The following is a 52,212-nucleotide window of genomic DNA, read 5'->3' on the forward strand; positions in this document are numbered from 1 at the left end:
GGGACAGCTTGTTTATTATATCTCATCAAGTCCTCGTTGTCAAGCACTTTTTTGAAATATTTTTATTAGCTTTTCAGCGGCTCGCTGTCTCTCGCGACAGCTTGATTATAATACCACACCATGGAACACATGTCAACATCTTTTTCGAAATTTATTCCATGTTTTTTCTTTTTCCCAAACAGCCTCCCTGCCCTCCCTATATATAAAGGAAAGAGACGGGGAAAATCCCCGTCTCTTTCCTTTTACATCTGTCCCGCCAGGGCAGTGTCTTCTTTCCTGCCCCAACCCGCTTTTCTTCGAATGGGCGTACTTTCCTTCATTCGCACAAACAAAGGCAGATATTCCACCGCGAGCACCGAGTTCTCCAGCCCATACCAGCGGGCCGGCGAACCGGCCACATGCCGGATTGCATACTTCACTGTCAGAATGCCCTGGTCCGAAGCAGGCAGATCGCTTTCCGGCACCACCCGCTTACGGATAATACAGAACTTGAAGCCGCCCACATTGCCCGGCTCCTCCACTGCATACCTCTGCTTCTGCAGTGGTACCTCTCCGCTTTCCATCAGCTCCTGCACGATCTGACGCAGGTATACATTGATGCGCTGGTTTTCCTTAAAGCCCAGATTCAGCTTTACCCGGAAGATATAGTCGGTGCCGAAGTTCTCCACCTCATACTCCCGCTTATAGGGCACATCCTCCACATGGATGCTCACAAACCAGTAGGCCTTTGCCCGCTTGGGTCCTTTCTCCAGAATGGAATACAGGATATCCCGTTCCACAAAATTGTGGTACCGGCTCTTGGTCAGATAGATCAGATTATCGGTAAACCAGGGCACGCTCTCATCCGCGCGCAGCTGGCCCAATACATCTTTATACGTATCCACATTCAGATAGATTGCCTGCGTATCCTCCACCTGGGTTCCCCGATGCCAGATATACATAATGAACAGAAGTACCGCAGCCAGCGCTACGGCCACGTATCCGCCCTCCACAAACTTGGTCAGGCTGGAAAGCAGGAACATCAGCTCCAGTCCACCGAACAGTGCAAGGACCCCCCATGCAATGGGCCCCCGGTGCTTTTTGTCCCGCAGGAATACAAACAGCAGCATGGTGGTCATCAGCATGGTCACCGTGATGGCCAGGCCATAGGCCGCCTCCATCCGCCGGCTGGAGCGGAAATAAAGCACCAACAGGGAGCACCCCACCCAGAGGCAGGTGTTGACCAAGGGGATGTACAATTGCCCCATGGTGCGGGAAGGATAGATGATCTGCATATGAGGCATCAGATCCAGCTTACAGGCCTCTGACACCATGGTAAATGCACCGGTGATCAATGCCTGGGATGCAATGATCGCTGCCAGAGTGCCCAGCAGAACTGCCAGCAGCCGCAGATGGGAGGGCACCATCTCAAAGAAGGGATTCATATCCTGCATCCGGCCCAGCTCCTCATCCTGCCGGTGAGCGATGAGCCAGGCCCCCTGCCCCAGATAATTCAGAATCAGGCAGACCTTCACAAAAGGCCAGCTGATGTAGATGTTGCCCTTGCCCACATGGCCCATATCGGAATACAGCGCCTCAGCACCGGTGGTGGCCAGAAACACGCTGCCCAGGATAAAGAAGCCCATCTTGTTGTAGGGGCTTACCAGCACCCGCAATGCCAGCATGGGGTTCAATGCCTGCAGCACTGTCCAATCCCCCGCCATGTGGTACAGGCCCATCCCGGCCAGAAACAAAAACCAGATGGTCATGATGGGGCCGAACGCCTTGCCAATGGAGCTTGTCCCGGCCCGCTGGATCAAAAACAGCACCGCCAGAATCACCAGAGTGATCTGAATAATTCTTCCCTGCCCTGGCCCCAGTAGCAGCTCCAGCGCCGGGATGCTGCGCAGACCTTCCACCGCCGTGGTCACCGTAACCGCCGGAGTAAGCACACCGTCGGCCAAAAGGGCGGCGCCGCCTACCATCGCCAGCACCACCAGATGCTTGCGGCTGCGGCGCACGATGCTGTAAAGGGAAAAGATACCGCCCTCACCATGGTTGTCCGCCTGCATGGCAACCAGCACATATTTCACCGTGGTCAGCAATGTCAGCGTCCAGATCACCAGCGAAAGGGACCCCAAAATCAGCTGCGGGTCCACGCTGTTCAGGCCGCCGTTGCCTGCCACAATGGATTTCATCACATACATGGGCGATGTGCCAATATCACCATACACCACGCCAATGGCCACCAGTGCCGCTGCCGGACTGATAGGAATTGCCGGTCGTTTTTCTGCTGCCGTCATATCGCTTTGACTCTCCTCTGTTCTGATACGGTTCGGCCCCGGCTGAATGGGTCCAGCCGGGGCGCTCGTTTTACTTGTTCTTCCTGTTTACTCGCTTTTTCCTGCCTTGTCAACAGGTTTTTTCTGATTTGCCGCAAAAGTATTACTTTTGTGGATTTTTGAATGTATTCATCCTTCCTTAGGAAATCGAGCATTGAACCGGTCCAGTGCCACTGCCAGCACAATGCCCACCACAAGGCAGACAACATCGCTGGCCAGCGCCCCGGGCGAGGACGCCATATCTTTGAAGGGAACAATCACCAGAGTGGCTGCCGTCACCACACCCACAATCGCATGGAAGGCCACAGAGTAGTGCTGTTCAAACAGCCGGTCCACCGCCTTCGCCAGCAGCACAACCGTAATCACCGCACCGGCAATTCCCGGCACCAGAACCGAGGGCCGAAGCCATCCCAGACCTTCTACAAAGGGCGTATAAAGGCCCAGGGGCATCAGCAGGGTGGAAAAGCTCATTCCCGGCGCAATCACGCTGAGCGCCAGGCAGAAGCCGCAGAACAGATACCAGCCCAGCGAGGGCGTTACCTGGACGGAAAACACCTCCAGTGCCACCAGCAGGCCCAGCACCAGGGCAAACGCCCCGACCAGCGCGGCCCAGGAAGCCTTCGTCCTTCCCTGCTCACCCGCCTGCTTCAGCAACGAAGGCAGCATTCCGCCGATCAGGCCCACGAACAGGCAGACCGACTGATTGGGATATCGATCCAAAAAGAAGGCCAGCAGGTTGGCCACCCCCAGAAAGCCCACAGCCATTCCCAGAAACACCGGAGCCAGTTTGGGCAGATGGGTCTTGCAGTTCTTTCTCGGGTCAGACAACAGCTCCATCACCGGGCGGTAAATTCCAAAGATCACACACAGCACGCCGCCGGAAATTCCGGGCAACACCGCACCCAATCCAATGAGCGCCCCCTGCAGCACGCGCAGCAGCGCCATTGCAGGCGACATCCTTTGCTGTTTTTCCATATGGTTATTCTCCTTGTTTTTATTGAGTAAATTTCTAATTTTCTTAATCTGATACTGTAAGAAAAAAAACCGGACCTGCTGCAACAACAGATCCGGGCTTCTGGTGACCCATCCGGGAATCGAACCCGGGTTACCGCCGTGAAAGGGCGATGTCTTGACCGCTTGACCAATGGGCCTTATAAAATACAAAGTTTAGCTAAAACAGCAAGCATACTTCATCACCCACTATTGCGGGTAACCCCCAAGTATTCTAGCTAAACCTTGTATTTGATGGTAGCGGTAACTGGATTCGAACCGGTGACACTTCGGGTATGAACCGAATGCTCTAGCCAACTGAGCTATACCGCCATATTCAATTGCGCCGTATGTAGGGCGCTTTTATATTATATTAAACAGAGATTGACTTGTCAACAGTTTTTTCATCTTTTTTTCAAAAACTTTCTTCCATTTTTTACCATATATAAAAAAGAGCCTCCGCCCTTTATGCCGGAGGCTCTTCTCTGCTTTGCTAATTACTTGCCGTGCTTGGGAACCAGCAGCTCCTTGCCGCCCATGTAGGGGCGCAGGACCTCGGGAATCTTCACGGTGCCGTCTGCCTGCAGATTGTTCTCCAGGAAGGCGATCAGCATGCGCGGAGGCGCTACGCAGGTATTGTTCAGGGTGTGAGGCAGGTAGTTGCGGCCGTCCTCACCCTTCACACGGATCTTCAGGCGGCGGCTCTGGGCGTCGCCCAGGTTGGAGCAGCTGCACACCTCGAAGTACTTCTTCTGGCGGGGGCTCCAGGCCTCGATATCACAGCTCTTGACCTTCAAGTCAGCCAGGTCACCGGAGCAGCACTCCAGCTGGCGCACGGGGATGTCCAGGCTGCGGAACAGCTCTACGCTGTTGTGCCACATCTTGTCGTACCACTCCATGCTCTCCTCGGGCTTGCAGACCACGATCATCTCCTGCTTTTCGAACTGATGGATGCGGTAAACGCCGCGTTCCTCCAGGCCGTGAGCACCCTTCTCTTTACGGAAGCAGGGGCTGTAGCTGGTCAGGGTCTGGGGCAGCTTGGACTCAGGAATCAGCTGATCCACAAAGCGGCCGATCATGGTGTGCTCGCTGGTGCCGATCAGGTACAGGTCCTCACCCTCGATCTTGTACATCATGGCGTCCATCTCGGGGAAGCTCATAACGCCCTGCACCACGCTGCCGTGCATCATGAAGGGAGGAATCACGTAGGTGAAGCCCTTGTCGATCATGAAGTCGCGGGCATAAGCCAGCACTGCCTCATGCAGGCGGGCAATGTCGCCCAGCAGGTAATAGAAGCCGTTGCCGGCCACGCGGCGGGCGCTGTCCAGATCGATGCCGTCGAAGCTCTCCATGATCTCGGTGTGGTAGGGGACCTCAAAATCCGGCACCACAGGCTCGCCGAAACGCTCCACCTCCACGTTGTGACTGTCGTCCGGGCCGATGGGCACGCTGGGATCGATCATGTTGGGGATGACCAGCATAATGTTGCGGATCTTCTCCTCCAGCTCAGTCTCCTTGGCCTCCAGCTCCTTCAGACGGTCTGCCTGAGCAGCCACCTGAGCCTTGACGGCCTCGGCCTCCTCAAACTTCTTCTGGCCCATCAGAGCGCCGATCTGCTTGGAGAGCTTGTTGCGCTCGCTGCGCAGGTTGTTCGCCTCGGTCACAGTGTTGCGGTTCTCGGTATCCAGCGCAATGACCTCATCCACCAAAGGCAGCTTGGAATCCTGGAATTTCTTTTTGATGTTTTCCTTGACCAGCTCCGGGTTTTCCCGTACAAAACGCAAGTCCAGCATAAGTTTCTATCCCCTTTTTCAGATTGTTTCCTTTTGATAACCACCCAGCAGATTGGCAAAGGCGGTAAGTTGCTCGTCCGAGTAAAAATGAACGGTCAGGCTGCCCCGTCCGTTTTTGTAAGCCACCTTGACCTCATTGCCCAGCACCTCGCGGAGGGCCAGCTCCACCTCATCTGGCAGAGCGGGACGCACAGGCTGGCTGACCGGAGGTTTTTCCGGTTTTGACAGCTTTTTACAGAGTGCTTCGGTCTGGCGCACATTCAGGTCGTTTTCCACCACCATCTGGGCTGCCTGCTCCTGCAGCTCTTCGCTTTCCAGGCCCAGAATCACCTTGGCGTGACCGGTGGTCAGATGCCCTGTCTGCAGCCATTCCAGCGCCCGCTGGGGCAGATTCAGCAGCCGCAGGCTGTTGGCCACCGAGCTGCGGCTCTTGCCCAGCCGCTTGGCGGCCTGCTCCTGGGTCAGCCCGCAGCGCTCCATCAGCTGCTTGTAGCCGAAGGCTTCCTCCACCGGGTCTAGATCCTCGCGCTGCAGGTTTTCAATGAGCGCCATCTCCATGGCTTCGCTCTCGGTCACATCCTTGATGATCACCGGAATTTCAGACAGACCTGCTAGCCGGGCAGCCCGCCAGCGGCGCTCACCCGCGATGATCTTATAGCCGCCACTGTTGCAGGGGCGTACCGTAATGGGCTGCAGCACACCGTGCTCGGTGATGCTGGCTGCCAGTTCTGACAAGGGCTCTTCGGAGAAGTCCTTGCGGGGCTGTCCCTTGTCCGGTTCAATGTCCCGCAGAGGGAGGGTGCTCACCTCCCGGCCCACATCCCGGGCCGTTTCCTCAAACAGACTTTCCAGCCCGCGGCCAAGGCCGCCTTTTTTTTGTGCCATTTGCCGCCCTCCTTTTTAATGATTGTTGCTCAGCAATTCCTTCGCCATGGCCCGATAGGCTTCGCAGCCCTTGCTGGCCGGGTCGTAGTAATTGATGGGCTGCCCGTAGCTGGGCGCCTCAGAAAGGCGCACATTCCGGGGCACAGTGGTCTTGTAGACCTTATCACCGAAGAATTTCTTCACCTGATCCACCACCTGCAGGGTCAGATTCAAACGCCCTGTATACATGGTGAACACCACGCCCTCAATCTCCAGATACCGGTTGTACATCTTGCGAACCGTCTTCAGTGTGCTCATCAGCTCGGAAAGGCCTTCCAGCGCGTAGTATTCGCACTGAATGGGAATGAGCACCGAATCACTGGCGCACAGGCCATTCAGGGTCAGCAGGTCCAGGCTGGGCGGGCAATCAATGAAGATGTAGTCATAATTTCCTGCCACCGGGGCCAGCGCCTGGCGCAGACGGCTTTCCCGCCGTTCCAGGTTTACCAGCTCGATCACTGCACCGGATAACTGAATATTGGATGGAATCACATCTACCATGAACTCAGTGGGCACAATGGCCTGTTGGGCCTGGGCCTCACCGATGATCAGGTCGTACACACTGGTTTCCACACTCCGCTTGGAAATTCCGTATCCGCTGGTAGTGTTGCCCTGGGGGTCCAGGTCCACGATCAGCACCCGTTTTCCCTCTGCCGCCACACAGGACGCCAGGTTCACTGCGGTGGTGCTTTTGCCCACGCCGCCTTTCTGGTTTGCAACTGCGATTACTTTTCCCACCGCTCGTGCCTCCAATTCATCAGATCTGCATCCGCGAAACGGCTGTTCGCGGCAGGCATCGGTGTTATTATAGCATAGATTCCCGCGTGATTACACCCATATCACTGGATTTTCCTTAGATTTCATGCTTTTCTCTCGCTTTTCGGCTTCAAAATGTTCCACGTGGAACATTTTGAGGAATTTCTCCGGCTGCTCCTCACAAACGCAAAGAGGAATGTTCCACGTGGAACATTCCTCTTTGCGCCCTATATTCTTTTTCCCTATATCGCTGAACCCAATCTCCGAAGTCGGAGCGGGGAGCAAGTATTTTTAAAATTGTTCCACGTGGAACAATTCACCCGATGCGGCGGGCCTGCTGGCCTGGCTCGGTAGGGATGCGCACTGTATACTCCACAAAGCCCTCCCCCTCCACCCGCCGGGTGGAAGCCTTCACGCCCGCATCCACCATCAGACGCACCGCCTTGTTGATGGTGTTCACAAAAATCCGTACATCCCGCACCATGGGAACGGCTTTCTTTCTCGGGGCTCGCTGTACCAGCCTCTGCACATACTCATCCGCCTGGCGGGCGTTCATCCCCTGCCTGGCAAAGACCTCCAGTGCTGCAAGCCGCTGAGCCTCCTCCAGCCGAAGCACCGCCCGGGCATGCCGCTCGGTCAGATGGTTATCCCGGCAGAAGGTCTGCTCCTGATCATTGAGCTGAAGCAGCCGTAGCTTATTGTTCAGGGTGGGCTGCGCCATACCCAACCGCTTGGCCGCCTCCTCCTGGGTGCATCCCCACAATGCGATCACATCCTGTATCCCCTTGGCTTGTTCAAAGGGGTCCAGGTCCTGGCGCTGCATATTTTCCAAAAGGCCCAGCGCGGCGGTGGCCTGATCCTGATAATCACACAGAATGGCCGGGATCTCCTTCAGCTGGGCCAGCTTGCAGGCCCGAAGCCTTCTCTCCCCTGCCACCAGTTGATACCGCTCGCCGCAGCGGCGAACCGAAACCGGCTGCAGCAGGCCATTCTCCAGAATGCTCACCGCCAGCTGTGCAATCTCCTTTTCGTCAAAGTGTCTGCGTGCCTGATAGGGCGACGGGTCGATCAGTTCTGTGGGAATGGCGAATACCTTTCCCTTCACCTTGGCTTTGCGCGGCAGCATTCCGGTACCTCCTTTTTGTTGCGGAAAATTCTGCGGCCCCCAGCAGGCGGGAGCCTTGGGGCAGCACCCCGCCCAACAGCCCGGAAAACATCGCCGCCGCTTGCAAGGCGGCTTTTTGCCCTGTTGTATCATTATGTAATCCAAAAGCCGGGCCGCAGAAATGATCCCTTATCCTTCAAAAACAAAAGCGCGCCGTGCGGCACCTCTTGCTTCCAGCAAAAGTATACCACAGGCGCGCTGTGTAATCCAGAAATTTCCATTTACAGGTTTCTCCGGATTTCTTTCCTTTTCTGCTTATTTCAGCGGGGATTTTGCAATCTTTCCGCCGTTTCTGGGGTAAGCGGTCGGAGTTTGCGATATTTTTTCGCACACCACCAGGCTGCGGGCATCGCCGCCGGGCAGCTGGAAGGACCGGGTCTCCCGGAACTTTCCGCCCAGCTTGGCAATCGCACCCTTAGCGCTGGCCAGCTCCTGCTCAGCACCCGAACCCTTCATGGCAATGAACACACCGCCCACCTTGGTGAGGGGCAGGCAGTATTCTGCCAGAATCTGCAGCGCTGCCACTGCCCGGGCGCTCACCACATCGGCGGTCTCCCGCCACTGCTTGCGGGCCGCTTCTTCTGCCCGCTCCTTGGCAAACTCCACACCGGTCAGGCCCAGCTCAGCGCAGACGTATTTCAAAAACTCCACCCGCTTGCCGGTGGGCTCCATCAGGGTGAGCTCCAGCTCCGGCTTGTAGATCTTGGTCACAAGGCCGGGAAAGCCCGCGCCGCAGCCCACATCGATCATTTTGCCTGCCACCTCCGGCTGACTGGCAAAAAGCAGGCTGTCCAGAAAGTGCTTGTCCTCGATGCCCTCCGGGTCGGTGATGGCCGTCAGGTTCACCTTCTGGTTGTATTCCACCAGCAGGCGGGCATAGTGGTTCAGCTGGTCCAGCTGAACGCCGGTCAGCTCAATGCCCTGCCGGGCGCATTTTTCCTGCAAACGCTGTGTATCGATCATTCCTTCGCCTCCTTGTTCTCGGCTTCGCTGCTGTTTGTTCTGCGGGCCCGGTTGGCGGCTTCCACCGCCACGCTGAGCACTGCCATATCCGCCGGGCTCACGCCAGGGATGCGTCCCGCCTGGGCCAGGCTCACCGGCCGAATACGAGCCAGCTTTTCCCGGGCCTCCAGCCGCAGGCCATTCAGCGGCGCGTAGTCAAAATCCTCCGGAATAGGTGTATTCTCCAGCCGCTTCACGTCCTTGATGGTCCGCTGCTGCCGGGCAATGTAGCCTGCATATTTAATCTCGGTAGTGATGCGGGCCGCCATCCGCCGGTCCACACCCTCGCCCCAGCCGATTACCTGGGCCAGAATGGCATAGTCCAGCTCCGGCCGGCGCAGCAGCTCCGCCGCCGGGCCGCCCTTCTCCACCGGGGCCATTCCCTTTTCCTCCATCACCCGGTTCAGCTCCGACGCCTTCACGCTGGTCTGTTCCAGACGCCTGGTCTCCCGTGCCTTCACCTCCATGGCCTGCTCAAAGGCCTGCCAGCGGGCATCATCCACCAGACCGGCCTGACGTCCGATGGGAGTCAGCCGCTCGTCGGCATTGTCCTGCCGCAGGGTCAGCCGGTATTCACTGCGGCTGGTCATCATTCGATAGGGGTCCATTACGCCCTTGGTCACCAGATCATCCACCAGGGTTCCCAGGTAGGAGGAATGCCGGGGCAGGATTACCTGCTCTTTCCCCAGCACCGCCAGACCGGCGTTCATGCCCGCCAGCAGACCCTGGGCCGCCGCCTCTTCATAGCCGGAGGTTCCGTTGAACTGGCCTGCACCATACAGTCCCTTCACCGCCCGGGTCTCCAGGGTCAGCTGAAGGGCGGTGGGGTCAATGCAGTCATACTCGATGGCATAGGCAGGCCGCAGGATTTCGATGTTCTCAAAGCCCTTGATGGTTCGGTACATGGCGTTCTGCACATCCTCCGGCAGACTGCTGCTCATTCCCTGCAGATACATCTCCTCGGTGTCCAGCCCGCAGGGCTCCACAAAGATCTGATGGCGTTCTTTATCAGAAAAACGCACCACCTTATCCTCGATGCTGGGGCAGTATCGGGGGCCGACGCCCTCGATCATCCCCCCGTACAGGGGCGAGCGGTGCAGGTTGTCCAGAATGATTCGATGGGTCTCCGGGTTGGTGTAGGCGATGTGGCAGTCCACCTGATTTTTGATCCCGCCCTCCGGGGTCAGAAAGCTGAAGGGCTCCGGCGGCTCCTCGCCGGGCTGGGGCTCCAGCACCGAGAAATCAATGCTCCGCCGGTGCACCCGGGCGGGGGTACCGGTTTTGAACCGGCGCAGGGGCAGCCCCGCCTGACGCAGCCGCTCACTCAGCAGGTTGGCCGCCTGCTGGCCGTCCGGACCGCTCTCCACGCTGGCGTCCCCCACAAAAATGCGTCCGCCCAGATTGGTACCGGTGCAGAGCACCACCGCCTGGGCCCCATAAAAGCCGTTCAGGCGGGTATATACGCCGGTGACCCGGCCATTTTCCAGGGCCAGATCCACGATCTCGCCCTGTTTAATGTCCAAATTATCGGTCTTTTCCAGAAAATGCTTGGTGAAGTCATGGTACGCCCGCCGGTCAATCTGAGCCCGCAGAGAATGCACCGCGGGGCCCTTGCCTCGGTTGAGCATCCGGCTCTGCAGGGTGGTGGCATCCGCCGCCAGACCCATCACGCCGCCCAGTGCATCCACCTCCCGCACCAGATGGCCCTTGGCGGTGCCTCCAATGCTGGGGTTGCAGGGCATGTTGCCGATGCCGTCCAGGCTGAGGGTGAACAGGGCGGTCTTTGCGCCCAGGGCCGCCGCCGCGTGGGCCGCTTCAATGCCCGCGTGGCCCGCGCCCACCACGATCACCTGATAATCTCCCAAATGGTTCATGCTTTGTCGTTTCCTTCCTTTACTTGCCCACACAGAACTTGGAGAACACTTCCTCGATCACGCTCTCGCTGGCATCCTCACCGGTCAGACGGCAGAGCGCCGCCAGGGCATCGTCCACGCAAACACTCACCGCGTCCAGTCCGAAGGCGCCGTCCAGCGCCTGGATTCCCTCCTGCAGCGCGTCCCGGGCAGACACCGCCGCGGCCAGCTGCCGCTGACTCACCAGGCAGGGCGCGCCGGGGTCCAGATTGGCCACTCCCAGCAGCTCCCGCACCGCCTGCTCCAGCTCCGGCATTCCGCCGCCCTGGCCCGCCGCAATGCGCAGCACCCGGAAAAATTTCCCCTCCAGGATGCTCTCGTCAAAGCGCTGCTCCAGATCGTTCTTGTTCACCAGCGCAATGGCCGGCCGCCCGGCGCACAGCTGCGCCAACTCCTTGTCCTCTTCGGTGGCCGGAGTGGAGCCGTCAAATACCGCCAGCACCAGACCGGCCTCCTCCAGCTTTCGGCGGCTGCGGCGGATGCCCTCGGCCTCCACCACATCGCCGGTCTCCCGAAGGCCCGCGGTATCAAACAGGTTGACCCGCACACCGCCCAGCATCACCGCCTGCTCCACCACATCCCGGGTGGTTCCGGCGATGGGTGTCACAATAGCCCGGTCGAATCCGGCCAGCAGATTCATCAGAGTGCTTTTGCCCACATTGGGGCTGCCCACGATCGCTGCATCTACACCCTGACGCAGCACCGCGCCGCCGCCGTAGCTGCCGATCAATCCCCGTACACCGGCGCACACCTCATCCAGTGTACCGCGCAGGGTATCCTCTTCCAGCTCGGGCACATCCTCTTCGGGGAAATCCACCCAGGCGGCCAGATGCCCGGCCAGTGCCACCAGCTGGCTTTTGTATCCCTCGATCTGCCGGGCCAGTGCGCCATTCAATGCACTCTCGGCCAGCGCCGCGCCCTGGCGGCCCGCCGCGCCGATCAGATCCATCACCGCTTCGGCCTGGGTCAGGCTCATCCGCCCGTTCAGGAAGGCCCGCTTGGTGTACTCACCCGGTCCGGCCGGGGCCGCGCCCGCCGCAATGCAGGCGGTGATCAGCTCCTGGGCAATCACCATGCCCCCGTGGCAGCTCAACTCTACCACGTCCTCGCCGGTATAGCTGCGGGGAGCCCGGAAGAAGAGGGCCACGCCTTCGTCCAGCGTTTCGCCCCGGGCGATGAAATGACCAAACAGAGCGGTATAGCCTTTTGCCTCGCTCACCTTTTTGTTCGGATTTATCGGCCGGAACACCTCTTCGGTGATCCGGTAACTTTCCGGGCCGGACAGACGCACCACCGCAATACCACCCGCACCGGGCGGCGTTGCCAGCGCCACGATGGTCGACTCCATCTTCACTCCCCCATTCTCAAAACAGCATAGTTCATTTTATTGTAGCACACCGGCCCCGGCCAGGGCAAGGCAGGCCGGGCGCAGAGCAAAGGCCGCCCGACGTTTTTCACTCATCGGGCGGCCTTTATCAATTATCCAATCAGTTGAATTTTAAAATATTCTTCCAATTGTTATTTTCTTTTGCTTCGCTGTACTCCATCACCACATCCCGCATAAAGCGGCGAAAGCCCTGATAGACCTCCTCGCTGATGGGCTCCGGCCAGGTCATCACCACCAGCGGGTGGGGCACATCGTCCTTTTTGTAGGGAATGTGCTGGTAGTCATAGGGATTTGCGCAAAAGCCGTTTCGCTCATAAAAGCCCTTGCGGCGGATAGAAATCTCCTCCTCCGGCGGGTCAATCTCCAGCAGCACCGGCTGACCTTTTTCCTTCAGAGCAGTCAGCACCTTGGAGCCGTAGCCCTTGCCCCGGCCGCAGGGAAACACCGCAAAATGCTCCACATAAAAATAGCCAGGTGCCTGCCAGTACATCACAAAGCCCTGCCACTGGTCTTCCTCATAAATCAGGTCCACATGGTAGCGCTCATCCTCCATGGCGCGTTTCTGATCGGGCAGAGTCCGGTTTTCGTAGGCGGGGAAGCTTGCCTCATACAGCTCCCACAGCGCCTCAAATCGGGGGTCCTGCCAACCGGTCATTCGCTCCAAACGCATGATATCCTTCCTTTCCTGTTTGGAAACAGTTTTGTACTCCTATCCTATCATGCTCCACAAAAAAGCGCAACGGGGCCGTAAAGGACCCGTTATTTTTGTAATATTCAAAAATATATTACAAATCGTAATTGAGTATAGAAAGAAAAAACCGCGGCACACAGCCCCACCGGGAGGCCGCATGCCGCGGTACATGTTATGTATATGCGTCTCTTACAGCTCGATCTTGCCGTACAGAGCAAAGCCTTCGGCGTCGTCGATCACCTGGGTGCGCTTGGGCGCCACAGGCGCCGCACCCTCGCTGCGCTGAGCACCGGCAAACTCACGGCCGGGAACGCTGCTGCGCCGCTCGCCCTTAAAGCCGCCGCTCTTACGGTCACGGCCGCCGCGCTGACCGCGGCCGCCACGCTGGCCACGGCTGCGGCTGCGATTCTGGGCGTTGGGGTCGGTGGAGTAGATCACCACGCGGCGATCCGCACCCTCACCCTTGGACTCACTGCGCAGACCCTCCATGGTGCTGATGGTGCTGTGGATGATGCGCCGCTCGTAGGGGTTCATGGGGTCCATGGCGTAGCTGCGGCCGGTCTTGGCCACCTTCGCGCCCATGCGGCGGGCCAGGGCCTCCAGATCCTTCTCCCGCTTGCCCCGGTAGCCGGCCACATCCAGACCTAACTTCAGGTAGTCGCCGCCCAGGCGGTTCGCCGCCAGGCCGGCCAGGTAGGACAGGCTCTCCATGGTCTCGCCACGATGGCCGATCAGAACGCCAACGTCCTCACCTTCCACCTTTACGATGTGGGCCTCGCCCTGCTTCTCCACGTGCATCTCCACGTCGCCGGCGCCCATCAGGGTAAAGATCTCCTTCAGGTAAGCCACGGCAGCGGCCAGCTTCTCGTTGCTTTCCACATCCACCTGTACGGGGGCCTCCTCCTGCTGGGGCTCGGCATCCTTGCTTTCCTCTGCAGCAGCAACCTTTTCCTCAGCGGCAGGCTGTGCCTCAGCCGCCTTCTCCTCGGGCTGAGCCGCAGCCACAGGCTCGGCCGGGGTCTCCACTTCGGGCTCCTGCACGGTGGCGCGCACCTTGGCGGGAATCTTCTTGAACAGACGGTGCACCGGCATCTCCAGGATCTCGATGCTCACTTCCTCACGGGGAAGGCCCAGCTGGGCGCAGGCGGCCTCGGTGGCCTCCTCCACAGTCTTCCCGGTAACGATCACTTCACGCATGACTCATTCCTCCTTGTTCAGCTGGCTCAGGGGTACGGTCCGCTCGTCTTTATATTTTTCCTCGTCCTGCTTGCGGGCCATTTCCAGGCGCAGCCGGTTCAGTTCTGCCTCGTTGACCGAGCGGGTGGTTTCTTTGCCGTTCTCCACCACGTTCACCTGCTTTTTCGCCTTGCGCTCCAGCTTCTTGGCCTCGATCTCAGCGGCGATTTCCACCTTCAGCTTTTCGGGGTCATACATCTTGCGCAGGATTACGCTCTGGATAAACATGAACAGGTTAGACACAGTGTAGTACAGAGAGAAGCCTACGGGCACCTGGAATGCGAACCAGACAAACATCAGGCTGGTGATCCAGGGCATCCACTTCATGCTGCCCTGCATCTGCTGGCCGCTCATCTTCATGGTGATCACGTTCAGCATGGCCATGGTGACGATGCTCAGGATGGGGAAGATCAGCAGAGTGTTCAGCGCAAAGCCGGGCTTATCCATCAGGTTGATGCCGAAGAAGTTCACATTGAAGTTCTGCATGGCCTCGATCTGCTCGGCGGTGAAGATGTTGCCGAACACATTGGGGTCCAGCTGAACCTGCTTGATGATCTCGCTCTGGGCCATGTAGTTGTTGGCAGCCATACCCAGCTGCTCGGCCGCGGCATTCAGAGCCTCGGCGGGCAGGTGCATGATGTACTTCAGCGGGCGGTACACCACCTCGATGATGCCGAAGATCACCAGGAAGTTGATCAGCATGGGCGCGCAGCCGGCGGCGGGGTTATAGCCGTACTCCTGCTGCATGCGCATCAGTTCTTCGTTCTGCTTTTCCTTGTCCTTGGCGTACTTTTTCTGGATCTCCTGGATCATCGGCTGGTACGCAGCCATGCGGGCGGTGCTCTTCTGCTGCTTAATCTGCAGCGGGAAGGACAGCAGGCGCACGATGACCGTGAACAGGATGATGGACCAGCCGTAGTTGCCCACAAACTGGTAGATCCACTGCAGCACATAGCCGAGGGGCGTGCCGAGAATGCCTAAAATTCCCATAATTCTTGTTTCCTATCCGCCCCGTTTGCGCGCCAGGGCTTTTGTAGATTTTATCGTGGGACACATCCCCGGCGCAAAACGGGGCGCGTCACAAGGGGCAATGGATAAAGCTTGTCCGCATTCAGCGGACCAGGCGGCGGTCGTCGTTTTTCCAGCGTCCTTTGGGCGGGACCGGATCGTAACCGCTCTTGCACAGCGGATTGCAGCGCAGAATACGCCACACCGCCAGGATGCTTCCCTTCACCGCACCATGAGTGAGCAACGCCTCCATGGCGTATTCGCTGCAGGTGGGAAGGAAGCGGCAGTTTGTGCCCAGATGGGGCGAGAGGTATTTCTTGTACCACTTTATGGGTAGCACTAAAACGCGGGCGATCATTTGACCAGGCCCGCGTTTTTCAGCAGCTGTTCGGCAGCCTTCTTCACCTCGCCGCTTTTGCAGCGGGTGGTCTGGCCCCGCGCCACAAATACCAGGTCCAGCCCGCCCACATCATAGGGCAGCGTCTGGTACAAGGCGGCACGGATAACCCGCCGCGCCCGGTTGCGGTGCACGGCGTTGCCGATTTTTTTGGTTGCGGTAATGCCCACCCGGGTGTGGCCCAGGCGATTCTTCATCACATACAACACCAGTTTTGGATGCACAAAGGCCTTTCCCCTGGCATAAGCCCGGGAAAATTCCTTGTTGCGGGTGATCGGCCGGTAGCGCATGGATCTTCCCCCGTATGGAAAAACAAGGCCACTAACAACTCAGTGGCCTTGCAAGCTTGCCCGCTCAAAAAGCGGGGCTTTGTTTTACACTTAGGCAGACAGCTTGGCGCGGCCCTTGGCACGACGGGCAGCGATCACCTTGCGGCCGTTCTTGCTGGCCATTCTCTTCAGAAAGCCGTGCACACCACTGCGCTGACGCTTCTTGGGCTGAAAAGTTCTTTTCATGACGATATCCTCCAAAAGGCCCCGCAATGGGGCAGATTTTATTGATTTTCTCTGTGCAGGTACACAGATGACCTTGCATCATAAAAGTATAGCGGATGATTTCCGCCTTTGTCAACACTTTCCGCAAAGTTTTTTGCTTTACAGCTTGTTTTGGGCTGTTTTGCCCTGTGAGCGCCGCTGCAATGGGCCTTTGTGCCCCCTTTGCCCGTTTGCGAAAAAACGTTTTTAGACCCCTTACAGCGGCCCCTATAGCTATAGTATAATAAATAACATTGTAAAGGTCGTTTTTTTGTGCTATAATCAATCAGATACTAATTTTCAACAATGGAGCGTTTTTGCCTATGGATTCCTTTAACGACGTTTTAAGCGCAGCGAAGGCCTATTGCAAGGAGCGCCTGGTGGACGCCACCTACAACCTGTACATCGACGGGCTGGAGGCGGTGAGCTTCGAGGGCAGCGGCAAGGTCGTGCTGGCTGTGCGCAATGATTTCATCTGCACCATCGTGCGGGACCGCTATACTCCTCTGCTGAAAGAAGCTCTGGCCGCGGTGCTGGGCTTCGATGTGGAGGTGGAGCTTGTTGTGCCCGCAGCCGCACCGGAAAAGCCCGCCCCGGAACCGGAAAAGCCTGCTCCGGTCAGCGCTCCCAGCGGCAAATACGACTTCACCTTCGAAAACTTCATCAAGGGTCCCTCCAACCAGTTCGCCTATGCGGCGGCGCAGGCGGTTGCCTCCAATCCCTCCGGGGCCTACAACCCGCTGTTCATCTACGGCCAGTCCGGCCTTGGTAAAACGCACCTGCTCAACGCCATTCAGGTGGAGATCAAGAAGAACCACCCGGACTTTAATATTGTGTATGTGGACTGTGAGAAGTTCACCAATGAGATCATCACTGCCATCCGGGAGGGCAACACCGAGAGCTTCCGCCAGAAATACCGGGCGGCGGACGTGCTGCTGGTGGACGATATCCAGTTCATTGCCGGCAAGGAAAGCACTCAGGAGGAGTTCTTCCATACCTTTAATACCCTGCACAATGCGGGCAAGCAGATCGTGCTGGCCAGCGACCGCCCTGCCAAGGAGATCAAGAGCCTGGAGGAACGTCTGCGCACCCGGTTCGAGTGGGGCCTCACCGCGGACATTCAGCCGCCGGACTTTGAGACCCGAGTGGCCATCATCCGCCGCAAGGCCGAGCTGTTCAACCTGGACATGCCGGACGATGTGGCCGAGTTCATCGCGAACCACCTGAAAAACAACATCCGCCAGCTGGAAGGCGCCGTGAAAAAGCTGAACGCCTACTACATGCTGGAGGGCATCCAGCCGGTAATCGGCGTGGCTCAGAATGCCATCAAGGATATTCTGAACGAGACCCAGCCGGTTCCGGTTACCATTGAAAAGATCATCGGCGAGGTAGGCCGCACCTACAACGTGACCCCCGCGGAGATCCGCGGCATGCGCCGCACTGCCAACATCTCCTCTGCCCGGCAGACCGCCATTTATGTGGTACGTGAAATCACCGGTATGAGCATGGAGGACATCGGCAAGGAGTTCGGTGGCCGGGATCACTCCACCATCGTGTACTCTCTCAAATCCATGGAGAACAATCTGAACAACGACCGCCACCTGAAAGAAACGGTGGAGGATATCATCAAGAACGTCCGCTCCTAAAGGCCAGGGGGCGGGCCGCCCTTGGGACGATCGGGTACAGCATGGCGCTCCTGCCGGCTGTACCTGTTTTGGCCCTTTCCCCTTTTTTCAGCGCCCCTCTTTTTCTTTTTTTCATACCATAGAAACCGCGCTCTGTCCGGCTTTTTTTCAAAAAAGATGGATTTTGCGCGGGTTTTCCCATACCCGTCGCGACACGTTTCGTGACTTCTTGAATTATACAAACTGCAATATTCCCTCAATTTGTCCCTGAAAACAGGCAAAAAGTTTTTCCGGTTCTTTTCAACATTCAACAATTGCTTTTTCACAGGGCATGTGTAAAACTTTTCATTTTCCGCTTATTCACATTTTTTAAACAAACCGGGCTCACCTTTCCACAGCCCGCAAACCCGGTCTTCAAAAGGGCTCGCGCCGGTTTTCCACAGTTTTCACACCCCCTATTACTACGTCTACCTGAAACTATGCTATTTGAAGACCAAAAACGATTTTCCATCGCAAGAAAGGAGCAAACGCATGAACATTGTTTGTGACAAAGCACTTCTGTCCAGTGCCATTGACGGTGTGTCGAAAGCCGTCACACTTCGGTCCTCAATTCCCGCTCTGGAGGGTATTCTCTTAAAAGCCGAAGGTTTTCAGCTCACGCTGACCGGCTACGATCTGGAAATGGGTATCACCACCACCATTGAAGCCAATGTTCGCCAGGCTGGTGAGATTGTTCTGTCTGCCAAGCTTCTGGGCGACATGGTCCGCCGGCTGCCCAGCGGCGAGGTGAGCATCTACACCAACGAATCCGGCAACGCCACCATTAAGGGCGGTGTGGCAGAATTTGACATTCTCGCTATGAGCGCCTCTGATTATCCGGATCTTCCCACCCCCGGTGCGGACCATACCCTGACCATCAAGGCCGGTATGCTGCGGGGCATGATCGAAAAAACCCTCTACGCCGTGAGCCAGGATGACAAAAAACCCGCTCACACCGGTGAGCTGTTCGCCATTGAAGAGGACAAGCTGACGGTTGTTGCGCTGGACGGTTACCGACTGGCCATTGTGGAGCGGCCGGTCCAGGCCGAAAAGCACATCCGCATCATCATTCCAGCCAAAACCCTCACGGAGGTCAATAAACTGCTGGGCGATGACGAGGATGACGTGCGCATTTCCGCCAACCGCCGGTTTGTGGTCTTCAATTCCGGTAATTACACCATTCTCTCCCGGCTGATCGAGGGCGAATTCCTCAACTATGCCAACGTGATTCCCAACGGCTGCAAGACCCGGGTGGTTCTGGAGACCAGAGATTTCATCGATACCATCGAACGTGCCAGCCTGATCATCACCGAGCGGCTGAAGAATCCGCTGCGCATCCTCTTTGATGCCTCCGGCAAAGTGACCGTTCGCTGCCAGACCAATCTGGGCAAGGTTGTGGACGAATTTTCCGCTCAGGTGGAGGGGGATCCGGTGGAGATCGGCTTTAACAACCGCTATCTGCTGGATGCGCTGCGCAATGCCCGCTGCGAAAAGGTCGTGCTGGAGCTGAGCGGCCCCCTGAGCCCGGTGAAGATCCTGCCCGAGGAAGGCGAGGACTTCATCTATCTGGTGCTGCCGGTCCGCTTCAAGAACGACTAACTGGACAAATGTTGCATCGCTGTGCGTGAATGCATATTTGGATGCATAAATAAACGGTCTTGAATCAACTGCACATTGTCGGTTCATATGACTTTTGGAGACCGAAGAAAAGATCCGGTCCTCAATCCCCTTTCTGGGCAAAAATCGCCGCTGCCGCATTTTAACCCTGGAAAAGGTTAGCTTCCGGAAACAGCGGAAAAACCGTTTTCAGACCGATTTGCGCGGCGCTGAGGACCATTCCAACAGGCAACAACGGAAAAACCATACTGAAACCCACAAAACACAAAGGAACTGATACGATGGAACGAATTCTGATCCATACGGAATTTATCAAACTGGATTCGCTGCTCAAGCTGGCGGGTCTGGTGGAGACCGGCGGCGAGGCCAAGGTGCTGATCCAGGCCGGCCAGGTGCTGGTGAACGGCGAGGTGTGCGAGATGCGGGGCAAGAAGCTGCGCCCGGGCGACACCGTTACTCTGGAAGGCCGCACCGTGACCGTGGCCGACGGCCAGTAATCCTATGCGGCTGAAGGAGCTTTCACTGCAGAATTACCGGAACATCCGGCAGGCGGATTTTACCCCCTGCCCGGAGCTGACGGTCATCTGCGGCAAAAACGGCCAGGGCAAAACCAATCTGCTGGAGGCGGTGTGGCTGCTTACCGGAGGCAAAAGCTTCCGGGGCGCAAAGGACGCGGAGCTGATCGCCCGGGACCAACCCTTTTCGGTGCTGGAGGCCGAAACCGAGACCAGCGACGGGCAGCAGAACCAGATTTATCTGACGGTGGGCGGCCGGGATACTCCCCGTCCGGGCCGGACAGCCAAGCGCAACGGAGTAGACCTGGGCCGGGCATCCGCGCTGGCAGGCAGCTTCACGGCGGTGGTGTTCGAGCCGGGCAATCTGAGCCTGGTGAAGGGCAGCCCGGAGGGGCGGCGGCGCTTTCTGGACGCGGCGCTGTGCCAGCTGTATCCCGGGTATCTGGCGGCCTGGCGGCGGTATGCCCGACTGCTGACCCAGAAAAACGCGCTGCTCAAGCACTATGAGCGCACGCCGGGAGCGGCCCAGATGCTGGATGTGTTCGACGAGGAGCTGGCCCGCTACGGGCAGGAGCTCACGCTGCGGCGGATGGACTACATGAAGCGGCTGCGGCCGCTGGCTATCGCCAACTACCGGGATATTTCCCAGGCAAGCGAGGGCCTGGAGCTGGTGTATCAGCCCAGCTTCGGCGATAAGGGCCTGCTGGAAACCCTGCGGGAAAGCCGAAGGGCGGATCTGAAGGCGGGTTTTTCCACGGCGGGGCCTCACCGGGAGGATTTCACGGTGCTGCTGGACGGCCAGCCCGCCAAGCTGTTTGCCAGCCAGGGCCAGCAGCGAAGCACTGTGTTGAGCCTGAAGCTGGCGGAGGCCAGCTGTGCTCAGGAGATTACCGGGGAGCATCCGGTGATGCTGCTGGACGACGTGCTCAGCGAGCTGGATGCCACCCGGCAGGAATATCTGCTCACCCGGATGCGCCAGAAGCAGACCATCGTGACGGCCTGCGATTCCAGCCTGTTCCATAAAACCGAGGGCGAATTGTTCCGGATGGAGGGCGGCGTGCTGGAAAAGCTATAAAACATATCCCTTTTGCATCCGGTCAGGCAAAAAACGGCTGCTCTCCCCTGCCCGGCAGAGTAAAAAAATCTGTTGCGGACTCATTGAGTCTGCCGGGAACAAATTCGAAAGAGCAGGACTCTATGCAGAAGAACGAGCCAACAGGACGGCTGGCAGCCCTTGCTGAGGAACGCCGGGCGCGAAAGAATTGGCTGATCGAAACGAATGTCCGATTAAGGCCGCCAAAAGGCCGTGAGCGGTCTTTGCTGAGGAAAATCGGGTGCGAAAGGATAAACGGATCGGTACAAGCCGCCGGTCGGGTCCGCTAAAAAAGTCGGGTAGGTAAAAAAATGTATTTGCATTTAGGGCAGGACTATGTGGTCCATACACGGGATATCATCGGGATCTTCGATATTGAAACCACCTCGATCTCCAAGCATACACGGGCGTTTCTGCGCCACGCGGAAACCGAGGGCGCAGTGGTGACCCTGAGCGACGAGCTTCCCAAAAGCTTTGTGATCACCGATTTCCCGGACGAAACGGTATTTATCAGCCCCATCTCGTCCAAAACACTGGAAAAACGCTGCGGCCGGCTGGATCAGCTGGGCAGCGTGTGACGGGGCATTTTCAGACGATAAGGAACGAGCGCGCACGGCGCGCACCGGGCGGCAAATCCCGCCCAGAAACAACAGGAGGCAAAACAATGGCAGAAGAATTGAACAAGCAGCCGCAGGAGGGCGCCGACCAGTACGACGGCAGCCAGATCCAGGTGCTGGAAGGGCTGGAAGCGGTGCGCAAACGGCCGGGCATGTACATCGGCTCCACCGGCCCCAAGGGCCTGCACCATCTGGTCTACGAGATCGTGGACAACGCCATCGACGAGGCGCTGGCGGGCTTCTGCGATCATATCGAGGTCACCATCAAGAAGGGCGACGTGATCGAAGTCACCGATAACGGCCGCGGCATTCCCGTGGACATCCAGCCCAAGCTGGGCATCCCCGCCGTAACCGTTGTTCTCACCGTGCTGCACGCCGGCGGCAAGTTCGGCGGCGAAAACTCCGGCTACAAGGTGGCCGGCGGCCTGCATGGCGTGGGCTCCAGCGTGGTAAACGCCCTGAGTGAGTGGCTGGAGGTCATCGTCCGCAAGGATGGCTATGAATACTACCAGCGGTTCCAGCGTGGCGTGCCCGATGCACCGCTGAAAAAGCTGGGCCCCGCTGCCTCCACCGGCACCACCGTGCGCTTCAAGGCGGACCCGGTTATGTTCACCGAGACCACCGTCTATGACTATGAAACTCTGCTGATCCGCCTGCGGGAGGAAGCCTTCCTGAACGCGGGCGTGCGCATCACCTTTACCGACGAACGGGGCGACGAGGTGGTGCGGGAAAGCATGCACTACGAGGGCGGCATCGCCAGCTTCGTGGAATACCTGCAGAAAAAGCGGGACAACACCGTGCTGCATCCCCAGGTCATCCACCTGAAGGGCCAGAAGGACGACATCATCGCCGAGGTGGCCATGCAGTACAACGACAGCTTCAACGAGCTGATCCTGTCCTTTGCCAACAACGTGAACACCCCGGACGGCGGTACCCACGAGGAGGGCTTCAAGAATGCCCTCACCCGCGTGATCAATGACTTCGGCCGGGAAAAGGGCTACCTGAAGGACAAGGACGACAACCTCACCGGCAACGACGTGCGCGAGGGCCTGACCTGCGTCATCAGCGTCAAGCTTACCGAGGCCCAGTTCGAGGGTCAGACCAAGGCAAAGCTGGGCAACACCGAGGTGCGCAGCCTGGTCTCCGGCATGGTCTATGACAAGCTGAAGGAATTCCTGGAAGAGAACCCCGGCGTGGCCAAGGCCATCTACGAGAAGGCCACCCAGGCAGCCCGCGCCCGGGAAGCCGCCCGCAAGGCCCGGGACCTGGTACGCCGCAAGAGCGCGCTGGAAACCAGCCGCATGCCCGGTAAGCTGGCCGACTGCCGGGAAAAGGACCCCTCCAAGACTGAAATTTTCATCGTCGAGGGTGATTCCGCCGGCGGCAGCGCCAAGATGGGCCGTGACTCCAACATTCAGGCCATCCTGCCGCTGTGGGGCAAGATGCTGAACGTGGAAAAGGCCCGCCTGGACAAGGTCTACGGCAACGAAAAGCTCATGCCCGTGGTCACCGCGCTGGGCTGCGGCATCGGCGAGGAATTTGATATCGAAAAGCTGCGCTACCACAAGGTCTTCATCATGGCCGATGCGGACGTGGACGGCAGCCATATCTGTACCCTGATGCTCACCTTCTTCTTCCGGTTCATGCGCCCGCTGATTGAGGGCGGCTATGTGTACATCGCCCAGCCTCCCCTGTTTAAGCTGGCCAAGGGCAAGGACGTGCGCTATGCCTACAACGAGCCGGAAATGACCCAGATGAGCGCCGAGATGGGCCAGGGTGTGAAGATCAACCGCTATAAGGGCCTTGGTGAGATGAACCCCGAGCAGCTGTGGGAAACCACCATGAACCCGGACAACCGGGTCATCGTGCAGATCTCCATCGAGGACGCGGAAAAGGCCGATGAGGCCTTCACCATCCTGATGGGCGACAAGGTGGAGCCGCGCCGCCAGTTCATCGAAAAGAACGCGGAATACGCCAATCTGGATGTGTAATGGAAAGGAAACGGAAACTATGATCGAAAACAGCGTAACCCCGGGCACGCATCTCATCGTCCGGGACGTAAAAGACGAGATCGAACGGGCCTTTCTGGACTATTCCATGTCCGTTATCGTATCCCGCGCTCTGCCGGATGTGCGCGACGGCCTGAAGCCGGTGCACCGCCGCATCCTGTATACCATGTACGAGCGCGGCAATGACCCCAGCCACCCCTACCGCAAGAGCGCGGACACCGTGGGTGCCGTGCTGGGCTCCTACCACCCCCACGGCGACGCGTCGGTTTACGACGCCATGGTCCGTCTGGCGCAGGACTTCTCCATGCGCTATCCTCTGGTGGATGGCCAGGGTAACTTCGGCAGTGTGGACGGCGACCCCCCGGCTGCCTACCGATACACCGAGGCCCGCATGAGCAAGATGGCCGTGGACCTGCTCACTGACATCGAGAAGGACACCGTGGACTTCGGCCTGAACTTTGACGAGACCAAGAAGGAGCCCACCGTGCTGCCCAGCCGGTTCCCCAACCTGCTGGTCAACGGCTCCACCGGTATCGCCGTGGGCATGGCCACCAACATCCCGCCCCATAACCTGACCGAGGTCATCGAGGGCGCGGTGGCCCTGATCGACGATCCGGACATCGACCTGGCCGGCCTGATGGAGCACATCAAGGGCCCCGACTTCCCCACCGGCGGCATCATCATGGGCCGCAGCGGCATCCGCGCGGCTTACGCCACCGGCCGCGGCAAGATCACCCTGCGCGGCCGCGCCGAGATCGAGGAGAAGAAGAACGGCCGGTTCCAGATCATCGTCACCGAGATCCCCTACATGGTCAACAAGGCCCGCCTGATCGAGAACATCGCGGACCTGGTGAAGGAAAAGCGCATCGAGGGCATCAGCGACCTGAACGACGAGTCCAACCGCCACGGCATGCGGATCGTTATCGAGCTGAAAAAGGACGCAAACCCTCAGGTGGTGCTGAACCAGCTGTACCGCTATACCCAGCTGCAGGACACCGTGGGGGTGCACCTGCTGGCCCTGGACGGCGGCGTGCCCAAGACCATGACCCTGAAAACCATGCTGGAGCGCTATGTTGCGTTCCAGGCCCAGGTCGTGCGCCGTCGCACCGCCTTCGATCTGAAGAAGGCCGAGGAACGCGCCCACATCCTGGAAGGCTTGAAGCGGGCCACCGACATCGTGGACGAGATCATCGCCACCATCCGCGCCTGCAAGGGCGGCCAGGCGGAAGCCCGCGTGGCCATCATGGAGCGGTTCGGCTTCGATGAGCTGCAGGCTGCCGCCATCTGTGCCTTCCGTCTGGGACAGCTGGCTGGTCTGGAGATTCTGAAGATTGAGAGCGAGCTGGCCGAGCTGCAGGGCAACATTGCCGAGTGGCGTTCCATCCTGGCCAGCGATGAGAAGGTCTATGCCATCGTGAAAGAGGAGCTGACCGTTCTCAAGGAGAAATACGGCGACGACCGCCGCACCGAGATCGCGCATGTGTCCGGCGAGGTGGACATCGAGGATCTGATCCCGGTGGAGCAGTGCGTCTTCACCCTCACCCACGAGGGCTACATCAAGCGCCAGCCCCAGGACACCTACCAGGTGCAGAAGCGGGGAGGCCGCGGTATCTCCGGTCTGTCCCACAAGGACGAAGACTTTGTGGAGGAGCTGTTCATCGGTTCCACCCACGACTTCGTGCTGTTTGTGACCGATCAGGGCCGCGTCTATCGGCTGAAGGGCTACCAGATCTACGAGGGCAGCCGCACTTCCCGCGGTACCAACATCGTAAACCTGCTGCCCCTGCAGAACGGCGAGAAGGTCACCAGCATGCTGCGCATGCCCGCCGAAAACGCCGAGGGTTATCTGGTTATGGTCACCCGTCAGGGCGTCATCAAGCGTACTCCCATCGAGGCCTACGCCAACATCCGCAAGAGCGGTCTGCTGGCGGTGAGCATGTACGAGGGCGACAGCCTGGCCTGGACCCAGATCACCACCGGTGAGGACGAGCTGATCGTGGCCACCCACGATGGTCTGGCCATCCGCTTCAACGAGCAGGACGCCCGCAGTATGGGCCGTCTGGGCCATGGCGTGCGCGCCATCCGTCTGGCCGAGGGCGACTACGTGGTGGGCGTTGGCGTGGTGCATCCCGGCGCCACCGTGTTCACCGTGACCGAGAACGGCAAGGGCCGCCGCAGCCGCATTGATGACTACCGCCTGCAGAGCCGCGGCGGTAAGGGCATCCGCAACTACGGCAAGGGCGAGGTTGCCGGCATCAAGGTGCTGGAGGAAGAGGACGACATCATCCTCATCAGCCAGGAGGGCATCATCATCCGCATGCACGCGGCGGACATCAACATCCAGAGCCGCTATGGCAGCGGCGTGCGCGTGATGCGTCTGGGCGAGGGCGACCGTGTGGTCACCGTGGCCCGCACCGAACATTCCGACGATGCTGAGGTGGAAAAACCGGAGAATGAGCCGGAGGAAGCCCTGAGCGAGGAAGAGCTGGCCGCACTGGCCGCTGAGGAAGCTGCCCAGGCGGAGGAACCCGTTGCAGCGGACGACGAGGAAGAATAAGCCCTTCCCTTTCGCCTGAATCGAATTTGAAAAACACCCTGTTTTCGTTCAAGCGCAAACAGGGTGTTTTTTTGCAGAAAATGCCCAAATAAGAAAAAAACATGTTCCACATGGAACATTGAGATTTTGAAAAACAATTAAAAAATATCGAAAAACGATAAAAAACACTTGAAAATCGATAAAGTCTGTGGTAGAGTGGTACCAATAAAACAAGCCCGGCGGCGTGTAGCAGCCGGGCGAAACGGAGGAATACGGGATATGAAACAGCAAAACGATGCCGTGGGTAGTCTGGCCATCTCCCAGCTGCTGGTAAAGATTTTTCTCGGAGTGCTGGTGGGCGTGGATGTGGCGGCCTACTGGCTGGTGGAATGGTTTTTGAGCTGGACCCGCTACCGGCTGACGGCCGACCTGCCCTGGCAGGCGCTGTTTCTCCTCACCATTTATGCCGCCAGCATTCCGGCTTATTTCGCGCTCTACCGGCTGTACCGGCTGCTGGCCAATCTGGATGAGGGCCAGGTGTTCGTGGAGCAGAACGTGACCTGTCTGGCCGTGCTCAGCCGCTGCTGCTGGGCGGTGGCGGCCATCTGTCTGGCCAGTGCCCTCTATTACCTGCCCTACCTGATGGTGATGGTGGCAGCGGCCTTTATGGCGTTGATTCTGCGCATCGTGCAGAACGTGTTCCGGCAGGCCTGCGAGATGAAGGACGAGCTGGATCTGACGGTGTGAGGAGGCGAAGAAGGCAATGCCGATTGTGATCAATCTGGATGTGATGATGGCAAAGCGCAAGATCAGCGCGGGCGAGCTGGCCGAGCGGGTGGGCATCACCCCGGCCAACCTGTCTATTCTGAAAAACAACAAGGCCAAGGCGGTGCGCTTCTCCACGCTGGAGGCGCTGTGCAAGGCGCTGGACTGCCAGCCGGCGGACCTGCTGGAATACGTGCCGGACGAAAATCAATAAAACAAGGCGAAACAAAGGAGGGAGTCTGGATGCTGCATCCGGAATGGTGGAATCTGATGAGTATTTTCCTGGGGTTGGCGGCGCTGGCACTCCCGCCGCTGGGCGGTGTGCTGCTGGCCCGCAAAGGCAGGCGCTGGCACTGGTGTATGGCGCTCAGTCTGGCCGCCTGCGCCATCAGCCTTTACGGCTGGATTGCCTATACCCGATATCTGGTGGAGATTCAGAATTTCAGCGCTCTGCTGGATACCCAGCCCGCTGGACAGATGGTTTCCGGGACGCTGCTGCTGGCGGTGCTGCTGGTGAACGGCGTCACAGCGGCAATTTTGGAAACCCGGCCCGAGGTGCAGCAGGCCCAGCTTCTGCCGGAAAACAACCCCCGGAAAAGCAACGGCCGGAAACAGGAGGGATGATCCATGGAAGAACGGATTCGTTTGGAGAACGGGGCGATGCCGCAAACCGGTATGCCGAACAGCCAGGCGGCTGACCCGGCCGCCGGTGCGCAGCCCCTCTACACAGCAAAAGCGGCTCAGCCGTTTAAAGTGACCTGGCTGCAGCTGGGCGCGGCGCTCTACAGCTATCTGTTGGGCTGGTTTTATTTCTGCGGCCTGGTGCTGGGCGGTCCGGTTCTGCCCTTTGCCGAATGGTACGTGGGCAGCATGAATCCGGTGGCGCTTGGGGTGTTCTGCGCGCTGTTTTTCGGCGGGGCGGAATTCTTCCTGCGCCAGGCGGGCCGTAAGGCACCGGCGGAGAGCTGGTGGTGGCTGGGCTTTTCCGTCCTGCTGCTGGCAAACCTGCTGATCGTCCGTCCCCTGCTTTACGGCGCGGGCTACTGGAATGACTACGAATACGGCTACTACGGCTGGCAGGTTCTGGCCCTGCATCTGGCGGCCATGTACTGGCTGGTCTGCCGGGCAGGCCTGCTCACCGGCGGCGGGCGCACCGGCTGCTTTGCCCCGCTGGACGCGGCGCTCTGCCTTCTGGGCCGTCCCTTCTGCTGGTTCTTTTTGCGCATTCAGGTGATGTGGTACGCCTTTAAAAAGCTCTGGGCCAGGGTGCGGGCGGCACGGCAGAACAAAAAGCGGGACCTGGTGGGCGCCTGTTTGGCTCTTTGCCTGCTGGTTCCCCTCTTTGTGCTGGCGCTCATGCTGCTGGCCGGGGCGGACGCGGGCTTTGCCTCGCTGCTGGAACGCTTTGCCAAGCTGCTCACGGTGCCGGAATGGGTGGCGGGCCGCCTGCTGATGTTTGTGGGCTCGCTGCCGGTGGGGGCCTATCTTTACGGGGCGCTGGGCAGCGTGCTGCGTCAGAAGCCGGACCCGGAGCGGCAGAGCCGCTGGCTGGCGGCGCTGGATAAGCAGCGCTGCCTGCCCCAAAGTGCCATGACTCTGGGTTTGCTTGCTTTCTGCGGGCTGTATCTGCTCTTCTTCGTGGTGCAGGCGGGCTACCTGTTCGGCGCCTTTTTCGACCGGCTTCCCGCCGGGTTCACCGCCGCGGAATATGCACGGCGGGGCTTCTTCGAGCTGTGCGCGGTGGCGATGCTCAACTTCGGGCTGCTGCTGGCGGTCAATGTGCTGTGCAAGGGCAAGCCCCAGCAGCGCCCGCTGCTGCGGGGCCTCACCGCTGCCCTGATGGCATCGAATCTGCTGTTCGTGCTGGTGGGGGCCTCCAAGATGGGGCTGTATGTGACCCGCTTCGGGCTCACCGAAAAGCGCATTCTTTCCAGCTGGTTCATGCTGGTGCTGGCGGTGGTCAGCGTGCTGGCACTGCTGGCGGTGTTCCGTGGCCTGGACTGGATTCGCCTGGGCACCTTTGCGGCGGCGGGGCTGTTCCTGGCGCTGTGCCTGTGCCAGCCCCAGGCTCTTGCCTACCGGGTGAATCTGGCACTGTACCAAAACGGTACGATTCATCAGCTGGACCCCTGGACGCTGCACCAGCAGGGGGCGGGCCTCAGCGAGTATGAGCTGGCCGATGACCTGCTCCGGGCAGGCTGGGGCATGGATGAAGCACCGGAGGATGTGAGGTATGCCATCTCAGGCTATTCGGAGAGGGACGAGCTGCATTACGCCCGGGACGAACAGGGCAACCGGCAGGTATGGTTCCGGGTATCCGGCAAATCGTCAGAAGATATCGGTACCCTGACCATGACGCTGGATGAGAGCGGCGAAACGGTCACTGCGCTGGAGCTGACGAGCAACGAAATGAAGTGAAACAACAAAATGCCTTTCCGATGGAGTGAGCCATCGGAAAGGCATTTTTCTGTGTCCGGCAGAGGAAAAGGCTTTGACCGGATTCCGGTGACCGGGTATAATCAAAGGCGGACATTGCTTTGTACAGCATGGAGATTTGTATAAATGTGATATATAATACGCAAAGTAATTAAAAATCCCGAAAAAAGGCAAAAAGCGAAGGAGGGAGACGCTTGCCCGCATCCAAACCCACATTTACCCGGGCGCATCTGGCCGCTCTGGCCGGGTCGCTGACTCTGTTCGGCTTTGCCATTCTGCTGTTCCATTCGCTGGCGGGCGGAACGCTGCTGGCGCAGAATCCCTACGACAGCTATCTCCTTCAGGCCCAAAACTGGCTGGAGGGCAGCATGGCCATCCAAAACGGCGAGCAATACCCATGGTTGGAACTTGCGATATTCAACGAGGAGTATTATCTCTCTTTTCCGCCGGTTCCCTCGGTGCTGGCTCTGCCCTGGGCGCTGTGGGGCGGGGCTGTGCCCTCCAATCTGATCGCGGCGCTGTACGGTCTGGCCGCGGCGGCGGGGGTCTACCTGCTCTTCTGGCAGAGCGGCAAAAGTCCGGAAACCTGTGTCTTCTTTTCGTTGTTTGTGAGTCTGGGCAGCAACACCTTCTGGCTGAGCACCAGCGGCGGCGTTTGGATGCTGGCCCAGCTGCTGGCGCTGGCCTTCTGTGTCTGGGGCTGTTTTTTCTGGCTGGCCGGGCGGGAGCTGCCCGCCTTTTTCCTGCTGGCGCTGGCGGTAGGCTGCCGGCCCTTTTCCGCGTTTCTGGCGGTGGTGCTGTTTCTGCGCCCGGTGTGGGGGGCGGTGCGCAAGGGGCGGTGGAAGCATCTGGCGGCGGTGAGCGTGCTGCCCGCCCTGGTGGCGCTTGCCCTGGGGTGGTACAACTGGGCGCGCTTCGGCAATCCGCTGGAGTTCGGTCACAACTTTCTGCCGGAATTCATGCGGGAGGAAAACGGCCAGTTCAGCCTGGCCTATCTCTGGCCCAACCTGAAAAATCTGCTGCGCCCGGTGCTGCTCACCGAAACGCTGGATCTTTCCTTCCCCACCTTCAACGGCTTTCTGCCAATTGTGGCCAATCCTCTGCTGCTGCTCTGGCTGCTGGCGCTGGTGGCCGGGCTGCGGAACAGGCGGCTGGATTATGCGGACGGTATTCTGGTGGGATGTTACCTGCTCACGGTGGTGGTGCTGTGCCTGCACCGCACACTGGGCGGCTGGCAGTTCGGGGCCCGGTATCTGGTGGACCCCTTCCCCTTCTGTCTGCTGTTTTTTGCCCGGCGAAACTGGGAGGCCGGGCCCGCCGCCCGGGGGCTTTTGCTGGCGGCGATTCTGTTTAATTTCTATGGCGCGGTGTACATGCTGAACGCATAAGCCCGCGCGGCAAGGAGGATGCAATGGCGCAGGTGATTGGCTGGCTGGGCGGCGGCGGAATGATCGCCTTTGTTTTGATTCTGGCGGTGCGCTGTCTGGCGCTGCTGGGCTGGCTGCCCGTGCCGCTGCCGGACTGGCAGGTGTTCCGGCGGGAGGAGCCGCTGCAGGGACCCGCCCGTTTTTCCCGGCGGGACTACGCCGCCGCCTTCTGCGCGGTGCTGGCGGTGCAGTGGGCGGTGCTGTTTTTTGCCTGGCTCACCCTGAACCAGAGCGGCGGATTTGGTGCCTTTCTGACCCATTTCTGGCAGCGGTTCACCCAGGCGGGCGACAGCCCGCACTATCTGTTCATTGCGCAGAACGGCTATGTGCCTTCCGGCGAGGATGCAAAATGGATCGTCTTCTATCCTCTCTATCCGCTGTGCATCCGGCTGATGAGTCTGTTCGCCGGGGGCAATTTTGAGCTGGCGGGCATTCTGGTCAGCCAGCTGTGCTGGGGCGGCTGCGGCGCTGTGGCCCTGAGCCTGGCCGGGCGCTGGCTGCCCCGGACCCGGGCTGTCTGGGCAGTGGGCTTTCTGGCGGTGTATCCATTCGCCTTTTTCAGCATGGGCGTTTATACCGAAAGCCTGTTTCTGCTGCTCTGCTTGGGCTGCATGCGGCTGGCGCTCACCGGGCGCTGGGGCTGGGCCGGGCTGCTGGGCGGCCTTGCGGCCCTCTGCCGTACCCAGGGCATGGTGCTGCTGCTGCCGGTGCTCTGGCTCTGGCTGCGAGCCCGCCAGACCGGCCGCCAGGGCCCAAAAAGCCTGGGCCTTTTGCTGATTCCGGCGGGCTGGGGCGGCTATCTTGCCTGCAACCGGTTGTTATTCGGCGACTGGTTCGCCTTTCTGGAATTTCAGGCCGCGCCGCCCTGGTACCAGACCACCAAATGGATCGGCGAAAATCTGACTCAGCACTGGAATATGGCGCTGCAGTATCCGGGCCTGGCAAGCTTCATCTACTGGCCGCAGGTGGTGCTCTATTTTGCGGTGCTGGCACTGCTTTTCTGGGGGCTGTTTACCGGTGCGCGCACCGAGTGGCTCATCTGGGGTGGGGCCTATCTGGGCATGACCTACCTGGCAGGCTGGATGATCAGCGGACCCCGCTATCTGCTAAGCTGCCTGCCGGTGTTTTTCCTGCTGGCGCGCATCCGGCCGATCTGGCTGCGGGCTGCGCTTGGCGGGCTGAGCGCGATGGCGCTCTTTGCCTATGGGGCGCTTTACATGCAGGGGCAGGCCATTATGTGAAAACGAAAAAACCGCCGTTTCGGAATGCCCGAAACGGCGGTTTTGTTTGCAAGAAAATAAAACGAGCAAAGGCTTACATCCGGCCTGCATCCCGCAGGGCCTTGATCTTAAGCAGGGCGATGGCGGTCTTGCTGTCCCGGATTTCGCCGGAGAGCACCATCTCCACGGCCCGGTCAAAGGGCACCTTTTCCGGGGTGAGGAATTCATCTTCATCCAGATGCATGCCGCAGGGGGTCAGGCCGGTGGCGGCCCAGCAGTAGATGATCTCGGTGCAGTAGCCCACGGTGGGATACACAGGGCCCAGATCCACAAAGTGCTCGGCGGTCAGGCCGCATTCCTCACCCAGTTCCCGCTTGGCGGCTTCAAAGGGGTCCTCACCCTTTTCCAGCTTGCCGGCGGGCAGCTCCCACAGCTCCTGCCCGAAGGGGTAGCGGAACTGCCGGACCAGATAGACCTCATCGTTCTCAGTCAGAGCGGCGATGCAGGCGCCGCCGTTGTGGTGCACCACCTCGCGGGTGGAGGTGCGGCCGTTTTCCAGCTCCACGGTGTCCACTGTCAGGGTGAAGACCCGGCCCTCAAACCGGGTGTCGCTGTTCAGGGTTTTCTCAAAATGTGCCACGGTTCAACGCTCCTTTTCCTCGTTTTCAGTGTCGGGGGATTCCACCCGGGTGCAGCGCACCCGCTGGATACGACGCTCCCGTACCTCCAGGCAGGTGAAGCACAGCCCGCCCCACTGGACGCTGGCCTGCTCGCCATTCTCCGGAATGCGGCCCAGGCGGTCGGCGATCAGGCCGCCCACTGTGTCGAATTCCTCCTCGTCGGTGCGTTCGGGGCATTCCATGCCGAAGGCCTCGAACACGTCCTCCAGATCCAGCGCACCGTCCGCCAGAAAACCACCCTCGCAGGCGGTCAGCTCGGCCTCTTCGGTGTCGTACTCGTCCTGGATGTCGCCCACGATCTCCTCCAGAATGTCCTCCATGGTCACGAGTCCGGCGGTGCCGCCGTATTCGTCCACCACGATGGCGATCATGGTGTGCTGCTTTTTGAAGTCCATCATCAGCTCACCGGCGGGGCGGCTCTCCGGCACATACATGGCTTTGCGGGCAAATTCACTCACCTGACGTTCCAGCACGCCGGGGTCGTCGAACAGGCGCAGCAGGTCCTTCACGTACAGAATGCCGGTCACATTGTCCATGCTCTTGCGGTACACCGGCAGACGGCTGTTGCCGGTGGAAAGGGCCAGCTCCACCGCCTCCCGGCAGGAGGCGTGCTCGTTCACCGCATTCACATCGGTGCGGTGGGTCATCACATCACCGGCGGTTACATCGGACAAATCGAAGATGTTGGTGATCATGGTTTTCTGGGCGGTGTCGATCAGGTCCTGTTCGTCCGCGTCGTCCACCAGCTCGAACAGATCCTCCTCGGTCACGGTTTCGTCGTTGCCCAGCCCGGCGGGGGCCAGCAGGCGGGAGAGCCAGCCGGGCAGCCGCATCTCTTTTTTAGCGGCAGCCCAGCCGCCCAAAAGCCCGGCGGCCAGCAGCAAAAGCCCCACCGCGCAGCACACCAAAAGGGCGGCGAGGCTGGAAAAGCCGGGAAAAACACCCGGGGTATCCATCGTTCAAAACTCCTTTTTTCGGGGCGGCGCTCCAAAGGGCCGCGGCCCGGTTTTTCCGGCCCGCGCAAGAGGGCGCGCAGACCGGTCAATTACCATATTAAAGCAATCAAAACCCCTTGTCAACGAGACCCGGCCGGGGCCGAATGAAGCTTTTGTAAAAAATTGGACGAAACGCCCCGCACCGGGGGCCGAAAACGCAAGGATAAAAACCGAATCTGACCGAAAAAGCTGCCCGAAAATAGTTTACTTTGCCATTTTGATTTGCTAGAATATAGTTAAGTAATAGCGCCCATTCCCCCGATCCCCGGGGCCAGGACGTTAAATACTGAATTGTTATGGAGGAAGAAAAATGCCTAGAGCAAAACAGTCTATGGATGGCAACACCGCTGCCGCTCACGTAGCGTATGCGTTCAGCGAAGTTGCTGCTATCTACCCCATCACCCCGTCTAGCCCCATGGCCGACTACGTGGACCAGTGGTCCGCTGCCGGCCGCAAGAACATCTTCGGTACCCAGGTTAAGGTAATGGAGATGCAGTCCGAGGCCGGCGCCGCCGGTGCCGTACACGGCAGCCTGGCTGCCGGTGCTATGACCACCACCTTCACCGCTTCTCAGGGCCTGCTGCTGATGATCCCCAACATGTACAAGATCGCCGGCGAGCTGCTGCCCAGCGTGTTCCACGTGTCTGCCCGTTGTGTGGCCAGCCACGCTCTGAACATCTTTGGTGATCACAGCGACGTTTACGCCTGCCGTCAGACCGGTTTCGCCATGCTGGCCGAGACCAATCCTCAGGAAGTTATGGACCTGGCCGCTGTAGCCCACCTGGCTGCCATCGAGGGCCGCGTTCCCTTCATCAACTTCTTCGACGGCTTCCGTACCTCCCACGAGATCCAGAAGATCGAGAAGTGGGACTACGCCGATCTGGCTGAGATGGTCAACTGGGACGCCATCAACGAGTTCCGCGCTCACGCTCTGAACCCCGAGCATCCCTCCATGCGCGGTTCTCACGAGAACGGCGACATCTTCTTCCAGCATCGTGAGGCCTGCAACAAGTACTACGACGCTCTGCCCGCTGTGGTTGAGAAGTACATGGCCAAGGTCAACGAGAAGCTGGGCACCGATTACCAGCTGTTCAACTACTACGGTGCTCCCGATGCCGAGCGCGTGATCGTAGCCATGGGCTCCATCTGCGACGTGGCCGAGGAAGTTATCGATTACCTGACCGCCAAGGGCGAGAAGGTCGGCCTGGTAAAGGTTCGCCTGTACCGTCCCTTCGTTGCTGAGAAGCTGCTGGCTGCCATCCCCGCTACCGCGAAGAAGATCGCTGTGCTGGATCGCACCAAGGAGCCCGGCAGCCTGGGCGAGCCCCTGTACCTGGATGTTGTTGCTGCTCTGCGTGAGGCTGGCAACACCGCTACCGTTGTGGGCGGCCGTTACGGTCTGGGTTCCAAGGATACTCCTCCTTCCAGCGTGTTCGCCGTATACGACGAGCTGGCTAAGGACGCTCCCAAGGCCCGCTTCACTCTGGGCATCGTGGACGACGTGACCAACCTGAGCCTGGAAGAGAAGCCCGCTCCCAACACCGCTGCAGAAGGCACCAAGGAGTGCAAGTTCTGGGGTCTGGGCGGCGACGGCACCGTTGGTGCGAACAAGAACAGCACCAAGATCATCGGTGACCACACCGACAAGTACATCCAGGCTTACTTCCAGTACGACTCCAAGAAGACCGGCGGCGTGACCATCAGCCACCTGCGCTTCGGCGACAAGCCCATCAAGAGCCCCTACTACATCAACAAGGCTGACTTCGTGGCCTGCCACAACCCCAGCTACGTTGTTAAGGGCTACAAGATGGTTCAGGACGTAAAGCCCGGCGGCGTATTCATGATCAACTGCCAGTGGAGCGACGAAGAGCTGGCTCATCATATGCCCGCTGAGTCCAAGCGCTACATTGCCAACAACAACATCCAGCTGTACACCATCAACGCCATCGACAAGGCTGTTGAGATCGGTCTGGGCAAGCGCACCAACACCATCCTGCAGTCTGCCTTCTTCGCTCTGGCCGGTGTTCTGCCCCGCGAGGATGCTATCAAGTACATGAAGCAGGCCGCTGAGAAGACCTTCGCCAAGAAGGGCCAGGCCATCGTTGAGATGAACTGGAAGGCCATCGACGCCGGCTTCGACGCTTACCACAAGGTTGAGGTTCCCGCTGACTGGGCCAACGCTGTGGACGAGGCCAGCGACGTTCAGCTGACCGGCAACGCCGACACCGTGAAGATGGTTAAGAACATCATGGAGCCCGTTGCCAAGATGGACGGTGACAGCCTGCCTGTTTCCGCTTTCGTGGATTACGTGGACGGCCAGTTCGCTCAGGGCGCTGCCGCTTACGAGAAGCGCGGTGTTGCCGTGATGGTTCCCGAGTGGAATCCCGACAACTGCATCCAGTGCAACCAGTGTGCTTACGTTTGCCCCCATGCCACCATCCGTCCCTTCGCTCTGACCGACGAGGAAGTTGCTAACGCTCCCGAGGCTCTGAAGAGCAAGAAGATGACCGGCAAGGGCTGCGAGAACTACAAGTTCGCCATGACCGTTTCTCCTCTGGACTGCATGGGCTGCGGCGTTTGCGTAAACGTCTGCCCCGCTCCCACCAAGGCTCTGACCATGGTGCCTCAGGAGAGCCAGGCCGCTCAGCAGGATGTGTTCAACTACTGTGTTGAGAACATCCGCAAGAAGGACGGCATGATGGCTGAGACCACCGTGAAGGGCAGCCAGTTCAACCAGCCCCTGCTGGAGTTCTCCGGCAGCTGCGCAGGCTGTGCTGAGACCGCTTACGGCCGTCTGATCACCCAGCTGTTCGGCGAGCGTATGTACATCTCCAACGCTACCGGTTGTTCCTCCATCTGGGGCGGCCCCGCTGCTACCTCTCCGTACACCACCAACAAGGAGTCCGGCTTCGGTCCCGCTTGGGCCAACAGCCTGTTCGAGGACAACGCCGAGCACGGTCTGGGCATGTACCTGGGCCAGAAGGTGATCCGTGAGTCTCTGGCTGCCAAGCTGCATGAGCTGGCTGAGGCTACCACCAACGCTGACAAGAAGGCTGCCATCGAAGAGTACTTCGCCACCTACGAGGACGGCAAGGCTAACGCCGAAGCCACCAAGAAGCTGGTTGCTCTGCTGGAGGCTGACGCCGATTGCCAGTACAGCAAGGAGATCCTGCCCAAGAAGAACTACCTCTCCAAGAAGAGCGTATGGATCTTCGGCGGTGACGGCTGGGCTTACGACATCGGCTTCGGCGGTCTGGACCACGTGCTGGCTTCCGGTGAGGACGTCAACGTAATGGTCTTCGACACCGAGGTTTACTCCAACACCGGCGGACAGGCTTCCAAGGCCAGCCAGATCGGTCAGGTTGCTCAGTTCGCAGCCGCCGGTAAGGCCATCGGCAAGAAGAGCCTGAGCGAGATCGCTATGAGCTACGGCTACGTTTACGTTGCTCAGATCGCCATGGGCGCCGACATGAACCAGACCATCAAGGCTCTGACTGAGGCCGAGAGCTACCATGGTCCTTCTCTGGTCATCGGCTACGCTCCCTGTGAGATGCACGGTGTTAAGGGCGGTATGACCAACTGCCAGGCCGAGATGAAGAAGGCCGTGGCTGCTGGCTACTGGAATATGTTCCGCTTCGATCCTCGCAAGAAGGCCGAAGGCAAGAACCCCTTCACCCTGGACTCCAAGCCCGCTACTGCGGATTACAAGGAGTTCATCTCCGGCGAGACCCGTTACAGCCGCCTGAAGCTGGCCTTCCCCGAGCGTGCTGAAGAGCTGTTCGACCTGGCCGACAAGAAGGCGAAGGAGCGCTACGCTTACCTGCAGAAGCTGGTTAAGCTGTACTCCACCGAGGAGTAATCCTCCCCGCAAGGGTCACGGCATGATATGCTGAACCTGCGCCCCCGCACTGTGCGCACAGTGCGGGGGCGCTTTTTGTTGCTTTTCCCATCTTTTTACAAAAGAATTTTTGCCTTTTGGCCCGGTTTCGGCTATAATAAAAGTAGGAAAAGATAACGGCTTTTTGAGCAAAGCGTTTGAGCAAAGCGTTGTTGTGAAAAAAGCCGTTTTTGTTTTATCCGGCGCCGGGGGCTTCCAGCCTGTTTCCGCGCCGGCTCGAAGGAGGAAATCAGTGTGGCGGAAAAACGCAAGGAATTCTTGATGGATGTGCTCTTTGAGACAGTGGGCAGCATCCTGTTTGGCGTGGGTGTATACACCTTTGCGGCAAAGGGCGGCTTCGCACCCGGCGGACTTTCGGGCCTGGCGCTGATCATTAACTTTCTTACCGGGTTGCCCATCGGTACCATGACCCTGGTGCTCAATATCCCCATCATCCTGTGTACCTTCCGTATTCTGGGCCGGCGGTTCTTTATGAAGAGCCTGCGCACCATGATCATCAGTACCATCATCATCGACGGCATTTTGCCCCTCTTCCCTGTTTATGACAGCAACCGGCTGCTGGCTGCGGTATTCAGCGGCATCTTGATGGGGGCGGGTCTGGCTATTATTTATATGCGCAACTCCTCCACCGGCGGCGCGGATTTCCTGATCCATGCTGCCAAGCGCAAGGCACCCCATTTCAGCTTCGGACAGATCAGCATGATTATGGATGCGGTCATCATCTTTCTGGGCGTGCCCGCCTTCGGCGATATCGATTCGGCACTGTACGGCATGATTTCAGTGTTTGCCCTCACCATCGTGATGGATAAGATCATGTACGGTGCAGGCAGCGGCAAGCTGGCCATGATCATTACCGATTACGGCCGGGAGGTGGCAAAGGAGATCGACCGGGCGGTGGAGCGCGGCGCCACACTGGTGGATGTGACCGGAAGCTATTCCGGCACCAAAAAGGATATGGTTCTGTGTGCCTGCTCCAACAACGAGGTATTCAAGGTGCGCCAGGCGGCGCATCGGGTGGACCCCCGGGCCATGGTGATGATCTGTGAGGCGAACGAGGTCTTCGGCGAGGGTTTCCACGCGCTGGAAGAAAAGCACTGAGAAAGCGTGAAAGACAAAAAATAAAGACGAATGTTCCCTTTTTTCCAGGGATACAGGCTGCCGTTCCACTGGGGATGGCAGCCTCTTTTTTTCGCAGGGAAAAAATCCCTTTTCTGCTCGAAATTGCGCGAAAAATCCATTCCATAAGACCGGAAAGTGAATTTTCATCAAAAAATAAACAGAGTTTTCCCCACTGGTTATACGAAGAGTTTTTCGAGGAGATGTTGAAAAGTATGTTGAAAGTGTTTAAAACCCTGTGAAAAGCCCTGAGTTTTCAACAAAACGGGTGGAAAACACCGTTAAGTTCAACGTTTCGTTGAATAATCGAGAAAGGAATGTTGGGATCTCGGTGGAAAACGTTGAAAACTTTTCAACGGGTGTTCATACAACAAAAACAAATCATTCGCCTCAAAAGGCTTTTCAAATGGATTATTTTCTGGTAAAGTAAACGAAACTGAGCAAAAAGGAGCGTGCTGCGCATGAATTGGCTTTATAAATTGGAGCGGCGCTTTGGCCGTTTCGGTATTCCGAATCTGATGCTGTATGTGGCAGCCGGTCAGGCAATTGTCTGGCTGGTGATCATGTTTGCATATTATCCGCTGTATTTCCTTTTGTCCCTGAATCGGTCCGGGTTGTTTGCGGGGCAGGTGTGGCGGCTGGTGAGCTTTGTGTTCCTGCCTCCGCTGACCACCAACCCCATCTATGTGGCGCTGGAGATCTATCTGCTGTACTGGTTGGGTTCCGCACTGGAGCGAACCTGGGGAAGCTTTAAGTTCACGGTTTATTTCCTGCTCGGTATAGTGGGTGCCTGGCTGGGCTGTCTGATCACCGGTTCCGCCGGCAATACGGCACTGTACTATTCCTTGTTCTTCGCCTTTGCCTACCTTTATCCGGAAACCCAGCTGCTGCTGTTCTTTGTGGTGCCGGTCAAGGTGAAATGGCTGGGCTGGATTTCGGCGGTGCTGTATCTGCTTCAGTGGATTGTTGCGCCTCTTGGCCAGAAGCTGGCCATGCTGGCGGGTCTTCTGGGCTTCTGGATCTTCTTCGGCAAGGGCGGCATCGGCCGGCTGCGCCAGAAGGTCACTGATTACCGCCGCCGTAAGGCCTGGCAGAATCAGTGGAGGCAATAAAAGCGGCAAAAACTGCGGCTGCTTTTCTGGCAATTTGAAGACTTGCGTGCTATAATGAAAGAAACGGGCCCATATTTTATGCGCCGGGCGGAACCACTGCCCAAACAAACCGTGCGGGCCTGCCGAAAGGGGAACTGCTGTTATGAAAATGATCACTGCCATTGTAAATAAAGAGGACTCCAAGAACGTTTGTAACGAGCTCATCAAGGCTGGTTTTTCCGTTACCCGTTTGTCCACCACCGGCGGATTTCTGATGGCGGGGAATATGACCCTGATGATCGGTACCGACGATGAGAAGGTGGATGAGTGCATCGGCCTGATCTCCAAGTGCTGCAAGCAGCGCACCGAGGTTGTGCCCAGCACCGCCAGCTACGGCATCGGCGTGGCCACTGCTTACCCGCTGCAGGTCACCGTGGGCGGCGCCACCGTCTTTGTGACCAACGTGGAGCGCTTTGAGAAGCTGTGATGCTGGATGCGTTTCGGGGCAACCAGGCCCTGAAAGAAAGTTTGCAGGCCGCCCTGCGCGCAGGGCGGCTTTCTCATAGTGTTTTGCTGTGCGGCGAGGCGGGCTGCGGTTCCGGTTTCGCCGCCCGATGCCTGGCCGCTGACTACCTCTACCCCGAGGGAGGCCCGCAGGCAAATGCGGTGATGGAGGGCCGGGCTGCCGAATGCATCGAGGTGCGGGGCGAGGGTGCTTCCGGTGAGATCCGCATCGACGCGGTGCGCCAGGTGCGCCGCAAGGTGTTCGAGACCGCGCTGTCCGCCAACGGGCGAGCGGTGATTTTTTACGGCGCCCAGAAGATGAATGCCTCCAGTGCGAACGCGCTGCTGAAGGTGCTGGAGGAGCCCCCGGAAGGGGTGCTGTTCGTGCTCACTGCCACCAGTGCGGCGGCAGTGCTGCCTACCATCCGCAGCCGGTGCGCCATCTACCCCATCGCCCCGGTCACCCGGCAGGAATGCGTGGCGTGGCTGAGGGAGAATTGCCCGGACTGCAAGGACCCGGAGCTGCTGGCTGCGGTGTATGACGGCCACATCGGCCGGGCCGCCGCTGCCGCCCGGGAGCCTCAGGCTGCCCAGAGCTTTGAAACTGCCTGCCAGCTGGCTCAGGCGGTGGCAAAGGGCGACCGCTACCGGCTGATGCAGCTTCTGGCCGGATACGAAAAGGATAAGCCCGCCACGGCCCGGCTGCTGGCGGATCTGGCCAGCGTGGCCGCCGCCGAGCTGGCGGGAGCCGGACGCTTCGGCATGAGCGCCCATCAGGCGGCACGTACCGCCAGCCAGTGCGGCGAGGCACTGCAGAATATGAACCGCAACCTGAACCAGAAACTGCTGCTCACCCTGCTGGCGGCGCGCATCGCCCGGTGAGCCCTTCCCTACCCTTTTGAACCTTTTGCCCAAACCAAAGCCGCAGGCAAAAGACGTGACACCATCCGCCCGGCGCGGCAGGGCAAAGTGAGAAACAAACTATGAAAAAAGTGATCTCCGTTCGTTTTAAAGCAGGCGGAAAGGCCTACTATTTTGACCCGGCGGATCTGGATGTGCAGACCGGCGACCATGTGATCGTGGAGACTGCCCGCGGCATCGAGTGCGGCGAGGTGGTGGCCGGTCCCAAGGAGATTCCGGACAGCCAGGTGGTGCGGGAGCTGAAAACCGTCAAGCGCATGGCCGACGCGGTGGACATCCGCCGCATGGAGAAGAACCGGGCGGACGAAAAGACCGCCTTTGAGATCTGCACCCAGCGCATTGCCGCCCACAAGCTGGAGATGAAGCTGGTGGAGGCCGAGTACAATCTGGACCGCACCAAGATCGTATTTTATTTCACGGCGGATGGCCGCATCGACTTCCGGGATCTGGTCAAGGACCTGGCGGGCGTGTTCCACACCCGCATCGAGCTGCGCCAGATCGGTGTGCGTGACGAGAGCAAGATGCTGGGTGGTCTGGGCATCTGCGGCCAGCCCTTCTGCTGCAGCCGGTTTTTGAAGGATTTCCAGCCGGTGAGCATCAAAATGGCCAAGGAGCAGGGCCTGAGCCTGAATCCCACCAAGATCAGCGGCAGCTGCGGCCGCCTTATGTGCTGCCTTGCCTACGAGCAGAAGGCCTATGAGTATCTGAACAGCATCACCCCCATGAACGGCAGTGTGGTGCGCACCCCGGAATTCGAGGGTGTTGTGGTGGAGGCGAACCCGGTGAGCGGCATGCTCAAGGTGCGTCCGCTGAACGAATCGCTGGCGCCCAAGTATTTCCGGCGCAGTGAATGCGTCTACCTGCGGGGCGGAAAACGGGCCCCCAAGGCTCCCGACCCGGACCAGGAGTGAGACGGAAATCCAGGCCAACCACTTGAACTTTTGCAAATTTATGCTACAATAAACCCAAGAAAGAGTTCGCTCTTTCAGGGCCGCGCTGCATTCTCTGCACGGATGGGGCGCATCGCGCCTGTGGAAAAAAGTGCAGAGATAAAGGAGAGATGAAACATGGCTTACTCTATCAACGATTCTTGCGTTTCTTGCGGCACCTGTGCCGGCGAGTGCCCTGTCAGCGCTATCAGCGAGGGCGACGGCAAGTACGTGATCGACGCTGACAGCTGCATTTCCTGCGGCACCTGCGCCGGCGCTTGCCCTGTTGGTGCGATCGAAGAGGGCTAATCTGCTCTTTTTGCACTGGCAAAGAACAAAAAGTGGCGTGGCTTTTCGGCCCGCCGCTTTTTTGTTGTGGGCCATGTTTTTCAAGGCAGGGGGAAGCCGGTTTCGTGTGTCATTCCGGCCGCCATTCCCTCTATTTTTGTTTCAGGGAGCGTTTTTCTATGGCACATTCCGCCGAAACTTTGTATAATGGGACCAAGGTGTTTATCAGTGAGAACCATCGCTTCGGAACCGATGCCATGCTGCTGTCCGGCTTTTGCCGGCCCCGGCGGGCGGAACGGGCGGTGGATCTTTGCAGTGGCTGCGGTATTGTGGCGCTGCGCTGGCATGACCTTGGCCACCGGGGCGAATGCCTTTCGGTGGAGCTGGACGCCGAGGGTACCGGCCTGCTGGAGCAGGCGGTGGCGGCCCAGCCGGAATGTGATCACATCCGCCCGCTGAACCGGGATCTGAACGAGCTGGCGGCGGACGGCGGTTACCATCTGGTGGCGGCTAATCCCCCCTACTTCACCGGAGGCTACGTGAGCCCGGAGGCTGCACGGGCCACTGCCCGCCATGAGGGCGGCTGTACGCTGGAGCAGGTGGCGGCCGCTGCGGCACGCCTGCTGCGGGACGGCGGGCGCTTTGCCATGTGCAACCGGCCGGAGCATCTGGCCCGCACCTGCTGCATCCTGAGCGCCGCGGGGCTGGAGCCCAAGCGGCTGGTGTTCGCCAAGCAGACACCGAAGGATGCCCCCTGGCTGTTTTTGCTGGAAGCACAGAAAAACCGAAAACCCGGCTTACGGTATGAGCCGGATATCTATATGGCCGACGAGACCGGCCGCCCCAGCCTGCAGCTGCAGGCCATCTACCGGCAGGGCATGTGACCGCCCTGTCCAGAGCAACCCAAGGAGGAGCCAGTTATGGCCGGAACACTGTATATCGTGGCAACGCCCATCGGTAACCTGAACGACATGACCCCCCGCGCCGCCGCCACCTTCGGCAGCGTGGATTTTGTTGCCGCTGAGGATACCCGCGTCACGCTGAAGCTGCTCAATCACCTGGGGCTAAAGAAGCCGCTGGTGAGCTACTACGAGCACAATACAAAGGAAAAGGGCCAGTATATTCTGGACCGGATTGCGGCCGGCGAAAGCTGTGCGTTGTGCAGCGACGCGGGCATGCCTGCCATCTCGGACCCGGGCGAGGAGATCGTGCGGGACGCGCTGGCGCAGGGGATTCCGGTGGTGCCGGTCCCGGCGGCCTCTGCCTGCGTTACGGCGCTGGCTGTCTCCGGGCAGGATACCAGCCGCTTTGTGTTTGAGGGCTTTTTGCCGGTGGCGGCAAAGCCCCGCAAGCAGCGGCTGGAAAGCCTGGTGGGCGAGACGCGCACCATGATTTTTTATGAAGCCCCTCATAAATTAAAGGGCACGCTGGAGGATCTGGAAAAGACCTTCGGCGGGCAGCGAAGCATCACTCTGACCCGGGAGCTGACCAAGCTGCATGAGGAGATCCGCAAAACCACGCTGGCCGAGGCCTGCGCATACTACCGGGACAATGCACCCCGGGGCGAGTATGTGCTGGTGGTGGCGGGCGGCGAAGCCGTTACTGCCCCTCAGGAGCAGATTACGCTGGAGCAGGCCGCTCAGGCCGCCCGCAGGCTGATGGAGCAGGGAATGCCTCCCAGCGCGGCGGCAAAGCAGGCCGCCCAGGGTACGGCCTTTTCCAAAAGCCAGGTCTATCGCCTGCTGATCAAGGAGGATGCGGAATGAAAGAGATTCTGATTTTATCCGACAGCCACGGCTGTTATCCGCTGGTACAGAAAGCGGTGGAGGCTCATCCCCATGCGAAAGGCATCATCTTTCTGGGCGATGGCCTGAAGGACATCGAGCGCCTGCAGACGGAGGGCTGCAGCCTGCCGGTCTATTCGGTGCGGGGCAACTGTGATTTTTCCTCGCTGTACCCGGCGGAGGCCTTGGAGGTGTTTGAACACAACCTGGTCTTCTTCTGCCATGGCCACCACTATGGGGTCAAGTATACGCTGGATGACTACGCCCGGGCGGTGAAGGACCGGGGGGCGGCCATTGGCCTGTTCGGCCACACGCACCTGCCCACGCTGGAACAGCGAGATGGCGTGACCCTGTTCAACCCGGGCAGCATCGGAGCGCCCCGTTTCGGCGGGCCCAGCTATGGTATTCTGGAGCTGTATGAGAATGGAGAATTCAATCTCCAGCACAAGGAACTGATCATATGGTAAGCGCTCCCCTGTTTGTTCCCGAGACGGACAGCACCAACAGCTGGTGCCGCCGGCAACTGGACCGGCTTTCGGATGGGTTTGCAGTGTATACCACCTGTCAGACCGCAGGGCGTGGCCGACGCGGCCGGGCCTGGGCCAACGCGCCGGGCCAGGGTCTGTATTATACGGTGGTGTGCAGAAGGCCTATGGCAGACCCGGCGGCGCTTCCGCTGGCGGCCAGTCTGGCGGCGGCGCAGGCGCTGGAGGAACAGCTGGGGGTGTGCTGCCAGGTAAAATGGCCCAATGACCTGATCTGGCAGGGAAAAAAGCTGGGCGGCATTCTGTGTGAGGCAGCGCAGGGGGCGATTCTCTGCGGCATCGGGATCAATCTGATGCAGGATGCAGCGTATTTTACCCAAAACGGACTGACGCATGGGGTCTCGGCGGCGCAGATCCTGGGGCATATGCCGGATGCGGATACACCGGAACGGCTGGCGCAGGCAATGAGCAAGATCTTTGCCGAAGGCCTGGAGAGCTTTTACCAGCAAGGGTTTGCAGCGGTGCGGGAGGAATATCTGGCCCGTTGCGCCAATCTGGGCCGCAGGGTAAGCTTTGATGGCGGTGAAGGCCGGGCGGTGGACGTGGACGAAGCGGGCCGCCTGGTGGTGGATACTGACGGAGGAACACAGGCGGTATTCACCGGAGAGGTGACTGTGCAGGGCATCTACGGCGCAAAATGACAGAAAATAAAAAGACAGCCCATGGATGGGCAGCAAAAAGAGATGCTGCTCATCCATGGGCTGTTTTGTTTTTTATATGGTATTGCTGCCGGGCAAACAAAAGGGTGCTTGGCGGTCGTTGCTGAGGAAAACCGGGTGTGAAAAGATGAACGTATCCGTTTCGGCCACCGGTCGGGTAGACAAAAAGGGTGCTGACGGTCATTGCTGAGGAAAACCGGGTGCGAAAAGATGAACGTATCCGTTTCGGCCACCGGTCGGGTAGACAAAAAGGGTGCTGACGGCCATTGCTGAGGAAAACCGGGTGCGAAAAGATGAATGTATCCGTTCCGGCCACCGGTCGGGTAGACAAAAAAAGGGTGCTGGCGGCCATCGCTGAGGAAAACCGGGTGCGCAAGGGTGAGCGTATCCGTTCCGATTACCGGTCGGGTAGATAAAAAATGCCCCTCCGTGCTTGCGGACCACGGAGGGGTGTAAGGGGTATCGCTTTGGTGTGAGGAGGAATCATGTACAGAACATCGGTTGCGGCTCCGCTGTTCTGTAATTCTTAGTATACCCACAAGTTGCGGAAGAAGTTTTAAAGCACTATGAACATTTTGTAAATTGCAAAGCAGACAAAATTTGGACAAAAATAAGCCGGTGTGCGCTGCACACCGGCTGAAATGCAAGTATGAATTACTTGGCACTGAGCGCGGCAGCCACCGGCTCCACTTCCACCTTTTTATCCTCTTCAAAATGAACAGACTTTAAGTAGGTGGAGAACTGCTCGATGGTGTAATGCCCGCAGGACCGGGGCAGCGCCAGCTGAGTCTTTTTACCGGTAAACACCACAACGGTCTCCACCGGAACATTTTTGATCTTGGCCTCAAACAGAGCTTGCCGTACTGCACGGGCACTCTGCTCGGCCCGCTTCAGGGGATTGGCGAAGGTCCGGCGCTGGCCGTTCATCTCCTGCACCCATTCCGCATCGGAAGCCTGGCCGTAGATGGTTCCGCCGTATCCCAGGCATTTCACACCCAGAACGCCGAACCAGCCCACCAGCAGGGCATCCAGATCTGCACTGGCCTTGGAATTCTCAATGTGAACCGGCTCCACCACACGGAACTCGTTGGTGGCCGCATACCGGCGCAGCTGCCGCAGCACCGCCTCGGCGTTTTCGTGCTCGTCGTCCGGGATAGGTCCGGTCTTGGCGGCCTTTTCGGTTTTGCGCGCGGGGCTCAGCAGGTACACGGCAACGCCGAAGATGACAATTACCACCACTACCGCCGCGATCTGAATGATCAGTTCAGGGGTCATGATCGAAACACTCCTTTTTCATGGCGCGGTGCGCCCGCGCCTGATTTGCATCAGAATATTTCTATTGTAACAAAGGCGCGCCCTAATTGCAACGGCTCCCCTGCCCCGGCGGATGGGAGAGCAAACACCGGAAGAAATAAAAAGCTGCGGGCTGTTTCGCCCGCAGCCGATCTTTACGCCGAGCACCCTTTCGGGTTCGAATCCCCGGAAAGTTTGGTGAAAAACAAAAGAACCCGCAAGCTTTTCAGCTTGCAGGTTCTGATGGTGCGCTGGAAGGAATTTGGCAGGGCTTTCCCCAGAGGGAAATCCCTGCGGCGCTTGAAGCGTAGCTTCTGCGCCGCAGCCCGGCTAAAAACCTGCCACTGGCAGGTTTTCTTCACGCCGAGCACCCTTTCGGGTTCGAATCCCCGGAAAGGCTGGTGAAAACAAAAGAACCCGCAAGCTTTTCAGCTTGCAGGTTCTGATGGTGCGCTGGAAGGGATTTGGCAGGGCTTTCCCCAGAGGGAAACCCCTGCGGCGCTTGAAGCGTAGCTTCTGCGCGCAGCCCGGCTAAAAACCTGCCACCGGCAGGTTTTCTTCACGCCGAGCACCCTTTCGGGTTCGAATCCCCGGAAAGATCGGTGAAAACAAAAGAACCCGCAAGCTCTTCAGCTTGCAGGTTCTGATGGTGCGCTGGAAGGGATTCGAACCCCTGACCTTCTGATTCGTAGTCAGACACTCTATCCAACTGAGCTACCAGCGCATCTCGTTTGCAACCGTCTTGTGCGGTGCAAGAAATATATTATCAGATTCCCTTTCGATTGTCAACGCTTTTTTCAAATTTTTTTGAATTTTTTTTGCGGGTCCCAATTTGCCCCTTTTTCGGCCGTTCAGTCACCGATCAAAAGGCGTGTTCCTACCGCAGTAAAAACAAAGTGCCTGGCCTTAGCCGGCGGGCCTTTTCTGGCTTCCTTGGGCATGCACCCCTTGAAAAGGGGTGAAAATTCGGATTTTCACCTTTTTTTCACACTTTTTCCTTGTTTGTTTGCAGAGGAAGTGTTGTCAGTAAGCAAACAGCTGTGATTTTGTGCAGAATGAAAAAATATGTATTCCAAGCGCATACAAATTCTGCGCTTATGCTACTATACTAAAGACAAAAAGATATACAGCGGCTGGGAAAATGGCCTTGGAATGGGAAAAGAAGGCTCGTTTTTCAAAGAAATGCAGCGAAAATTTGAAAAAGAGCGTTGACAAATTTAGCGGGATAAAGTAGTATATATTTTGTATCTGTGTACGCGCAGTTCCCAATACCGTCAAACAAACAGCACGGCGTTCTCAGCAAACGCACAGTGAAAAAGCTGTGCGGCGGGGGCGCTTGTTTTTGAGAGACGGTCAGTTCTGCGCGTATTTTGATTCGAGCGTTTACCCGCAGCGCGCGGGCAAAGGTTAAAGATGATAAGGAGTGAAAGAGATGGTAAAATACGCCATCAAGCGCATCGCCATGGGTCTTCTGAGCCTGTTCATCGTGGCGACCCTCACCTTTTTCCTCATGCAGGCCGTTCCCGGCGGTCCCTTCATGTCGGAAAAAGCCATCAGCGCACAGGCTATGGCCGCGCTGGAAGCAAAATACGGCCTGGATCAGCCGGTCCTGGTGCAGTACAAGAACTACCTGGTCAACGCCCTGCATGGTGACTTCGGTCCCAGCCTGAAGCAGCGCGGCCGTGACGTGAGCGACATTATCGCCACCAAGTTCCCGGTTTCCGCCAGCCTGGGCGGCACCGCTGTGGTGGTTGCTCTGGTCGTGGGTATCCCCATGGGCTGTCTGGCTGCCTACCATCGCGGCAAGTGGGCCGATAACCTGATCATTTTCTTTGCCACCTGCGGCATCGCGGTACCCAGCTTCGTTACCAGCTCGGTACTGATCTATACATTTGGTTCAAAGCTCAAGCTATTGCCAACGATCGGCCTGGATTCGCCGGCTTCTTATATTATGCCGGTGACCGCTCTGGCCTTCTACCCCACTGCCTATATCGCCCGTCTGATGCGTTCCAGCCTGCTGGACGTTATGGGCCAGGATTACATGCGTACCGCCCGTGCCAAGGGTGTGTCCGGCTTCAAGACCCTGTTCAAGCATGCCCTGCGTAACGCCATCCTGCCGGTTGTTACCTATGTTGGTCCCATGCTGGCCGGTCTGCTGGTTGGTTCCTTCGTTGTGGAAAAGATCTTCACCATCCCCGGTCTGGGCCGTGAGTTCGTTTCCGCCATCACCAACCGCGACTACATGATGATCATGGGCACCACCATCTTCCTGGCTGCTCTGGTCATCGCCATCAACGTGGTTGTTGATATCCTGTACAAGATCATCGACCCGCGCATCAAGCTGAAGTAAGGAGGATACAGAAAAAATGGATATGCAAAAGAATCCTTTGAGCTTTCAGCTGGACCTGAAGCCGGAAGATTTTCTGCCCGCCTCCAAGGATGAGCAGGAAAGCCTGGTGGTCATGCGCGAAAGCGTGAGCTTCTGGAAGGACGGCATGCGCCGTTTCCGCAAAAACAAGATCGCTATGGTCAGCCTGGTGGTCATCCTTATCATCATGTTCTGCGCCTTCATCGTGCCCATGTTCTACCCCTACAGCTATGAGCAGCAGGTACGCGGCAGCGAGAACCTGGCTCCCATGGAGTATTCCGCCCAGGAGCTGGAGCGCATCGCCGCCGGCGAGAGCGTGTTCCCCCACATTGCAGGCACCGACAAGCTGGGCCGTGACTACGCCATCCGTCTGATGATCGGCGCCCGGATCAGCCTGCTGGTTGGTATCGTGGCCAGCGCCATGATTCTGGTCATCGGTTCCATCTACGGCTCCATCTCCGCCTTCTTCGGCGGCTGGGTGGATATGATCATGATGCGTATCACCGATATCATCTACACCATTCCTGACATTCTGCTGATTATTCTGCTGGGTTTTGCCTTGAAGGCTCCTCTGGATACCCTGGCAAACGCCCCCGGTTTCGGCTGGCTGCAGACTCTGGGCCCCAACCTGGTCAGCATCTTCATCGTGTTTGCGCTGCTGTACTGGGTCAGCATGGCCCGTATCGTGCGCAGCCAGATCCTGACCCTGAAGGAGGCGGAGTATGTCACCGCCGCCCGGGCTCTGGGCGCCTCCAATGGCCGCATTATCAAAAAGCACCTGCTCACCAACTGCATCGGTACTCTGATCGTTACCACTACCCTGCAGATCCCCTCGTCCATCTTCACCGAGAGCTTCATGAGCTTCCTGGGCATGGGCGTTGCGGTTCCCCTGCCCAGTCTGGGCAGCCTGGCCACTGATGCGCTGAAGGGTATGAACACCTATCCTCACCTGTTGTTCCTGCCTGCGATCATCATCAGTGTGATCATCCTGAGCTTCAACCTGCTGGGCGACGGCCTGCGTGACGCCTTCGACCCGAAGCTGAAAAACTAACGAAAGGAGAAGCGAACCATGAGTGATCTTTTGCTTGATATCAAAAACGAACGCCTCTCCTTCTTCACCCCCGCGGGCGAGGTGAAGGCGCTGAACAACGTGTCCTTCTCCATGAAGCAGGGCGAGGTTCTGGGCATCGTGGGTGAGTCTGGTTCCGGTAAGTCTGTTACCGCCTACTCTCTGATGGGCCTGACCGCCTACCCCGGCAAGCTGATCGGCGGCGAGATCCGTTTTAACGGCCACGAAGTGGAAAAGATGACCGAGAAGGAATTCCGCAAGATGCGCGGCGAAGAGGTCTCCATCATCTTCCAGGACCCCATGACCAGCCTGAACCCGGTGTACACCATCGGTAACCAGATCGTGGAAATGGTGCGCCTGCATACCAATAAGGACAAGAAGGCTGCCTACGCCCGTGCCAAGGAGCTGCTGGAGCTGGTGGGCATCAACGAGCCCGAACGCCGCCTGAAGCAGTATCCGCACGAGCTGTCCGGCGGTATGCGCCAGCGTGTTATGATCGCCATTGCTCTGGCCTGTGAGCCCAAGCTGCTCATCGCCGACGAGCCCACCACCGCTCTGGACGTGACCATCCAGGCCCAGATTCTGGAGCTGATGATGGAACTGCGTAAAAAGCTGGGCATGAGCATCATCATGATCACCCACGACCTGGGCGTTGTGGCCAGCATGTGCGAGAAGATTGCTGTTATGTACGCCGGTAAGATTGTTGAGTACGGCACCACCGACGAAATCTTCTACAATCCCAAGCACGAATACACCAAGGGCCTGATTAACTCCATCCCCAAGCTGAACCAGAAGGAGAAGGAGCGTCTGGTGCCCATCGAAGGCAGCCCCGTGGACCTGCTGAATCCTCCTGCCGGCTGCCCCTTTGCGCCCCGCTGCAAGAGCTGCATGAAGATCTGCCTGCGTCAGATGCCCCCGCGCACTGACCTGAGCGATACCCATTACACCCAGTGCTGGCTGCTGCAGAAGGCCGAGTTTGAAGGCAAAGGAGGAAAAGCTGAATGAGCGAGCAGAAAAAACTGGTTGAGGTCCAGCACCTCCAGCAGTACTTCAACGCAGGCGGCTTCGGCAAGAAGCGCCGCTACGTCCAGGCTGTGGACGACGTGAGCTTTTTCATCAACAAGGGCGAGACCCTGGGTCTGGTAGGTGAGTCCGGCTGCGGCAAGACCACCACCGGCCGTACCCTGCTGCGCCTGTACGAGCCCACCGACGGTCGTATCATCTATGACGGTCAGGTGATCTACGACTCCGGCAAGCTGCCCGATTCCGAGAAGAAGATCGCGGTGGACATGCTGCCCTACCGCCGTAAGATGCAGATCGTGTTCCAGGACCCCTATGCTTCCCTGGACCCCCGCATGACCATCGGCGACATCGTGGGCGAGGCCATCGACATCCACAAGCTGGCCGAGAACGATAAGGACCGCCATGACCGCATCATCAGCATGCTGCAGCGCGTGGGCCTGAACTCTGAGCACGCCAACCGCTATCCGCACGAGTTTTCCGGCGGCCAGCGTCAGCGCGTGGGCATTGCCCGTGCCCTGGCGGTGAACCCCGAGTTCATCGTGTGTGACGAGCCTGTTTCTGCTCTGGACGTTTCCATCCAGGCGCAGGTGGTCAACATGTTTGAGGACCTGCAGAGCGAGATGGGCCTGACCTATCTGTTCATTGCCCACGATCTGAGCATCGTGAAGCACATTTCCAACCGCATCGGCGTTATGTACCTGGGCAAGCTGGTGGAGCTGGCCGACAGCTACGAGCTGACCTTCCACAGCGTGCATCCCTACACCCGCAGCCTGATCTCTGCTATTCCCATCGCGGACCCCAAGACCGCCCGGGAATCCAAGCGTATCGTGCTGGAGGGCGATGTGCCCAGCCCGCTGAATCCCCCTTCCGGCTGCCGCTTCCGCACCCGCTGCCCCTATGCAGATGAGCAGTGCGCCTGCGAGGTGCCCGAGTTCAAGGAGGTTTCCTCCGGCCACTGGGCTGCCTGCCACCACCTGGATCGGGTGAAATAATTGCGCTTTTAAGAATCCCCACCGCATTTGCGGTGGGGATTT

General features: G+C 58.8%; 48 protein-coding genes and 3 tRNA genes. 30 read left to right on the forward strand and 21 right to left on the reverse strand.

The genetic code is table 11. From position 1 onward, the window contains the following. Nucleotides 1-242 precede the first annotated feature (242 nt). From PH256_RS12455 to rpmH, 17 genes are all read right to left on the reverse strand, one after another. On the reverse strand, nucleotides 243-2,282 hold the full coding sequence (locus tag PH256_RS12455) for a KUP/HAK/KT family potassium transporter (RefSeq protein WP_270914447.1): 2,040 nt from the start codon (nucleotides 2,280-2,282) through the stop codon (nucleotides 243-245). Nucleotides 2,283-2,450: 168 nt separating this feature from the next. After that, on the reverse strand, nucleotides 2,451-3,296 hold the full coding sequence (locus tag PH256_RS12460; RefSeq protein WP_270914448.1) for a DUF368 domain-containing protein: 846 nt from the start codon (nucleotides 3,294-3,296) through the stop codon (nucleotides 2,451-2,453). 101 nt (nucleotides 3,297-3,397) lie between these two features. Then, a tRNA-Glu gene (locus PH256_RS12465) sits at nucleotides 3,398-3,472 on the reverse strand. 95 nt (nucleotides 3,473-3,567) lie between these two features. Continuing rightward, nucleotides 3,568-3,644 (reverse strand) — tRNA-Met (locus PH256_RS12470). A 164-nt stretch (nucleotides 3,645-3,808) separates the two neighbouring features. Next, complete coding sequence (serS, locus tag PH256_RS12475) at nucleotides 3,809-5,104, reverse strand: serine--tRNA ligase (protein WP_087184683.1); 1,296 nt, start codon at nucleotides 5,102-5,104, stop codon at nucleotides 3,809-3,811. 18 nt (nucleotides 5,105-5,122) lie between these two features. Then, the gene (locus PH256_RS12480; RefSeq protein ID WP_270914449.1) at nucleotides 5,123-5,989 is read right to left on the reverse strand and encodes a ParB/RepB/Spo0J family partition protein; all 867 of its coding nucleotides are present in this window, start codon (nucleotides 5,987-5,989) and stop codon (nucleotides 5,123-5,125) included. 15 nt (nucleotides 5,990-6,004) lie between these two features. Continuing rightward, nucleotides 6,005-6,766, reverse strand: coding sequence for a ParA family protein (locus PH256_RS12485; protein WP_270914450.1), 762 nt, complete (start codon nucleotides 6,764-6,766; stop codon nucleotides 6,005-6,007). 334 nt (nucleotides 6,767-7,100) lie between these two features. After that, nucleotides 7,101-7,910 (reverse strand): ParB/RepB/Spo0J family partition protein, encoded by an 810-nt coding sequence (locus tag PH256_RS12490; RefSeq protein ID WP_270914451.1) that lies wholly within the window; start codon nucleotides 7,908-7,910, stop codon nucleotides 7,101-7,103. Between the two features lie 294 nt (nucleotides 7,911-8,204). Next, on the reverse strand, nucleotides 8,205-8,912 hold the full coding sequence (gene rsmG / locus PH256_RS12495; RefSeq protein WP_270914452.1) for a 16S rRNA (guanine(527)-N(7))-methyltransferase RsmG: 708 nt from the start codon (nucleotides 8,910-8,912) through the stop codon (nucleotides 8,205-8,207). Then, nucleotides 8,909-10,825 carry a tRNA uridine-5-carboxymethylaminomethyl(34) synthesis enzyme MnmG gene (gene mnmG, locus PH256_RS12500; protein ID WP_270914453.1) on the reverse strand — a complete coding sequence of 639 codons (1,917 nt, stop codon included), beginning with the start codon at nucleotides 10,823-10,825 and terminating at the stop codon, nucleotides 8,909-8,911. The genes rsmG and mnmG overlap by 4 nt, the downstream gene beginning before the upstream one ends. Before the next feature lie 19 nt (nucleotides 10,826-10,844). Continuing rightward, on the reverse strand, nucleotides 10,845-12,212 hold the full coding sequence (gene mnmE / locus PH256_RS12505; protein WP_270914454.1) for a tRNA uridine-5-carboxymethylaminomethyl(34) synthesis GTPase MnmE: 1,368 nt from the start codon (nucleotides 12,210-12,212) through the stop codon (nucleotides 10,845-10,847). A gap of 139 nt (nucleotides 12,213-12,351) precedes the next feature. Then, the gene (locus tag PH256_RS12510) at nucleotides 12,352-12,921 is read right to left on the reverse strand and encodes a GNAT family N-acetyltransferase (protein ID WP_270914455.1); all 570 of its coding nucleotides are present in this window, start codon (nucleotides 12,919-12,921) and stop codon (nucleotides 12,352-12,354) included. 210 nt (nucleotides 12,922-13,131) lie between these two features. Continuing rightward, nucleotides 13,132-14,139 (reverse strand): RNA-binding cell elongation regulator Jag/EloR, encoded by a 1,008-nt coding sequence (gene jag, locus PH256_RS12515; protein ID WP_270914456.1) that lies wholly within the window; start codon nucleotides 14,137-14,139, stop codon nucleotides 13,132-13,134. A gap of 3 nt (nucleotides 14,140-14,142) precedes the next feature. Continuing rightward, entirely contained in the window at nucleotides 14,143-15,168 is a 1,026-nt protein-coding gene (locus PH256_RS12520) for a YidC/Oxa1 family membrane protein insertase (protein WP_270914457.1), read from the reverse strand. Nucleotides 15,169-15,289: 121 nt separating this feature from the next. Continuing rightward, nucleotides 15,290-15,544, reverse strand: coding sequence for a membrane protein insertion efficiency factor YidD (gene yidD / locus PH256_RS12525; RefSeq protein ID WP_087181388.1), 255 nt, complete (start codon nucleotides 15,542-15,544; stop codon nucleotides 15,290-15,292). Next, nucleotides 15,541-15,873, reverse strand: coding sequence for a ribonuclease P protein component (gene rnpA, locus PH256_RS12530; protein WP_270914458.1), 333 nt, complete (start codon nucleotides 15,871-15,873; stop codon nucleotides 15,541-15,543). Before rnpA ends, yidD begins: the two co-directional genes overlap by 4 nt. Before the next feature lie 90 nt (nucleotides 15,874-15,963). Then, nucleotides 15,964-16,098 (reverse strand): 50S ribosomal protein L34, encoded by a 135-nt coding sequence (gene rpmH / locus PH256_RS12535; RefSeq protein WP_058963434.1) that lies wholly within the window; start codon nucleotides 16,096-16,098, stop codon nucleotides 15,964-15,966. Nucleotides 16,099-16,439: 341 nt separating this feature from the next. Between rpmH and dnaA the strand changes: the two genes are divergently transcribed. The 13 genes from dnaA to PH256_RS12600 all read left to right on the forward strand — a co-directional run bounded on the left by dnaA (nucleotide 16,440) and on the right by PH256_RS12600 (nucleotide 32,036). Further along, nucleotides 16,440-17,762 carry a chromosomal replication initiator protein DnaA gene (gene dnaA / locus PH256_RS12540; RefSeq protein WP_058963433.1) on the forward strand — a complete coding sequence of 441 codons (1,323 nt, stop codon included), beginning with the start codon at nucleotides 16,440-16,442 and terminating at the stop codon, nucleotides 17,760-17,762. A gap of 510 nt (nucleotides 17,763-18,272) precedes the next feature. Further along, on the forward strand, nucleotides 18,273-19,379 hold the full coding sequence (gene dnaN / locus PH256_RS12545) for a DNA polymerase III subunit beta (RefSeq protein ID WP_058963432.1): 1,107 nt from the start codon (nucleotides 18,273-18,275) through the stop codon (nucleotides 19,377-19,379). Nucleotides 19,380-19,678: 299 nt separating this feature from the next. Next, on the forward strand, nucleotides 19,679-19,894 hold the full coding sequence (locus PH256_RS12550) for an RNA-binding S4 domain-containing protein (protein ID WP_087181385.1): 216 nt from the start codon (nucleotides 19,679-19,681) through the stop codon (nucleotides 19,892-19,894). 4 nt (nucleotides 19,895-19,898) lie between these two features. Further along, entirely contained in the window at nucleotides 19,899-20,987 is a 1,089-nt protein-coding gene (gene recF, locus PH256_RS12555; protein WP_270914460.1) for a DNA replication/repair protein RecF, read from the forward strand. A 329-nt stretch (nucleotides 20,988-21,316) separates the two neighbouring features. After that, nucleotides 21,317-21,583: an extracellular matrix regulator RemB gene (gene remB, locus PH256_RS12560; protein ID WP_087181383.1), complete on the forward strand. Its 267-nt coding sequence runs from the start codon at nucleotides 21,317-21,319 to the stop codon at nucleotides 21,581-21,583. A gap of 86 nt (nucleotides 21,584-21,669) precedes the next feature. Beyond that, complete coding sequence (gene gyrB / locus PH256_RS12565; protein WP_087184697.1) at nucleotides 21,670-23,613, forward strand: DNA topoisomerase (ATP-hydrolyzing) subunit B; 1,944 nt, start codon at nucleotides 21,670-21,672, stop codon at nucleotides 23,611-23,613. A 19-nt stretch (nucleotides 23,614-23,632) separates the two neighbouring features. Further along, nucleotides 23,633-26,188: a DNA gyrase subunit A gene (gene gyrA / locus PH256_RS12570; RefSeq protein WP_270914461.1), complete on the forward strand. Its 2,556-nt coding sequence runs from the start codon at nucleotides 23,633-23,635 to the stop codon at nucleotides 26,186-26,188. A 258-nt stretch (nucleotides 26,189-26,446) separates the two neighbouring features. Next, nucleotides 26,447-26,914: a DUF2975 domain-containing protein gene (locus tag PH256_RS12575; protein WP_087184699.1), complete on the forward strand. Its 468-nt coding sequence runs from the start codon at nucleotides 26,447-26,449 to the stop codon at nucleotides 26,912-26,914. A gap of 16 nt (nucleotides 26,915-26,930) precedes the next feature. After that, a complete protein-coding gene (locus PH256_RS12580) occupies nucleotides 26,931-27,146 on the forward strand; it encodes a helix-turn-helix domain-containing protein (RefSeq protein ID WP_270914462.1) in 216 nt (71 codons plus the stop codon). A 29-nt stretch (nucleotides 27,147-27,175) separates the two neighbouring features. Further along, nucleotides 27,176-27,556 carry a hypothetical protein gene (locus tag PH256_RS12585; protein ID WP_270914463.1) on the forward strand — a complete coding sequence of 127 codons (381 nt, stop codon included), beginning with the start codon at nucleotides 27,176-27,178 and terminating at the stop codon, nucleotides 27,554-27,556. A 3-nt stretch (nucleotides 27,557-27,559) separates the two neighbouring features. Next, complete coding sequence (locus PH256_RS12590; protein ID WP_270914464.1) at nucleotides 27,560-29,350, forward strand: DUF4153 domain-containing protein; 1,791 nt, start codon at nucleotides 27,560-27,562, stop codon at nucleotides 29,348-29,350. Between the two features lie 212 nt (nucleotides 29,351-29,562). Then, nucleotides 29,563-30,756, forward strand: coding sequence for a hypothetical protein (locus PH256_RS12595; protein WP_270914465.1), 1,194 nt, complete (start codon nucleotides 29,563-29,565; stop codon nucleotides 30,754-30,756). Nucleotides 30,757-30,779: 23 nt separating this feature from the next. Continuing rightward, nucleotides 30,780-32,036, forward strand: a complete 1,257-nt coding sequence (locus PH256_RS12600) for a hypothetical protein (RefSeq protein WP_270914466.1) — start codon at nucleotides 30,780-30,782, stop codon at nucleotides 32,034-32,036. Between the two features lie 73 nt (nucleotides 32,037-32,109). On the opposite strand, the gene PH256_RS12605 is transcribed toward PH256_RS12600, so the two are convergent. Then, nucleotides 32,110-32,655, reverse strand: a complete 546-nt coding sequence (locus PH256_RS12605; RefSeq protein WP_087184705.1) for an NUDIX hydrolase — start codon at nucleotides 32,653-32,655, stop codon at nucleotides 32,110-32,112. Between the two features lie 3 nt (nucleotides 32,656-32,658). After that, nucleotides 32,659-33,651: a hemolysin family protein gene (locus PH256_RS12610; RefSeq protein ID WP_087184706.1), complete on the reverse strand. Its 993-nt coding sequence runs from the start codon at nucleotides 33,649-33,651 to the stop codon at nucleotides 32,659-32,661. Nucleotides 33,652-34,000: 349 nt separating this feature from the next. On the opposite strand from PH256_RS12610, the gene nifJ reads away from it, so the two are divergent. The 12 genes from nifJ (at nucleotide 34,001) to PH256_RS12670 (ending at nucleotide 45,841) form a co-directional block, all read left to right on the forward strand. After that, a complete protein-coding gene (gene nifJ / locus PH256_RS12615) occupies nucleotides 34,001-37,549 on the forward strand; it encodes a pyruvate:ferredoxin (flavodoxin) oxidoreductase (protein WP_087184707.1) in 3,549 nt (1,182 codons plus the stop codon). A 273-nt stretch (nucleotides 37,550-37,822) separates the two neighbouring features. Next, nucleotides 37,823-38,686 (forward strand): YitT family protein, encoded by an 864-nt coding sequence (locus PH256_RS12620; protein WP_242956167.1) that lies wholly within the window; start codon nucleotides 37,823-37,825, stop codon nucleotides 38,684-38,686. A 479-nt stretch (nucleotides 38,687-39,165) separates the two neighbouring features. After that, entirely contained in the window at nucleotides 39,166-39,816 is a 651-nt protein-coding gene (locus PH256_RS12625) for a rhomboid family intramembrane serine protease (RefSeq protein WP_087184708.1), read from the forward strand. Between the two features lie 142 nt (nucleotides 39,817-39,958). Then, a complete protein-coding gene (locus tag PH256_RS12630; RefSeq protein ID WP_058963416.1) occupies nucleotides 39,959-40,282 on the forward strand; it encodes a cyclic-di-AMP receptor in 324 nt (107 codons plus the stop codon). Then, nucleotides 40,282-41,181, forward strand: a complete 900-nt coding sequence (locus PH256_RS12635) for a hypothetical protein (RefSeq protein ID WP_087184709.1) — start codon at nucleotides 40,282-40,284, stop codon at nucleotides 41,179-41,181. The genes PH256_RS12630 and PH256_RS12635 overlap by 1 nt, the downstream gene beginning before the upstream one ends. 101 nt (nucleotides 41,182-41,282) lie before the next feature. Further along, nucleotides 41,283-42,131: a PSP1 domain-containing protein gene (locus PH256_RS12640; protein ID WP_087184710.1), complete on the forward strand. Its 849-nt coding sequence runs from the start codon at nucleotides 41,283-41,285 to the stop codon at nucleotides 42,129-42,131. A 156-nt stretch (nucleotides 42,132-42,287) separates the two neighbouring features. Beyond that, complete coding sequence (locus PH256_RS12645; protein ID WP_058963413.1) at nucleotides 42,288-42,458, forward strand: DUF362 domain-containing protein; 171 nt, start codon at nucleotides 42,288-42,290, stop codon at nucleotides 42,456-42,458. A 158-nt stretch (nucleotides 42,459-42,616) separates the two neighbouring features. Continuing rightward, the gene (locus PH256_RS12650; RefSeq protein ID WP_087184711.1) at nucleotides 42,617-43,321 is read left to right on the forward strand and encodes a tRNA1(Val) (adenine(37)-N6)-methyltransferase; all 705 of its coding nucleotides are present in this window, start codon (nucleotides 42,617-42,619) and stop codon (nucleotides 43,319-43,321) included. Nucleotides 43,322-43,357: 36 nt separating this feature from the next. Beyond that, a complete protein-coding gene (gene rsmI / locus PH256_RS12655) occupies nucleotides 43,358-44,203 on the forward strand; it encodes a 16S rRNA (cytidine(1402)-2'-O)-methyltransferase (protein ID WP_270914467.1) in 846 nt (281 codons plus the stop codon). Beyond that, nucleotides 44,200-44,688: a metallophosphoesterase family protein gene (locus tag PH256_RS12660; protein WP_087184713.1), complete on the forward strand. Its 489-nt coding sequence runs from the start codon at nucleotides 44,200-44,202 to the stop codon at nucleotides 44,686-44,688. Before rsmI ends, PH256_RS12660 begins: the two co-directional genes overlap by 4 nt. Next, nucleotides 44,682-45,407: a biotin--[acetyl-CoA-carboxylase] ligase gene (locus PH256_RS12665; protein ID WP_270914468.1), complete on the forward strand. Its 726-nt coding sequence runs from the start codon at nucleotides 44,682-44,684 to the stop codon at nucleotides 45,405-45,407. Before PH256_RS12660 ends, PH256_RS12665 begins: the two co-directional genes overlap by 7 nt. Nucleotides 45,408-45,718: 311 nt before the next feature. Next, on the forward strand, nucleotides 45,719-45,841 hold the full coding sequence (locus tag PH256_RS12670; protein WP_270914469.1) for a hypothetical protein: 123 nt from the start codon (nucleotides 45,719-45,721) through the stop codon (nucleotides 45,839-45,841). Nucleotides 45,842-46,079: 238 nt separating this feature from the next. Here PH256_RS12670 and PH256_RS12675 read toward each other — a convergent pair whose 3' ends face one another. Further along, nucleotides 46,080-46,700: a nuclease-related domain-containing protein gene (locus PH256_RS12675; protein WP_087184716.1), complete on the reverse strand. Its 621-nt coding sequence runs from the start codon at nucleotides 46,698-46,700 to the stop codon at nucleotides 46,080-46,082. A gap of 665 nt (nucleotides 46,701-47,365) precedes the next feature. Further along, nucleotides 47,366-47,442 (reverse strand) — tRNA-Arg (locus PH256_RS12680). A gap of 341 nt (nucleotides 47,443-47,783) precedes the next feature. Between PH256_RS12680 and PH256_RS12685 the strand changes: the two genes are divergently transcribed. The 5 genes from PH256_RS12685 to PH256_RS12705 all read left to right on the forward strand — a co-directional run bounded on the left by PH256_RS12685 (nucleotide 47,784) and on the right by PH256_RS12705 (nucleotide 52,170). Next, entirely contained in the window at nucleotides 47,784-47,930 is a 147-nt protein-coding gene (locus PH256_RS12685; protein WP_270914470.1) for a hypothetical protein, read from the forward strand. Between the two features lie 220 nt (nucleotides 47,931-48,150). After that, the gene (locus tag PH256_RS12690) at nucleotides 48,151-49,068 is read left to right on the forward strand and encodes an ABC transporter permease (RefSeq protein WP_087181362.1); all 918 of its coding nucleotides are present in this window, start codon (nucleotides 48,151-48,153) and stop codon (nucleotides 49,066-49,068) included. A gap of 22 nt (nucleotides 49,069-49,090) precedes the next feature. Continuing rightward, nucleotides 49,091-50,137 (forward strand): ABC transporter permease, encoded by a 1,047-nt coding sequence (locus PH256_RS12695; RefSeq protein WP_087184722.1) that lies wholly within the window; start codon nucleotides 49,091-49,093, stop codon nucleotides 50,135-50,137. A gap of 18 nt (nucleotides 50,138-50,155) precedes the next feature. After that, on the forward strand, nucleotides 50,156-51,160 hold the full coding sequence (locus PH256_RS12700; protein ID WP_087184717.1) for an ABC transporter ATP-binding protein: 1,005 nt from the start codon (nucleotides 50,156-50,158) through the stop codon (nucleotides 51,158-51,160). Further along, nucleotides 51,157-52,170: an ABC transporter ATP-binding protein gene (locus tag PH256_RS12705; RefSeq protein WP_087184718.1), complete on the forward strand. Its 1,014-nt coding sequence runs from the start codon at nucleotides 51,157-51,159 to the stop codon at nucleotides 52,168-52,170. The genes PH256_RS12700 and PH256_RS12705 overlap by 4 nt, the downstream gene beginning before the upstream one ends. Nucleotides 52,171-52,212: the final 42 nt, after the last annotated feature.

It is taken from the genome of Allofournierella sp. CML151 (assembly GCF_027853465.1).
Classification (GTDB): Bacteria; Bacillota; Clostridia; order Oscillospirales; family Ruminococcaceae; genus Allofournierella.

Excerpts from the sequence above, each read along its gene's own strand:
- nifJ (WP_087184707.1), top strand. The coding sequence starts at position 34,001 with ATGCCTAGAGCAAAACAGTCTATGGATGGCAACACCGCTGCCGCTCAC.
- PH256_RS12660 (WP_087184713.1), top strand. The coding sequence starts at position 44,200 with ATGAAAGAGATTCTGATTTTATCCGACAGCCACGGCTGTTATCCGCTG.
- PH256_RS12695 (WP_087184722.1), top strand. The coding sequence starts at position 49,091 with ATGCAAAAGAATCCTTTGAGCTTTCAGCTGGACCTGAAGCCGGAAGAT.
- gyrB (WP_087184697.1), top strand. The coding sequence starts at position 21,670 with ATGGCAGAAGAATTGAACAAGCAGCCGCAGGAGGGCGCCGACCAGTAC.
- PH256_RS12455 (WP_270914447.1), bottom strand. The coding sequence starts at position 2,282 with ATGACGGCAGCAGAAAAACGACCGGCAATTCCTATCAGTCCGGCAGCG.
- yidD (WP_087181388.1), bottom strand. The coding sequence starts at position 15,544 with ATGATCGCCCGCGTTTTAGTGCTACCCATAAAGTGGTACAAGAAATAC.
- PH256_RS12690 (WP_087181362.1), top strand. The coding sequence starts at position 48,151 with ATGGTAAAATACGCCATCAAGCGCATCGCCATGGGTCTTCTGAGCCTG.
- PH256_RS12700 (WP_087184717.1), top strand. The coding sequence starts at position 50,156 with ATGAGTGATCTTTTGCTTGATATCAAAAACGAACGCCTCTCCTTCTTC.
- PH256_RS12670 (WP_270914469.1), top strand. The coding sequence starts at position 45,719 with ATGAATGTATCCGTTCCGGCCACCGGTCGGGTAGACAAAAAAAGGGTG.
- jag (WP_270914456.1), bottom strand. The coding sequence starts at position 14,139 with ATGCGTGAAGTGATCGTTACCGGGAAGACTGTGGAGGAGGCCACCGAG.
- PH256_RS12635 (WP_087184709.1), top strand. The coding sequence starts at position 40,282 with ATGCTGGATGCGTTTCGGGGCAACCAGGCCCTGAAAGAAAGTTTGCAG.
- mnmG (WP_270914453.1), bottom strand. The coding sequence starts at position 10,825 with ATGAACCATTTGGGAGATTATCAGGTGATCGTGGTGGGCGCGGGCCAC.
- rsmI (WP_270914467.1), top strand. The coding sequence starts at position 43,358 with ATGGCCGGAACACTGTATATCGTGGCAACGCCCATCGGTAACCTGAAC.
- PH256_RS12575 (WP_087184699.1), top strand. The coding sequence starts at position 26,447 with ATGAAACAGCAAAACGATGCCGTGGGTAGTCTGGCCATCTCCCAGCTG.
- rpmH (WP_058963434.1), bottom strand. The coding sequence starts at position 16,098 with ATGAAAAGAACTTTTCAGCCCAAGAAGCGTCAGCGCAGTGGTGTGCAC.
- recF (WP_270914460.1), top strand. The coding sequence starts at position 19,899 with ATGCGGCTGAAGGAGCTTTCACTGCAGAATTACCGGAACATCCGGCAG.
- dnaA (WP_058963433.1), top strand. The coding sequence starts at position 16,440 with ATGGATTCCTTTAACGACGTTTTAAGCGCAGCGAAGGCCTATTGCAAG.
- PH256_RS12685 (WP_270914470.1), top strand. The coding sequence starts at position 47,784 with ATGTATTCCAAGCGCATACAAATTCTGCGCTTATGCTACTATACTAAA.
- dnaN (WP_058963432.1), top strand. The coding sequence starts at position 18,273 with ATGAACATTGTTTGTGACAAAGCACTTCTGTCCAGTGCCATTGACGGT.
- PH256_RS12480 (WP_270914449.1), bottom strand. The coding sequence starts at position 5,989 with ATGGCACAAAAAAAAGGCGGCCTTGGCCGCGGGCTGGAAAGTCTGTTT.
- PH256_RS12590 (WP_270914464.1), top strand. The coding sequence starts at position 27,560 with ATGGAAGAACGGATTCGTTTGGAGAACGGGGCGATGCCGCAAACCGGT.
- PH256_RS12585 (WP_270914463.1), top strand. The coding sequence starts at position 27,176 with ATGCTGCATCCGGAATGGTGGAATCTGATGAGTATTTTCCTGGGGTTG.
- PH256_RS12460 (WP_270914448.1), bottom strand. The coding sequence starts at position 3,296 with ATGGAAAAACAGCAAAGGATGTCGCCTGCAATGGCGCTGCTGCGCGTG.
- PH256_RS12645 (WP_058963413.1), top strand. The coding sequence starts at position 42,288 with ATGGCTTACTCTATCAACGATTCTTGCGTTTCTTGCGGCACCTGTGCC.
- PH256_RS12630 (WP_058963416.1), top strand. The coding sequence starts at position 39,959 with ATGAAAATGATCACTGCCATTGTAAATAAAGAGGACTCCAAGAACGTT.
- PH256_RS12490 (WP_270914451.1), bottom strand. The coding sequence starts at position 7,910 with ATGCTGCCGCGCAAAGCCAAGGTGAAGGGAAAGGTATTCGCCATTCCC.
- rnpA (WP_270914458.1), bottom strand. The coding sequence starts at position 15,873 with ATGCGCTACCGGCCGATCACCCGCAACAAGGAATTTTCCCGGGCTTAT.
- PH256_RS12510 (WP_270914455.1), bottom strand. The coding sequence starts at position 12,921 with ATGCGTTTGGAGCGAATGACCGGTTGGCAGGACCCCCGATTTGAGGCG.
- PH256_RS12550 (WP_087181385.1), top strand. The coding sequence starts at position 19,679 with ATGGAACGAATTCTGATCCATACGGAATTTATCAAACTGGATTCGCTG.
- PH256_RS12640 (WP_087184710.1), top strand. The coding sequence starts at position 41,283 with ATGAAAAAAGTGATCTCCGTTCGTTTTAAAGCAGGCGGAAAGGCCTAC.
- PH256_RS12610 (WP_087184706.1), bottom strand. The coding sequence starts at position 33,651 with ATGGATACCCCGGGTGTTTTTCCCGGCTTTTCCAGCCTCGCCGCCCTT.
- PH256_RS12600 (WP_270914466.1), top strand. The coding sequence starts at position 30,780 with ATGGCGCAGGTGATTGGCTGGCTGGGCGGCGGCGGAATGATCGCCTTT.
- PH256_RS12675 (WP_087184716.1), bottom strand. The coding sequence starts at position 46,700 with ATGACCCCTGAACTGATCATTCAGATCGCGGCGGTAGTGGTGGTAATT.
- gyrA (WP_270914461.1), top strand. The coding sequence starts at position 23,633 with ATGATCGAAAACAGCGTAACCCCGGGCACGCATCTCATCGTCCGGGAC.
- PH256_RS12580 (WP_270914462.1), top strand. The coding sequence starts at position 26,931 with ATGCCGATTGTGATCAATCTGGATGTGATGATGGCAAAGCGCAAGATC.
- PH256_RS12625 (WP_087184708.1), top strand. The coding sequence starts at position 39,166 with ATGAATTGGCTTTATAAATTGGAGCGGCGCTTTGGCCGTTTCGGTATT.
- rsmG (WP_270914452.1), bottom strand. The coding sequence starts at position 8,912 with ATGATCGATACACAGCGTTTGCAGGAAAAATGCGCCCGGCAGGGCATT.
- PH256_RS12665 (WP_270914468.1), top strand. The coding sequence starts at position 44,682 with ATGGTAAGCGCTCCCCTGTTTGTTCCCGAGACGGACAGCACCAACAGC.
- serS (WP_087184683.1), bottom strand. The coding sequence starts at position 5,104 with ATGCTGGACTTGCGTTTTGTACGGGAAAACCCGGAGCTGGTCAAGGAA.
- PH256_RS12650 (WP_087184711.1), top strand. The coding sequence starts at position 42,617 with ATGGCACATTCCGCCGAAACTTTGTATAATGGGACCAAGGTGTTTATC.
- remB (WP_087181383.1), top strand. The coding sequence starts at position 21,317 with ATGTATTTGCATTTAGGGCAGGACTATGTGGTCCATACACGGGATATC.
- PH256_RS12520 (WP_270914457.1), bottom strand. The coding sequence starts at position 15,168 with ATGGGAATTTTAGGCATTCTCGGCACGCCCCTCGGCTATGTGCTGCAG.
- mnmE (WP_270914454.1), bottom strand. The coding sequence starts at position 12,212 with ATGGAGTCGACCATCGTGGCGCTGGCAACGCCGCCCGGTGCGGGTGGT.
- PH256_RS12705 (WP_087184718.1), top strand. The coding sequence starts at position 51,157 with ATGAGCGAGCAGAAAAAACTGGTTGAGGTCCAGCACCTCCAGCAGTAC.